General features: G+C 71.1%; 46 protein-coding genes and 1 tRNA gene. 10 read left to right on the top strand and 37 right to left on the bottom strand.

Annotated features, from left to right (window positions below):
• The first annotated feature begins 322 nt into the window (after positions 1-322).
• A complete protein-coding gene (mobF, locus tag EFL26_RS08970) occupies positions 323-2,953 on the top strand; it encodes a MobF family relaxase (protein ID WP_246000101.1) in 2,631 nt (876 codons plus the stop codon).
• Here mobF and EFL26_RS08965 read toward each other — a convergent pair.
• Positions 2,946-3,599, bottom strand: coding sequence for a helix-turn-helix domain-containing protein (locus EFL26_RS08965; RefSeq protein ID WP_123222556.1), 654 nt, complete (start codon positions 3,597-3,599; stop codon positions 2,946-2,948). The two genes, mobF and EFL26_RS08965, sit on opposite strands and share 8 nt — an antisense overlap.
• Before the next feature lie 108 nt (positions 3,600-3,707).
• Between EFL26_RS08965 and EFL26_RS08960 the strand changes: the two genes are divergently transcribed.
• Positions 3,708-3,941 (top strand): helix-turn-helix transcriptional regulator, encoded by a 234-nt coding sequence (locus tag EFL26_RS08960; RefSeq protein WP_123222555.1) that lies wholly within the window; start codon positions 3,708-3,710, stop codon positions 3,939-3,941.
• A gap of 37 nt (positions 3,942-3,978) precedes the next feature.
• On the top strand, positions 3,979-5,109 hold the full coding sequence (locus EFL26_RS08955) for a tyrosine-type recombinase/integrase (RefSeq protein WP_123222554.1): 1,131 nt from the start codon (positions 3,979-3,981) through the stop codon (positions 5,107-5,109).
• On the opposite strand, the gene EFL26_RS08950 is transcribed toward EFL26_RS08955, so the two are convergent.
• Entirely contained in the window at positions 5,100-6,335 is a 1,236-nt protein-coding gene (locus tag EFL26_RS08950; protein WP_123222553.1) for a 3-hydroxyacyl-CoA dehydrogenase family protein, read from the bottom strand. The two genes, EFL26_RS08955 and EFL26_RS08950, sit on opposite strands and share 10 nt — an antisense overlap.
• Positions 6,336-6,404: 69 nt before the next feature.
• Complete coding sequence (locus EFL26_RS08945; RefSeq protein WP_123222552.1) at positions 6,405-7,247, bottom strand: oxygenase MpaB family protein; 843 nt, start codon at positions 7,245-7,247, stop codon at positions 6,405-6,407.
• Positions 7,248-7,282: 35 nt separating this feature from the next.
• Here EFL26_RS08945 and nucS point away from each other — a divergent pair, with 35 nt between their 5' ends.
• Both nucS and EFL26_RS08935 read left to right on the top strand, forming a co-directional pair.
• A complete protein-coding gene (gene nucS / locus EFL26_RS08940) occupies positions 7,283-7,957 on the top strand; it encodes an endonuclease NucS (RefSeq protein ID WP_123222551.1) in 675 nt (224 codons plus the stop codon).
• A gap of 54 nt (positions 7,958-8,011) precedes the next feature.
• On the top strand, positions 8,012-8,743 hold the full coding sequence (locus tag EFL26_RS08935) for a class I SAM-dependent DNA methyltransferase (RefSeq protein WP_123222550.1): 732 nt from the start codon (positions 8,012-8,014) through the stop codon (positions 8,741-8,743).
• 21 nt (positions 8,744-8,764) lie between these two features.
• Here EFL26_RS08935 and EFL26_RS08930 read toward each other — a convergent pair whose 3' ends face one another.
• From EFL26_RS08930 to murA, 5 genes are all read right to left on the bottom strand, one after another.
• On the bottom strand, positions 8,765-10,255 hold the full coding sequence (locus tag EFL26_RS08930) for a sensor histidine kinase (protein WP_123222549.1): 1,491 nt from the start codon (positions 10,253-10,255) through the stop codon (positions 8,765-8,767).
• A 110-nt stretch (positions 10,256-10,365) separates the two neighbouring features.
• On the bottom strand, positions 10,366-11,814 hold the full coding sequence (locus EFL26_RS08925; RefSeq protein ID WP_123222548.1) for a PAS domain-containing sensor histidine kinase: 1,449 nt from the start codon (positions 11,812-11,814) through the stop codon (positions 10,366-10,368).
• 133 nt (positions 11,815-11,947) lie between these two features.
• Complete coding sequence (locus EFL26_RS08920; RefSeq protein ID WP_123222547.1) at positions 11,948-14,008, bottom strand: protein meaA; 2,061 nt, start codon at positions 14,006-14,008, stop codon at positions 11,948-11,950.
• 109 nt (positions 14,009-14,117) lie between these two features.
• On the bottom strand, positions 14,118-14,432 hold the full coding sequence (locus EFL26_RS08915) for an STAS domain-containing protein (RefSeq protein ID WP_183408101.1): 315 nt from the start codon (positions 14,430-14,432) through the stop codon (positions 14,118-14,120).
• A gap of 119 nt (positions 14,433-14,551) precedes the next feature.
• A complete protein-coding gene (murA, locus tag EFL26_RS08910; RefSeq protein ID WP_123222545.1) occupies positions 14,552-15,853 on the bottom strand; it encodes a UDP-N-acetylglucosamine 1-carboxyvinyltransferase in 1,302 nt (433 codons plus the stop codon).
• Between the two features lie 56 nt (positions 15,854-15,909).
• On the opposite strand from murA, the gene EFL26_RS08905 reads away from it, so the two are divergent.
• Both EFL26_RS08905 and EFL26_RS08900 read left to right on the top strand, forming a co-directional pair.
• Entirely contained in the window at positions 15,910-16,491 is a 582-nt protein-coding gene (locus EFL26_RS08905) for a cob(I)yrinic acid a,c-diamide adenosyltransferase (RefSeq protein ID WP_123222544.1), read from the top strand.
• 46 nt (positions 16,492-16,537) lie between these two features.
• On the top strand, positions 16,538-16,861 hold the full coding sequence (locus EFL26_RS08900) for an Imm51 family immunity protein (RefSeq protein ID WP_123222543.1): 324 nt from the start codon (positions 16,538-16,540) through the stop codon (positions 16,859-16,861).
• Positions 16,862-16,880: 19 nt separating this feature from the next.
• On the opposite strand, the gene EFL26_RS08895 is transcribed toward EFL26_RS08900, so the two are convergent.
• The 28 genes from EFL26_RS08895 to argS form a co-directional block, all read right to left on the bottom strand.
• Positions 16,881-17,255 (bottom strand): hypothetical protein, encoded by a 375-nt coding sequence (locus EFL26_RS08895; protein WP_123222542.1) that lies wholly within the window; start codon positions 17,253-17,255, stop codon positions 16,881-16,883.
• A 42-nt stretch (positions 17,256-17,297) separates the two neighbouring features.
• Positions 17,298-18,164 (bottom strand): aldo/keto reductase, encoded by an 867-nt coding sequence (locus tag EFL26_RS08890; RefSeq protein WP_123222541.1) that lies wholly within the window; start codon positions 18,162-18,164, stop codon positions 17,298-17,300.
• A 71-nt stretch (positions 18,165-18,235) separates the two neighbouring features.
• Entirely contained in the window at positions 18,236-19,060 is an 825-nt protein-coding gene (locus tag EFL26_RS08885) for an ABC transporter permease (protein WP_246000100.1), read from the bottom strand.
• A complete protein-coding gene (locus tag EFL26_RS08880) occupies positions 19,057-19,980 on the bottom strand; it encodes an ATP-binding cassette domain-containing protein (RefSeq protein WP_246000099.1) in 924 nt (307 codons plus the stop codon). The genes EFL26_RS08885 and EFL26_RS08880 overlap by 4 nt, the downstream gene beginning before the upstream one ends.
• Complete coding sequence (locus EFL26_RS08875) at positions 19,967-20,434, bottom strand: DUF2550 domain-containing protein (RefSeq protein WP_123222540.1); 468 nt, start codon at positions 20,432-20,434, stop codon at positions 19,967-19,969. The genes EFL26_RS08880 and EFL26_RS08875 overlap by 14 nt, the downstream gene beginning before the upstream one ends.
• A 22-nt stretch (positions 20,435-20,456) precedes the next feature.
• Positions 20,457-20,789, bottom strand: coding sequence for a F0F1 ATP synthase subunit epsilon (locus EFL26_RS08870; protein ID WP_123222539.1), 333 nt, complete (start codon positions 20,787-20,789; stop codon positions 20,457-20,459).
• 25 nt (positions 20,790-20,814) lie between these two features.
• A complete protein-coding gene (gene atpD / locus EFL26_RS08865; protein WP_123222538.1) occupies positions 20,815-22,275 on the bottom strand; it encodes a F0F1 ATP synthase subunit beta in 1,461 nt (486 codons plus the stop codon).
• A gap of 5 nt (positions 22,276-22,280) precedes the next feature.
• Positions 22,281-23,189, bottom strand: a complete 909-nt coding sequence (locus tag EFL26_RS08860) for a F0F1 ATP synthase subunit gamma (RefSeq protein ID WP_123222537.1) — start codon at positions 23,187-23,189, stop codon at positions 22,281-22,283.
• Positions 23,190-23,355: 166 nt separating this feature from the next.
• Entirely contained in the window at positions 23,356-24,999 is a 1,644-nt protein-coding gene (gene atpA / locus EFL26_RS08855; RefSeq protein WP_123222536.1) for a F0F1 ATP synthase subunit alpha, read from the bottom strand.
• A gap of 60 nt (positions 25,000-25,059) precedes the next feature.
• Entirely contained in the window at positions 25,060-25,869 is an 810-nt protein-coding gene (locus EFL26_RS08850) for a F0F1 ATP synthase subunit delta (protein WP_123222561.1), read from the bottom strand.
• Positions 25,870-25,877: 8 nt separating this feature from the next.
• Positions 25,878-26,420, bottom strand: a complete 543-nt coding sequence (locus tag EFL26_RS08845; RefSeq protein WP_123222535.1) for a F0F1 ATP synthase subunit B — start codon at positions 26,418-26,420, stop codon at positions 25,878-25,880.
• Positions 26,421-26,459: 39 nt separating this feature from the next.
• On the bottom strand, positions 26,460-26,723 hold the full coding sequence (locus EFL26_RS08840) for a F0F1 ATP synthase subunit C (RefSeq protein ID WP_123222534.1): 264 nt from the start codon (positions 26,721-26,723) through the stop codon (positions 26,460-26,462).
• A gap of 76 nt (positions 26,724-26,799) precedes the next feature.
• Positions 26,800-27,633: a F0F1 ATP synthase subunit A gene (gene atpB, locus EFL26_RS08835; protein WP_123222533.1), complete on the bottom strand. Its 834-nt coding sequence runs from the start codon at positions 27,631-27,633 to the stop codon at positions 26,800-26,802.
• Positions 27,630-28,064, bottom strand: coding sequence for a hypothetical protein (locus EFL26_RS08830; RefSeq protein WP_123222532.1), 435 nt, complete (start codon positions 28,062-28,064; stop codon positions 27,630-27,632). The genes atpB and EFL26_RS08830 overlap by 4 nt, the downstream gene beginning before the upstream one ends.
• A 36-nt stretch (positions 28,065-28,100) precedes the next feature.
• Positions 28,101-28,319, bottom strand: a complete 219-nt coding sequence (locus EFL26_RS08825) for a hypothetical protein (RefSeq protein ID WP_123222531.1) — start codon at positions 28,317-28,319, stop codon at positions 28,101-28,103.
• 323 nt (positions 28,320-28,642) lie between these two features.
• Positions 28,643-29,776: a glycosyltransferase family 4 protein gene (locus EFL26_RS08820; RefSeq protein WP_123222530.1), complete on the bottom strand. Its 1,134-nt coding sequence runs from the start codon at positions 29,774-29,776 to the stop codon at positions 28,643-28,645.
• Complete coding sequence (locus EFL26_RS08815) at positions 29,769-30,452, bottom strand: L-threonylcarbamoyladenylate synthase (protein WP_246000098.1); 684 nt, start codon at positions 30,450-30,452, stop codon at positions 29,769-29,771. The genes EFL26_RS08820 and EFL26_RS08815 overlap by 8 nt, the downstream gene beginning before the upstream one ends.
• 5 nt (positions 30,453-30,457) lie before the next feature.
• Positions 30,458-31,315: a peptide chain release factor N(5)-glutamine methyltransferase gene (gene prmC, locus EFL26_RS08810; protein ID WP_123222528.1), complete on the bottom strand. Its 858-nt coding sequence runs from the start codon at positions 31,313-31,315 to the stop codon at positions 30,458-30,460.
• A 2-nt stretch (positions 31,316-31,317) separates the two neighbouring features.
• The gene (gene prfA, locus EFL26_RS08805; RefSeq protein WP_123222527.1) at positions 31,318-32,391 is read right to left on the bottom strand and encodes a peptide chain release factor 1; all 1,074 of its coding nucleotides are present in this window, start codon (positions 32,389-32,391) and stop codon (positions 31,318-31,320) included.
• A gap of 100 nt (positions 32,392-32,491) precedes the next feature.
• Positions 32,492-32,710, bottom strand: a complete 219-nt coding sequence (rpmE, locus tag EFL26_RS08800) for a 50S ribosomal protein L31 (protein WP_123222526.1) — start codon at positions 32,708-32,710, stop codon at positions 32,492-32,494.
• Between the two features lie 156 nt (positions 32,711-32,866).
• Positions 32,867-34,438 carry an ATP-binding protein gene (locus tag EFL26_RS08795; RefSeq protein WP_123222525.1) on the bottom strand — a complete coding sequence of 524 codons (1,572 nt, stop codon included), beginning with the start codon at positions 34,436-34,438 and terminating at the stop codon, positions 32,867-32,869.
• A gap of 4 nt (positions 34,439-34,442) precedes the next feature.
• A complete protein-coding gene (locus EFL26_RS08790) occupies positions 34,443-34,814 on the bottom strand; it encodes a response regulator transcription factor (RefSeq protein WP_123222524.1) in 372 nt (123 codons plus the stop codon).
• Positions 34,815-34,928: 114 nt separating this feature from the next.
• Positions 34,929-36,848, bottom strand: coding sequence for a transcription termination factor Rho (rho, locus tag EFL26_RS08785; RefSeq protein ID WP_123222523.1), 1,920 nt, complete (start codon positions 36,846-36,848; stop codon positions 34,929-34,931).
• A 208-nt stretch (positions 36,849-37,056) separates the two neighbouring features.
• Entirely contained in the window at positions 37,057-37,959 is a 903-nt protein-coding gene (gene thrB / locus EFL26_RS08780; protein WP_123222522.1) for a homoserine kinase, read from the bottom strand.
• Entirely contained in the window at positions 37,956-39,035 is a 1,080-nt protein-coding gene (thrC, locus tag EFL26_RS08775) for a threonine synthase (RefSeq protein ID WP_123222521.1), read from the bottom strand. The genes thrB and thrC overlap by 4 nt, the downstream gene beginning before the upstream one ends.
• Positions 39,035-40,345, bottom strand: a complete 1,311-nt coding sequence (locus EFL26_RS08770; protein WP_123222520.1) for a homoserine dehydrogenase — start codon at positions 40,343-40,345, stop codon at positions 39,035-39,037. The genes thrC and EFL26_RS08770 overlap by 1 nt, the downstream gene beginning before the upstream one ends.
• Before the next feature lie 6 nt (positions 40,346-40,351).
• Entirely contained in the window at positions 40,352-41,767 is a 1,416-nt protein-coding gene (lysA, locus tag EFL26_RS08765; RefSeq protein ID WP_123222519.1) for a diaminopimelate decarboxylase, read from the bottom strand.
• A gap of 9 nt (positions 41,768-41,776) precedes the next feature.
• The gene (gene argS / locus EFL26_RS08760) at positions 41,777-43,483 is read right to left on the bottom strand and encodes an arginine--tRNA ligase (protein ID WP_123222518.1); all 1,707 of its coding nucleotides are present in this window, start codon (positions 43,481-43,483) and stop codon (positions 41,777-41,779) included.
• Between the two features lie 106 nt (positions 43,484-43,589).
• Between argS and EFL26_RS08755 the strand changes: the two genes are divergently transcribed.
• Positions 43,590-43,662 (top strand) — tRNA-Arg (locus tag EFL26_RS08755).
• A 29-nt stretch (positions 43,663-43,691) separates the two neighbouring features.
• On the opposite strand, the gene EFL26_RS08750 is transcribed toward EFL26_RS08755, so the two are convergent.
• Positions 43,692-44,927 (bottom strand): acyltransferase family protein, encoded by a 1,236-nt coding sequence (locus tag EFL26_RS08750; RefSeq protein ID WP_183408100.1) that lies wholly within the window; start codon positions 44,925-44,927, stop codon positions 43,692-43,694.
• Between the two features lie 151 nt (positions 44,928-45,078).
• Between EFL26_RS08750 and EFL26_RS08745 the strand changes: the two genes are divergently transcribed.
• Both EFL26_RS08745 and EFL26_RS08740 read left to right on the top strand, forming a co-directional pair.
• Entirely contained in the window at positions 45,079-45,840 is a 762-nt protein-coding gene (locus EFL26_RS08745) for a hypothetical protein (protein ID WP_123222516.1), read from the top strand.
• A gap of 61 nt (positions 45,841-45,901) precedes the next feature.
• Complete coding sequence (locus EFL26_RS08740; RefSeq protein ID WP_123222515.1) at positions 45,902-46,141, top strand: DUF4287 domain-containing protein; 240 nt, start codon at positions 45,902-45,904, stop codon at positions 46,139-46,141.
• Positions 46,142-46,244: the final 103 nt, after the last annotated feature.

The following is a 46,244-nucleotide window of genomic DNA, read 5'->3' as shown; positions in this document are numbered from 1 at the left end:
TTGTACGCCCCGCTTGCCCTCACCTACATGTGGTTCGCCTTGCCGCATGGACGGCTGGCGCGCTTTCCGATGCCGTCGTGAACCCTTGTCCGTGCCATCCTCTACCTCTCAGATCATTGAACGCCGTTGACCAGTCCCGACCACCAACGGTTTCCTCAATCTCCTTACCAACAAGGCGTCTCTCACTGTCGCTAACCCTTTCCAATGCGCGGCACGCATGCTACGAAGGACGTAGATGGGTCGCCCGTGATCGGGCGGCCCAGCGGCATTTTCCCAGGCATCCGTTGGTTGTCGACGGACGTCGTGGAGACCGGATTTCGGGGTGGTCGGCGTGCATGGCGGGGTCAAGTTCTACCGCGGCTCGGCGCGCGCCGCCCGGACGTATGTGGAGCGTGATCGCTCGCGTGCCGATGACTACTACCTCGGGGACGGCACCGGCGTCGCCGAGCGCCTGACCGGTACAGGCGTCGGCGTCGATCCTGCTGGCTCGATGGACGGTGAGACCTATGAGCAGTGGGTCGCCGGGCTCGATGTCGACACCGGTCGCAAGAAGGGCCGGGTCCGTGAGGACGAGCACGCGTTGCGGTTCCTCGAGGTCACGGTCAACGGGCCCAAGACCTGGTCACTCGCGGCGGCGCTCCATCCGGAGATCTCCGCGGCGCTGGACGCAGCGCAAGACAAGGCTGCCGCCGAGATCGTCGGCTGGGTCGCCCAGCACACGACCACCCGGGTCGGGCCGCGCGGACGGCAGGTGCAGATCCCGGTCGAGAAGATCGAGGCCGCGGTGATCCGGCACTACACCTCCCGCGCCGGTGACCCACACCGCCACCTTCACCTGCAGATCAACGCCCGCGTCTACGGAGCCGGCGCTTGGCGCGGGATTCACTCGGTCGCGCTCCGGGACAGCATCGAGGCGATCAACGGGATCGGGCACGCGGCCGTCGCGACCGACCCCGAGTTCCGGGCCGCGCTCGCCGCGCATGGCTTCACCGTCGATCCCGAGACGAGCGAGATCAGTGAGCTCGCCTCGTACGTCGGCGCGTTCAGCGCCAGGACGTCGCAGATCCGGCGCAACGTCGGCCGCTACGAAGCCGAGTGGCGAGGCGAGCATCCCGGCGAGGAGCCCGGGCCGCGGCTTCGAGAAGTGTGGGATCGGCGGGCTTGGGCCGAGGCTCGGCCCAACAAGGTGGTCCCGCGCGACGGGCGGGAGCTCGTCGAGCGATGGAACCAGGAACTGCGGGATCTCGGCTATCGCGATCCGGGCGACGCGGTCGCCGTCAGAGGCACGCAGCCCGCGTGGATCGACCGAGACGCCGCTGCAGACCTGATCGTCTTCCTGCTCGGCGCGAAGGCGTCCGCGTGGAACGAGGCAGACATTCGCGGGAGGACCGAGGTCCTGCTGGCCCAGACCTGCCTGATCGCCGGCTCGGCGGTCCGGATTGAGCTGGCCGAAGACATCACCGCCCGAGCCGTCCAACGGTGCACCCGACTGCTCACTGGACCGGACGTGCCAGAGCACGTCCGGTCGCTGTCGTCGCCGTACGTGCTCGAGGTCGAAGCCGACCTCATCGCCCGACTTTCAGGGCGCGCGACTCGGCCCGCCCGACCGGTGCGCGTCGGCACGCGCGGTGTGGACCGCATCAACCCGGCCCAGGCCGCCGTGGTCGGCGCACTGGCAGGCGACGGCGAGCTCATCGTGGTCGAGGGCGCCGCCGGAGCCGGGAAGACCACGGCACTGCGGTCGACGCAGGCCGTCCTCGCGCAGCACGGACATCGGCTCGTCGTCGTGACGCCCACGCTGAAGGCAGCCGACGTAGCGGCAGCCGAGACGGGCGCAGACGGTCACTCCGCAGCCTGGCTCATCCACCAACATGGCTGGCGCTGGGACCCCGATGGCCACTGGACAAGGCAGCCGGACGCAATGCCAGAACCGTCTGCCCAACTCCGTCCTGGTGACCTGCTGCTCGTCGACGAGGCCGGCATGCTCGACCAGAACACCGCCCGAGCACTCCTCACCATCGCGGACGAGTCCGCAGCGCGCGTCGCATTCGTCGGAGATCGGCACCAGCTCCCTTCGGTCGGTCGTGGCGGCGTGCTCGATCACGCCATCGCCTGGGCTCACCCAACCGGCGTCATTTCCTTGGAGAAGGTGCACCGGTTCGCCGATCGCGACTACGGGGCGCTGAGCCTGCGGATGCGCAATGGCGCCAGCCCGGCCGGCGTGTTCGACGAGCTGCGTCGCCGCGGGCTGATCGTTGTGCACGCCTCCGACGTCGAGCGGACCGCGGTGCTCGCCGAAGTCGGTGCCGCAGGCGACCTCGTCATCGCCGACCGCAGGGAGCAGGTGGCCGACCTGAACGCCGCGATCCGCGACCGTCGACGCAGTGACCGGCCCAGCGACCCGGATGGCGGCCACGTCGTCAGGACCGCAAGCGGCGAGCAGCTCAGTGTTGGCGACCGCGTCGCGACCCGCCGCAACGACCCCGACCTGCAGGTCGCCAACCGCCAGACCTGGACCATCACAGCGATCGGCGAGGACGGCGGGCTCGTACTACGCGGCCACGGACGCGAGCGACAGGTGCCCGCCGCCTACGCCGCCGAGTTCGTCGAGCTCGCCTACGCGACCACCGTCCACGGCGCGCAGGGCGACACCGTCGACCGCGCCCACGTCGCGCTGAGCGAGACCACGGGCGCTGCGGCGGCGTACGTCGCGATGACCCGCGGCCGCGAAACCAACACCGCCCACCTCGTCGCCGAGTCCGTCGACGAAGCACGGCAGCAGTGGGTCGATGCGTTCAGTCGAGACCGCGCCGACCTCGGGCCAGCGCACGCACGTCGTCAGGCAATCGAAGCGACCGACCGGTACGGCGCGGCAGCCCGCCGCCGCTCGACTCCACCACCGCCGCCGCGTCCAACTGCCTCCTCGATCACCGACTCCAGGCTCGCTATGTGACGCTCGACGAACGCGGCACAGCGCCTCGCCACCGCTTGGGTAGTGGCCATCCGAGCTTGACCTCCCCGGCCATCCATTCGCTCACCCCATCCGGGTCGAGAGGCGGCCCATCGTGGGTCCTTGTGGCCTCGTCAATGAGTGGCTGCCAGGCGCGCCGCACCGCAGAGGGCAGCGTCATCTGCGGCCAGGCCTGGATCAGCAGAACCCCGTCAACCGAGTCCTCGACCATCTTGTCCATGCCGTGTTGCACGACGAGCTCGTAGTAGTCGATCCGCTCCTCCTCCTTCGACAGGTCCCAGGTCCGAACGAACTCGGTCCAGTCCTGCGTGGCCTCCGGCGGGAAGACGTACTTGAACGCCTGCACCTTGGCGAAGCAATTCGGGACCGGGACGGACCACAACTTGTCCGGCACCCAGAACGACCCGACATCGGCATCCTCGACCAGGTCCCAGAAGACCATCGGCTTGGCGATCAGCTCGTGGTCCGCGGCATCCAGGAGGCGCTCGACCACGTCCAGCGTCGGGGACTTGCGGCGTCGCTCGTACTCCGAGATCGACGACTGCTGAGTTCGCGCGATCTCGGCCAGACGGCGCTGGGAGAGACCCGCCGCACGGCGAGCCACCTCGATCACGGTCTTCGACGACACCGTTCAATGATCGCCGATCATCGATTGGAATGCCATGCACACCTCACAGATCAGGCGGAGATGCCGCCTCCCGACCCACTCGGGTCGCACCCATCGAGGAGAACCGTCATGACCGCACAGCCCTCCCTCCCCAACCCGCGCAACAACAACCTCGGCGACGAGATGCTCACCCTCCACGAAGCCTGCGCCTACCTCCGGATCCCCGAGGGCACCCTGCGCTACTGGCGCCACCTCGGCGCCGGACCCCGCAGCTTCAAGATCGGCCGGCACGTCCGCTACTGGAGGGCCGACCTCATCCTCTGGCTCACCGAACAGGCCAACCGCCCACAGGGTCGCGCCTGAACGGCGACAACCACACGATGGAAAGGCACGATGAACCATGGCTAGCATCCAGAAGCGCCATGACGGCAACTACCGCGCTCGCTACCGCGACGAGGCGGGCAAAGAACACGCGCGGCACTTCAAGCGAAAGGTTGAGGCCCAACGGTGGCTGGACGAGGTGACGACCGCGGTCGTTACCGGAGCTTACGTCGATCCGAAGGCTGGCAAAGTCACCTTCGCGCGCTTCTACGACGAGTGGTCCGAGCGCCAGATCTGGGTGCCCTCGACCCGGGTGAACGCGGAACGCGTGAGGTCGACAGTCCCGTTCGGCGACCTTCCGATGAAGGCGATTCGTCGTTCGCACATCGAGTCGTGGGTGAAGGCTATGACCGCTGGCGGGCTCGCGGCGAGCACGATCAAGACCCGCTTCATCGTGCTGCGTTCTTTGTTCCGCGCAGCCGTCGCAGACCGGGTGATCGTTGCCGATCCCAGCCTCGGCGTCACCCTCCCTCGGCGTCGTAGCCGGGCAGCCTCGATGGCGATCCCGAGCGAGCAGCAAGTCGGGGCCATCCTGCGAGCGGCGCGACCGGAGTTCAAGGCGTTCATTGCGCTCTGCGCCTTTGCCGGCCTGCGGTCCGGCGAAGCGGCCGGGATCCAGGTCGGAGACATCGGCCTTCGTGAACTTCGGATCGCACGGCAGGTGCAACGCGACTCGCGCGAGGTTGCGGTGCGCGCACCGAAGTACGGCTCCGAGCGCACGATCTTCGCACCGCAGGAACTCGTGACCATCCTCAGCCAGCACATCGAAACGTTCCTGCCCGACGCTGTGCCAAGCTCCTTTCTGTTCCGTGCCTCGGACGGGGAGCCGCTGGATCGCAACGCCGTTCACTTCCGCTGGCGCCGCGCGACCTCAGCGGCGCGGGTCGTCGGCGTCCGACTGCACGATCTACGGCACTTCTTTGCGTCGGGACTGATCGCCCAGGGTTGTGACGTCGTCACCGTGCAACGGGCCCTGGGACACGCCTCGGCGACGACGACGCTGGCGACCTACAGCCACTTGTGGCCAAACGCCGAGGACCGGACCCGGAACGCGTCGGCGTCCCTGATCCGGTCCTCACTGGCCAATCCTGCGGACTCTCTGCGGACTGAGACGGTATCTGTGCAGGTCAGAGGGGGTGTTCAGCTGTAGTCGTGGAAGCCCTTGCGGGTCTTGCGACCCAGCCGCCCCTCGGCGACGACCTGCTCCAGGGTGGCCGCCGGGGCGAAGCCGGGCTCCTTGAACTCGGCGTACAGCTCCTGCTGGATCGCGAGGGAGACGTCGTTGCCGACCACGTCGAGCAGCTGGAACGGACCCATCGGGAAGCCCGCCTCGGCCTTGACTGCCTCGTCGATCTCGGTCAGGTCGACGCCGGTCTCGGCGAGCTTGACCGCATCGTTGAGGTACGGGAACAGCAGGCAGTTCACGATGAAGCCGGCCCGGTCGCCGCAGGACACCGCGACCTTCCCCACGCTCGCGCAGAGGGCCTTCGTGGTCTCGTCCACCTCGGCGGCGGTCAGCTCGGTGGTGACCACCTCGACGAGCTTCATCACCGGCGCCGGGTTGAAGAAGTGCATGCCGATGACGGACTCGGGGCGGGAGGTCGCGTCGGCGAGCTGGGTGATCGGGAGCGAGGAGGTGGTCGTCGCCAGGATGGCGCCGGGCTTGCAGATCCGGTCGAGGTCGCGGAACAGCTCGAGCTTCACCTCGAGGTCCTCGGCGATCGCCTCGACGACGATGTCGACGTCGCCGAGCGCCTCACGCTCGGTCGAGGCGATCAGCCGCTCGATCACGGCGGACTTGCCGTCCTCGTCGAGCTTGCCGCGCTCGATCGCCTTGTCGAGCGCCTTGGTGATCCCGGCCACCACGCCCTCGACCTTCTGGTCGCTGCGACCGACGAAGACGACGTCGTAGCCGGCCCGGGCGAAGACCTGGACGATGCCGGCGGCCATCGTGCCGGTGCCGACCACGCCCACCCGGGCGATCTCGTGGCGCAGCTCGGGGCGGTCGTCGGCCGACGCGCTCTCCTCGTCGGCGACGACCTCGCCGTCGGCGTAGGTGTAGAAGCCGCGGCCGGCGGCGGCGCCGGTGCGACCGTCGGCCACGAGCGTCTCGAGCAGCTCGGCCGGGCGGTGCAGGTCGTCGCCGCTCTCGGCGTAGCGCGCCGCGAGCTGGTCACGGACCGCGTCGAGCCCCAGCTCGTCGAGCACGGTGAGCGGACCCTTCGGGTAGCCGCAGCCGAACCGCATCGCGGCGTCGATGTCGTCCCGGGAGGCGTAGGACGTCTCGTACATCCGGACGGCGTGGTTCAGGTAGGGCAGCAGGAGGGTGCTGGTGATCTGCTGTGCGGTCTGCTGGGCCGGGGTGCGCTCGGTCATGCCAGCGAGGATGACATGTGTTACCCGCCGGTAGAAACCGGTGTTTCACGAAACGGGCTGTGTCGTCCGTCACGCGTCGAAGAGATCGCGCCCCTCGGCGAGCCGGGCCCGTACGTCGGCGATCGAGCGCGTGAACGGCCAGGCCCGCCGCCCGGGCGGCAGCAGGCGCACGACCCGGCCCAGCGCCCGGTTGAAGCGGTCGAAGCGCCGCTGCTGCGCCGGGGACCAGCGCAGTTCCATCGCCGCGCGCAGCTCCGGCGGGAGGTAGCCGGTCGCCAGCCACATCCGGGCGCGCACGACGGCCGCCGGGACGGGGCGTCCGAGGTACTCCAGCCGGACGATCCGCAGGAGGTAGTCGCGCATCGGCTCGTCGATGCGGGTGCGGGCGAGCCCGATGGTCCAGTACTCCTCGAACGCGCCCCGGTCGCGCGGCCACAGGTCGGCGGGCATCTGCAGCATCGCCCCGAAGACCGCGCCCTGCCGGTAGAACTCCTCCCGCTCGCGCCCGAGCAACGGGCCGTGCACCAGGGTGCGGGACTCCTCGAAGCCCCGGTAGATGCAGGCCGCGACCCAGCGCTGCAGCTCCGGGTCGAACGCGCGGTACGCCGGCTCGGCGCCGGGCGCGCTCCGCACGCGCGCGTGTGACCGGTTGGTCGCGTGCCGGAAGGCCGCCCGCTCCTCGGCCGTGCCGAGCACCGCCACGGCGAGGAACCCGACGGTGGTCCGCTGCCGCCGTCGCGGGTTCGTGAACAGGTTGCCCTCGGTGACCACGCTGTCCTTCACGGCGTACCCGATCTCGGGGCGGCTGAGCTGCATGATCACGTTCGCGGTGCCGCTGAGCGCGGTGAACACCGACGCGCCCTGCGCGAGCAAGGAGGTGTCCATCGCGTCGACCGCGGCGCGTTCGCTCATGCGGGGAGCCTAGGTCCGGGGTAGATTCCCTGCCCGTGAGACTCGTCGTGGCCCGCTGCCAGATCGACTACGCCGGCCGCCTCTCCGCGCACCTGCCGATGGCCACGCGGGTGCTCATGCTCAAGGCCGACGGATCGGTGCTGGTGCACTCCGACGGCGGCTCCTACAAGCCGCTGAACTGGATGAGCCCGCCGTGCAGCGTGAAGGAGGTCGTCTCCGAGGACGGCCAGGTCGAGTGGCTCGTGACGGGCAAGGCCGAGGACACCCTGCGCATCCTCATCGAGGAGATCCACCACGACTCCTCCCACGAGCTGGGCGTCGACCCGGGGCTGCAGAAGGACGGCGTGGAGAAGCACCTGCAGGAGCTGCTCGCCGAGCACCCGGCCACGCTGGCCGAGGGCCTGACCCTCGTGCGGCGGGAGTACCCCACGGCGATCGGGCCGGTCGACCTCATGTGCCGCGACGCCGAGGGCCGGTCGGTCGCGGTCGAGATCAAGCGGCGCGGCGAGATCGACGGCGTGGAGCAGCTCACCCGCTACCTCGAGCTGCTCAACCGCGACCCGCTGCTCGCGCCGGTGCGAGGCATCTTCGCCGCCCAGGAGATCAAGCCGCAGGCCCGGGTGCTGGCCACCGACCGGGGCATCGCGTGTGCGGTGGTCGACTACGACGCGCTGCGCGGGCTCGACGACCCGACCGACCGGCTGTTCTGACCCGACCGCGATAACCGTTGGCGGCCGTCCCGTCGCCGCACCACGATGGGTCCGGTGAGTGCCAACTACTTCGACGAGCCCGTCGCGGCGACGTACGACGACGACGTGTCCGCGATGTTCGCTCCGGCGGCGGTCGAGCCGGCGGTGGAGTTCCTCGCCGGACTCGCCGGCGACCGTCCGGCCCTCGAGCTCGCCGTCGGCACCGGGCGGCTCGCCCTGCCGTTGAGCCGCCGCGGCGTGCGGGTCTGCGGCATCGATCTCTCCGCCGCGATGCTCGAGCGACTGCGGGCGAAGCCCGGCGCCGACGCGATCGAGGTCACCGTGGGCGACATGACCTCGAGCCGGGTCGAGGGCCGGTTCGGGCTGGTCTACCTCGTCTTCAACACGATCTCGAACCTGCTCAGCCAGGACTCCCAGGTCGCGTGCTTCCGCAACGCGGCTGCGCACCTCGAGCCCGGGGGGTTCTTCGTCGTCGAGCTGACCGTGCCGGCGCTGCAGCGGCTGCCGCCCGGCGAGACCCACCACGTCTTCCGCCACGACGACCACCACCTCGGCTTCGACGAGTACGACGTCGTCACCCAGCAGATGTGGTCCCACCACCACTCCTTCGACGGGTCGGCGTACCGGAGCGTCTCGGTGCCGTTCCGCTACGCGTGGCCGGCGGAGCTGGACCTGATGGCACGCCTGGCCGGCATGGACCTCGTGGAGCGCTGGGCCGACTGGGACCGCGGGCCGTTCACCGCCGAGTCGCCCTCGCACGTGTCGGTCTGGCAGCTGCCCTCCTGAGTCCGCGAGCGACCAGCCGGGTCAGGGCGTGAGCGGCACCTGCAGGCCGAAGGTGGTCCCCGAGTTGTCGGTGCGCAGCACACGGATGCTGCCGTGGTGCGCCTCGACGATCGCGGCGGCGATGGACAGCCCGAGCCCGGCGCCCGGGATCTCCCGGGCGATCGCGGTGGGCGAGCGGTAGAGGCGCTCGAACACGCGGTGGTGCTCCGGCGTGCCGATCCCGATGCCCGAGTCGGACACCTCGACCCTGGCCATCGTCTCGGTCGCGTAGAGGCGCACGTCCACGCGCCCGCCCGGCGGGGTGAACTTCAGGGCGTTCGACAGCAGGCTGTCCAGGGCCTCGCCGATCCGGTCGGCGTCGCACGCGACGACCAGCGGCGGCGCAGGGAGGTCGACCTCGATCAGCAGACCGCCGGCGTCAGCCTGGGGACGCGCCGAGTCGACGGCGTCACGCACGACCCGGGTGAGGTCGGCCTCCTCGACGTGGATGGAGAGTCCCCGTCGGTCGATGTTCACCAGCATCAGCAGGTCGTCGACCAGCCGCAGCTCGCGGCGCGCGTTGCGCATGATCACGCTGATGAAGTGCTCCAGCTCGGGGTCGAGCTCCTCGTGGTCCACGATCAGCTCGGTGTAGCCGAGGATCGAGGCGAGCGGCGTGCGCAGCTCGTGCGACACCGTCGCGAGGAACTCGTCGTTCATCCGCTGGGTCTCCTCCTGCAGCCGCTGCCGCTCCTCGGCGGCGTGCATCGCCTCGACCACCTCGAGCCGCTCGGTCACGTCGCGGATGTCGGCGAGGACCATGAGCCCGTCGTCCGTCTGCAACGGTGAGAGTGCGATCTCGACGGGGAACTCCCGGCCGTCGCGGCGCTTCCCGTACAACCCGCCGGTCACGCCGATCGGGCGCATCCGAGGGTGCTCGACGAATCCGGAGCGGAAGGTCGCGTGCATCCCGGCGAACCGGTCGGGCATGAGCACCTCGACGGACTGCCCGAGCAGCTCGGCGCGGCCGTAGCCGAACATCTCCTCGGCCTGGGCGTTGAGCAGGATGATCCGCCCGGCGTCGTCCACGACGACGAGCGCGTCGGGGGCGGCTTCGAGGAACCGGCGGAACAGCCGCTCGTCGCGGCGAGATCTCTTCGTCCCGCGTACGGTCGCGAGCACCAGCGGACCGTCATCGGTCGCTAGGGGGGCCAGCGAGATCTCCACCGGAAGCTCCGACCCGTCCTTGCGGACAGCGACGAAGTCCGGGCCGACCCGCAGGTCCCGGACGTGCGGCTGCTCGGCGTACGCGCGACGACGCGACGCGTGGTGATCGCGGAGCCGCACCGGCACCAGCACCTCGATCGGCTGCCCGACCAGCTCGTCGGGCCGATATCCCAGCAGAGGCTCGCAACGCTGGTTCGCGGCGACCACCGCGCCGTGCGCGTCGACGGCGATCATCGCCTCCGGCACCGCAGCGAGCAGCGCGCCGAGCTCGACGCTCCGCTCGCTGCGCTGAAGTTCCGTGTCCACCAGACGACCCCCACCGATCCGCCGTTCGAGCGTGACCCCGGGCTCACTGTCGCGATGCTAGACCCGTTGGTCCGTTTCGGGGGCAACTTCTGACAAACAGCCCAATCGGGTCACGCCAGGGGCAGTTCGAGCCGGAACGTCGCGCCGGAGTCGTCGCTGCTCACCAGGCTGAGGGTGCCGGCGTGCGCCTCTGCGATCGCGAGGGCGATGGTCAGGCCGAGCCCCGCCCCGGGCACCTGCTGCGCGACGGCCGCGCTCGTCCGGTAGAGACGCTCGAAGATCCGTTCGGCGTCGCCGTCCCGTACGCCGGAGCCGGAGTCCACTACGTCGATCTCGGCCACCGGGCCCCGGGTGCGCAGCTGGACCCGGACCCGGCCACCACTCGGGGTGAACTTCAGGGCGTTCGACAGCAGGTTGTCCAGCGCCTGCCCGATCCGGTCACGGTCGACGTTGACCTGCACGGGGAACCCCGGGATCTCCAGTCCGAGGTCGATGTCCACCTCCACCGCACGCACCCGGGCGGCCTCGACGGCGTCCCGGACGATCGGCTCGAGGTCGACGACGAGCGGGCGCATCGACAGCCCGCTGTCCTCGATCGCGACCAGCGTGAGGAGGTCGTCGACCAGCCGCAGCTCGCGCTCGGCGCTGCGCGTGATCACCTGCAGGAACCGGCGCCCCTGCGGGGTCAGCTCCTCCAGGTCGGTCATCAGCTCGCAGTAGCCCAGCATCGAGGTCAGGGGCGTGCGGAGCTCGTGGGAGACCGTGGCGAAGAACTCGTCCTTCACCCGATCGGCGTCCTGCTGCGTCCGGCGGCGCTCGGTGATGTCTCGCACGGCAGCCGAGATCAGCAGACCGTCCTCCGTCTCGAGCGGGGCCAGCGAGATCTCGACGGGGAACTCGCTGCCGTCCTTGCGCACGGCGAACAGGTTGCCGGCGAGGCCCATCGGCCGGGTGCGGGGCCCGGCGACGTACCCGGACCGGAAGGCGACGTGCATCGCGGCGAACCGCTGCGGGACCAGGGTCTCCACCTGCCGGCCGATCAGCTCGGCGCGCGCGTAGCCGAACAGCTCCTCGACCTGGGCGTTGACCAGCACGATCTGGCCGCTCTCGTCGACGATCACCATCGCGTCCGGCGCGGCCTCGAGCAGGCCGCGGAAGAGTCGCTCCTCGCGCCGCTTGCTGGTCACGTCCCTGACCGCTGCCGAGATCAGCAGCCCGTCCTCCGTCTCGAGCGGAGCCAGCGAGATCTCGACCGGGAACTCCGAGCCGTCCGCGCGCCGGGCGAGCAGGTCCAGCCCCGAGCCCATCGCGCGCACGTGCGGCTCGCGCACGTAGGCGTCCCGGTGCTTGTGGTGCAGCTCGCGCAGGCCGTCGGGGACGAACGTCTCCACCGGCCGCCCCAGGAGCTCGGCACGCGTGTACCCGAACAGCCTCTCGGTCTGGGCGTTGACCAGCACGATCCTCCCGTGCCGGTCGATCACGACCATGGCATCCGGGGCAGCCTCGAGCAGACCGCCCAGATCAGGCGGCCGCGCGTCTCCCCCCGAGTCCGTTCCCATCAGACTCCTTCTCCAGCGTCCGGCCCCTCCTGCCCGACCCGGGAATCCTAGCGACGGGCGGATCCAGATGCGGGCGAATCGGACACCGACACGACGGGCGGTTCGTCGGACCGGTGCCCGTCAGGCCCGGTCGTCAGGCAGGGAGTCCGTGTGCCGCACGGATCGCCGCGACGATCCCGGCCATCGCCTCGGTGAGGCTGAAGTCCTTGGGCGTGAACACCGCCGCGACCCCGAGCTCGCGCAGGCGCTTGCCGTCGGAGTCCGGGATGATGCCGCCGACGATCACCGGTACGTCGTCCAGGCCCGCCTTCTTCATGAGGTCGAGCACGTCGGGCACGAGCTCCATGTGCGAGCCGGACAGGATCGACAGGCCGACGCAGTGCACGTCCTCGGCCACCGCGGCCGCCACGATCTGCTCCGGCGTGAGCCGGATGCCCTGGTAGACGACCTCGAACCCCGCGTCGCGGGCCCGGACGGCGACCTGCTCGGCTCCGTTCGAGTGGCCGTCGAGCCCCGGCTTGCCGACGAGGAGCCGCAGCCGACCGCCGAGCTCCTCACCGGTCCGGCGCACGCTCTCGCGCACCCGGGTCAGCTCGGCTCCCGCCTCGGCGACCCCGACGGCTCCGGCGACCCCCGTCGGCGCACGGAACTCGCCGAAGACCTCCCGGAGGGTCCCGGCCCACTCACCCGTGGTGGCACCGGCCCGCGCCGCCGCCAGCGTCGCGGTCATGAGGTTCGCCCCGGTCTTCGCGTCCTCGGCCAGCGCGGCGAGCGCGGCCTGGACTGCCTGCTCGTCACGCTCCGCCTTCCACGCCTCGACCGACGCCAGCGCCTGGGCCTCGGCCTCGGGGTCGGCGGTCTGGATCGCGGCGTCGAGGTCGGCGGTGAGCGGTGAGACCTCGGTGGTCTCGAACCTGTTCACCCCGACGACGACGTCCTCGCCGTTCTCGATCCGCGCCCGCCGGGCGGCGTGCGCCGTGACCAGCTCCTGCTTCATGTAGCCGGACTCGACCGCGGCAACGGCTCCGCCGAGCGCCTGGATCCGGTCGATCTCCGCGCGGGCGTCGGCCACCATCTGCTCGACCTTCGCCTCGATCACGGTGGAGCCGTCGAAGATGTCGTCGTACTCGAGGAGGTCGGACTCGAAGGCCAGCACCTGCTGGAGGCGCAGCGACCACTGCTGGTCCCAGGGACGCGGGAGGCCGAGCGCCTCGTTCCACGCCGGCAGCTGCACGGCGCGTGCCCGGGCCTTCTTCGAGAGGGTCACCCCGAGCATCTCCAGCACGATCCGCTGGACGTTGTTCTCGGGCTGGGCCTCGGTGAGGCCGAGCGAGTTGACCTGGACGCCGTACCGGAACCGGCGCATCTTCTCGTCCTGCACGCCGTAGCGCTCGCGGGTGATCTCCTCCCACAGCTCCACGAACGCGCGCATCTTGCACATCTCCTCGACGAACCGCACGCCCGCGTTGACGAAGAACGAGATCCGGCCGACCACCTTCTCGAAGTCGTCCGGGGAGACCTGGCCCGAGTCCTTCACCGCGTCGAGCACGGCGATCGCCGTGCACAGCGCGAACGCCAGCTCCTGGGTGGGCGTCGCCCCGGCCTCCTGCAGGTGGTAGCTGCAGATGTTGATCGGGTTCCACTTCGGGATGTTGTTGACGGTGTAGGCGATGGTGTCCGCGGTCAGCCGCATGGAGTGCTCGGGCGGGAACACGTAGGTCCCGCGCGAGAGGTACTCCTTGATGATGTCGTTCTGGGTGGTCCCGGCGAGCTTCGCGTGCACCGCGGCGAAGTCGGCGTCGGGGTCCTGCGCGAGCGCCTGCTCCTCGGCGACCACCTGGTAGAGCGCGAGCAGCCACATCGCGGTCGCGTTGATGGTCATCGAGGTGTTCATCTCGGTCAGCGGGATGTCCTCGAAGAGCCGGCGCATCTCGCCCAGGTGCGGCACCGGCACGCCGACCTTGCCGACCTCGCCGCGGCTCAGCGGGGAGTCGGGGTCGTAGCCGGTCTGCGTGGGCAGGTCGAAGGCCACCGACAGACCGGTCTGGCCCTTGGCCAGGTTGGTGCGGTAGAGCCGGTTCGACTCGGCCGCCGAGCTGTGTCCGGCGTAGGTCCGCATCACCCACGGACGGTCCTTGGCGGGCCTGGCCGGCTGGTTCGCCGCAGTCTGCTCGGGGCTCTGCTCTGCGCTCATGTAGGGAGGGTAGGACGTCCCACTACCGACCGGTACGGGATGTGCACTGTCTCACTCGTGTCCGGTACGTCACAGTCGGCGCTCGACCGGGTGGCGCGAGGACCGCCGGTCAGGCCGTCTCGGACTCGGTCGAGGACTCCACGGTGAGCAGGCCGCGCAGGTGGGCCAGGTGCATGAGCCGGCGTACGGCGCCGGGCGGGTCGAGGAACGTGACCCGGTGGGCCGACTGGTTCGCCATCCGGCTGGCGACGGCGAGCATCTTCAGCACGGTCAGGTCGGCCGACTCCACGCCGGAGAGGTCGAGGACCACGTGGTCGGGATGGGTCTCGAGGTGGTCGTAGACCGCCGTCCGGAGCTCGCTGATGCAGCGCACGTCGAGCTGGCCGCTGATGTGCAGTGTCGAGCCGTCCGTCGCCAGTTCCACGATGCTGCCTCCCTCGGGCGGGTGCCACGCCCTTATGAGCACATTGCCCCGTTTGACGGCGGTCCATCCACCCCCGTCCACCGATCGAGACCCGATCGAGACCCTGGCGGCGGGACGGGTCAGGAGACCTCGCGCACGACGTCCGCCCCGAGCCCGGCGAGAACCTCGGCGAACGCCGGGTAGCCCCGGTCGATGTGGTGCGACTCCGCGACCGTGGTGACCCCCTGCCCCGCCAGACCGGCCAGCACGAGCGCCGCGCCCGCGCGGATGTCGTGGGCGACCACCGGGGCGCCGGAGAGCATCGGCACCCCGCGCACCACCGCGTGGTGACCGTCGGTGTGCAGGTCGGCACCGAGCCGGGCCAGCTCCTGGGCGAACATGAAACGGGACTCGAAGACGTTCTCGGTGATCATCGCCGTGCCCTCGCTGACCGACGCGAGCGCCATCGCGAACGGCTGCAGGTCGGTCGGGAAGCCGGGGAACGGGAGCGTGACCACGTCGAACGAGCGCAGGCGGCTCTCCGCGGTCACCGAGAAGCCGCCGTCGGCGATCGCGATCTCCGCACCGGCGTCACCGAGCTTGTCGAGCACGAGGTCCAGGTGGTGGGCCATCCCGCCCTCCACGTGGACCGTGCCACCGGCGATGGCGGCGGCGAAGGCCCAGGTGCCCGCGACGATCCGGTCGGGCACGGTGGCGTGCTCCACCGGCGTGAGCCGGTCGACGCCCTCGATGGTCAGCGTCGAGGAGCCGATGCCGTCGATGCGGGCACCCATCTCGGTGAGCAGGTGGCACAGGTCGACGATCTCCGGCTCCCGCGCGGCGTTGTCCAGCACGCTGGTGCCGTCGGCGAGGACGGCCGCCATCAGCAGGTTCTCGGTGGCGCCGACCGAGGGGAAGTCCAGCCACAGCTGCGACCCGGTGAGACCTCCGGGGACCTCCGCCACCACCTGCCCGTGCTCGACGCGTACGACGGCGCCGAGCTCGCGGAGCCCCCTCATGTGCATGTCGAGGCCGCGCGAGCCGATCGCGTCGCCTCCCGGGAGCGCGACGCTGGCGCGGCGGCACCGGGCCACCAGCGGGCCGAGCACCGCGATCGAGGCCCGCAGCCGGCGGACCAGCTCGTACGGCGCCTCCCAGGCCAGCTCCTCGGGCACCTCGATCCGGGCGACCCCGCTCGTGGAGGCCTGGGTCGGGTCGACGTCCGGGTGGGAGATCTCGACCCGGCAGCCGAGCTGCTCGAGCAGCCGGCCCATGACCTCGACGTCGAGGATGTCCGGCACGTTGTGGATCACGCTCGTGCCCGGCGCGAGCAGGGCCGCCGCCATCAGCTTGAGGGCGGAGTTCTTGGCGCCGCCGACGTGCACCGTCCCCGAGAGGGGCCGGACCCGGGGTCCGGCCGAGGTGATCCGGAAGCTCTCCACGACAGGCCACCCTATGCCGGGCCGAGCCGACCCTCCGACCCCACTAGGGTGGGCGCATGGTCAACCTCACGCGCATCTACACCCGCACCGGCGACGCGGGAGAGACCCGTCTCGGCGACATGAGCAAGACCACCAAGACCGACCTGCGGCTCCGCGCGTACGCCACCGTCGACGAGGCCAACGCGCACCTCGGCGTTGCGCTGGCCACCGGCGGCCTCGACGAGGACGTCGTCGCGGTGCTCACCCACGTGCAGAACGACCTCTTCGACGTCGGTGCCGACTTCTGCACCCCGGTCGTGCCCGACCCGGAGCACCCGCCGCTGCGGATCGAGCAGGACTACGTCGACCGGCTCGAGGGCTGGTGCGACACCTACAACGAGCACCTGCCGGCGCTGCGGTCGTTCATCCTCAACGGCGGCACGCCGGCGGCCGCCCAGCTGCACGTCGCCCGCACCGTCGTACGCCGGGCCGAGCGGGAGGCGTGGGCCGCCTGGGAGCAGCACGCCGACTCGATGAACCGGCTGGCCCTCACCTACCTCAACCGGCTCTCGGACCTGCTGTTCATCCTGGCCCGCCACGCGAACCGGGAGGCCGGCGACGTGCTGTGGGTGCCCGGCGGCGAGCGGACCAGGCCCTGAGCGGCGAAATCCGACGCCGACGCCCCGCGTGCGAGACGATCACGTCATGGCCGAACGAATGACCTTGGGCGAGGTCGAGGGCTCGCACAGCCTCAGCTTCGACTGCGGAGACCTGCCCGTCGACGACGTCATCGTCGCCGCGGGGCACGAGCCCAACGGGTACTTCTGGGAGGGCGTCGCCCACCTGGTCGCGCCGGACCTCGTGCCGCAGCTGGAGCTGGACTCCGAGGGCGGCATGTTCTGCGCCTACGGCCCCCGCGGTGTGCTCGAGGGCCTCCGACGGCTGCTCAAGCCCTACCTCGAGGACGGTCCGCGGATCGCTCGCCTGATCGCCACCGCCGAGTCGTCGGGGTTCGAGTTCCCCGACTAAGCCGCTGGCGCGTCTCTGGTCAGCGGTAGCGGAACCCGTCGAGGAACCGGCGGAACACCCCGCCCTTGCGCGGCAGTGCGGGCGTCGGCGGAGGTGCGGTCGCCCGCTGGCTGGCGACCGGCTGGTCGTAGTCGGTGCGCACGATCGCGTCGACGATCTGCTCCTCGGTGTAGTCCTCGGAGCCCTCGATGGTCGGGACGTAGCCGACCAGCACGCCGTTGCGCATCACCTGGGCCTCGAGCGAGGCGGTGCCGTCGGAGTCCCACGTGGCCTCGCGACCGTCGGGCAGCCGCACCAGCACGCCGAACTGGTAGACACCCTCGCGGGCCAGCTCGGCATCGGTGCCGCGGTCGCGCAGGGCGTCGACGACGCGGCGGGCCTTGGTCTCGTCCATGGTGCTCCCGAGCCTACCCGCGGCGTCCGAGGCGACCGGCGGTCAGAACGGCATCGACAGGAAGGGCGAGGAGTACTCGGGGTCGCCGGCCAGGACGCGCTCTGCGTCCTCGACCGGCATCCGGTTCCGCTCGGCCTCGAGCAGCATGCCGAGCAGCCGGACGTCGCCCGCCGTCGGGATGCCGGTCACCTCGTCGTGCGACAGCACCCACGAGACCGCGGCGGTGATCCGGTCCTGGACGTCGTACGGCTCGTACCAGGTCGTGTACGGGTGGTCGGCTCCCTCCGGCCAGTTGCGCCGGGAGACCGTCTTGATCGTCATCAGCGCGGCGTCCTGCCGCCGCACCTCGTCGACGAGCGCCTGGTAGTCGCTGCGGTACGACGCATCGCGCCAGAGCACCGGGTTGAGCGGGGTCAGCACCGTGGCGAACGGATGCCGCCGCAGCGCCTCGAGGTGGGTCGCCGGAGCCTGGTGGCCGTGGCCGGTGATCCCGATCGCTCCGACCAGGCCCTCCTCCGTCGCGCGGACCACGGCCTCGAGTGCGCCGCCCGGGCCCGTGGCCAGGTCGAGGTCGTCCAGGTCACCCACCGCGTGCAGCTGCAGGAGGTCGACCCGGTCCGTCCGGAGCCGCTCGAGCGAGCGGTTGATCTCCCGCCACGCCCCCTCGCGGTCGCGCTCCCCGGTCTTGGTCGCGAGGAAGACCCGGTCCCGGATCTGCGGCATCCACGGGCCGAGCCGCAGCTCCGCGTCGCCGTAGCCCGCGGCCACGTCGAGGTGGTTGATGCCGCCGTCGAGAGCCTCCTGGATCGACCGGTCGGCCACGTCCTGCGAGACCTCCCCGAGGGCCGCGGCGCCGTAGATGAGGACCGAGCTCTGGTGCCCGAGCCGTCCGAGCCTGCGTGTCTCCATGACGCCACTCTCGACGTCGGCGGTGGCCGGAGCAAGGGCCCCGGGTCCAGGAGACCTGGTCGAACCGAGAATCAGCTCACGTCGCGCCGGAGCGTGGTGAGCGCGCCCACAAGGGCGAAGAGCGCGGCGTACGCGAGCAGCACGACGGCGCCCCAGCCGCGGTCGAGCAGGCTCAGCATGCCGCTGGTGCTGTAGAGGCTGGAGCCGGCGAGCGCCTCGGCTGCCGCCCCGGGCAGGAACTTCTGCACGCCCTGGAGCGGGTCGATCGCGGTGAGCCCGATCCGGAGCACCGGCTCGACGAACTGCGTGAACGCCAGGATCACGACGACGGCCGCCACCTGGTTGGTCAGCAGCGATCCCAGGCCCACCCCGATCACGCACCAGAGCGCGATCGCCACCACCGAGAAGACCACGTCGCCGAGCACGCCGGTGTCGCCGAGGTAGGTGCCGTCGCCCTTCGTGGCGAGGAAGGGCAGCCCGCCGAGCACGGCCCCGGCGGTGCCGATGACGCCGTACGCCGTGCCGAGCAGCCCCGCGACGGCCAGCTTCGCGCCGAGCACCCGGCCGCGACGGGGCTCGGCCAGCAGCGTCGGCGTGATCGTCTGGTGGCGGAACTCCCCGGTCATCGACAGGGCGCCGATCACCAGCGGGAACACGTAGCCGACGCTGACGGCGAGGGTGTAGACGGTCTGCGCGATCTGCCGGCCGTCGAGGGTCGCGCCCGAGCCGAGGCTGCCCGACATCGAGCTCGGGTCGGTGGTGAGGCTGAACCCCATCACCACGCCCATGAAGACCATGTAGGCGCCGAGGACGATCCCCAGCAGCCACCACATCCGGGTGCTGACCAGCTTGCGCCACTCGGCGAGCAGCGCGGCACGCCACGCCCCGGCGTTCACGCGGCACCGCCCGGGGCCGCTCCGGTGAGCCGCAGGAAGACGTCCTCGAGCGACCCGCCCTCCTCGGCGAGCCCGTGGATCTCCAGCCCGGCGCGGTACGCCGCGGCGCCCACCTCCGCGCACGACCCCCCGGTGAGCACGAGGTCGTCGCCGTCCTGCTCGACCGGCCAGCCACGGTCCGCCGCCAGCGCCGTGAAGCCGGCCGGGTCCGGCGAGGCGACCCGCACCCTGGGGCTGGCCAGCGCGACCAGGTCGTCGAGCGACGACTCGTGCACCAGCCGGCCGTGCGCGATGACCACGACGTCGTCGACGCTGGCCTGGACCTCGCCGAGCACGTGGCTCGAGACCAGGATCATCCGCCCCCGCTCGTGGGCGAGGTGGCGCAAGAAGGTCCGCAGCCACACGATGCCCTCCGGGTCGAGGCCGTTCGCCGGCTCGTCGAGCACCAGCACCTGGGGGTCGCCCAGCAACGCCGCGGCGAGGGCGAGTCGCTGCCGCATGCCCGCGGAGAAGCCGCCGACCCGGCGGCGCGCGGCCTCGGTCAGGCCCACCTGGGCGAGCACCTCGTCGCAGCGACGGTCGTCGACCCCGGCGTAGGGCGCGTAGGTGCGCAGGTGGTCGCGTGCCGTGCGGCCGGGGTGGAAGCTCGCCGACTCCAGCGCCGCGCCGACCACCGTCGTCGGGTGCGCGAGATCGGCGTACCGGCGCCCGCCGATGAGGGCGGAGCCACCGTCGGGCCCGACCAGCCCCAGCAGCATCCGGAAGGTCGTGGTCTTGCCTGCCCCGTTGGGCCCCAGGAAGCCCGTGACGGCGCCCGGACGCACCACCATGTCGAGCCCGTCGACGGCTCGGACGGTGCCGAAGGTCTTGGTCAGGCCGCGGATCTCGACCGGGAGGCCGGCACGCTCAGTGGTGGGCACGCCGCCGGTCCCAGTCCGAGCCGGGCGGCCCCGACTCCAGCCACGACGAGAACCCGGTCAGCGCGGACGGGCTCATCGCCAGCTCGACCGCGCCCTTCGGCGTGCTGCACACGACGACCAGGTGCCCGCCGTACAGGGCGAAGGCCTCCTGGCCGGTCGGCTCCCGCTGGCCGGTGATCCGCAGGTTCGCGCGCTCCCAGGAGCGCCGCGGCCACGGCGACGGCGAGAAGATCCGGAACCACTCGAGCCGCTCGTCGCGGTAACGCCCCAACCCGAGGACCCAGCCACGACCGGCCTCGGGCTGCTGGCCGCGCGCCCCGATCCTGGCACTGAGCTCGAACGTGCCCCCGTGCCGGGAGAGAAGGCGGCGGCGTACGACCAGCAGCAGCCCGTAGCCGATCACGACGAGCAACACGACACCGGCTGAGTCCAGCAGCCACTGCCATGCGCTCATCGAACTCCTCTTCGGGCGAGCCTCAGCTCGCGGCCTCGGACCTCGCCTTGGCTTCCTCGAGCAGCCGCTTGGCCTCGTCGTAGTTGGACTCGTGCGAGATCTCTGCATGTTCGCACAGGAGGCTGACCTCGTTGTGCGCGACCGAGATGAAACCACCGTCGATGGCCGCCACCCAGTGGCCGTCGTCGACCGTGCGCACGTCGACCTGCCCCTCGGCGAGGACCGACATGATCGGCGTGTGGTTCGCCATGATGCCGATCTCGCCGGCGAGCGTGCGGGCGTTGACGACGGTCGCCTCGCCGGACCAGACCTCACGGTCGGCCGCGACGAGGGCAACCCTCATGGTGTTCGCCATCAGCGCACCTCGTTCCGCTCACGCATCAGAGGCTCTTCTGGATCTCGGACCACTTGCGCTCGACGTCGTCCAGACCGCCGCACATGAAGAAGGCCTGCTCGGCCACGTGGTCGTACTCGCCGTCGGCGATCTTGTTGAACGCCTCGATGGTCTCCGACACGGGGACCGTCGAGCCCTCGATGCCGGTGAACTGCTTGGCCACGTAGGTGTTCTGCGACAGGAACCGCTGGATCCGGCGAGCGCGGGACACGATGATCTTGTCCTCTTCCGAGAGCTCGTCGACACCGAGGATCGCGATGATGTCCTGGAGCTCCTTGTTGCGCTGGAGGATCTGCTTGATCCGGATCGCGCAGTCGTAGTGCGCCTGCCCGATGTACTGCGCGTCGAGGATCCGCGAGGTCGAGGTCAGCGGGTCCACGGCCGGGTAGATACCCAGCGACGCGATCTCGCGCGACAGCTCGGTGGTCGCGTCGAGGTGCGCGAACGTGGTCGCCGGCGCCGGGTCGGTGTAGTCGTCCGCCGGCACGTAGATCGCCTGCATCGAGGTGATCGAGTGACCACGCGTCGAGGTGATCCGCTCCTGGAGCGTGCCCATCTCGTCGGCGAGGTTCGGCTGGTAGCCCACCGCGGACGGCATCCGGCCGAGCAGCGTCGAGACCTCCGAGCCGGCCTGGGTGAACCGGAAGATGTTGTCGATGAAGAGCAGCACGTCCTGGCCCTGGACGTCGCGGAAGTACTCCGCCATCGTCAGCGCGGACAGCGCCACCCGCAGACGCGTGCCCGGCGGCTCGTCCATCTGGCCGAAGACGAGGGCGGTCTGGCCGATGACGCCGGCCTCCTCCATCTCGACGATCAGGTCGTTGCCCTCACGGGTGCGCTCACCGACGCCGGCGAACACGGACACACCACCGTGGTCCTTCGCGACGCGGGCGATCATCTCCTGGATCAGCACGGTCTTGCCGACGCCGGCACCACCGAACAGGCCGATCTTGCCGCCCTGCACGTACGGCGTCAGCAGGTCGATGACCTTGATGCCGGTCTCGAACATCTGCGTCTTCGACTCGAGCTGGTCGAAGGCGGGCGCCTTGCGGTGGATGCCCCAGCGCTCGTTGACCTCGAGCTTCTCGCCCTCGGCGAGGTTCAGGCACTCACCGAGCGTGTTGAACACCCGGCCGAGGGTCGCGTCACCGACGGGCACCGTGATCGGCGAGCCGGTGTCGGTGACGGTCGCACCGCGGACCAGGCCGTCAGTCGGCTGCAGCGAGATCGCGCGGACCATGCCGTCACCGATGTGCTGGGCGACCTCGAGCGAGAGGGTCTTCGTCTCGCCGGCGAGCGTCAGCTGGGTCTCGAGCAGGTTGTACATCTCCGGCATCGAGTCGGTGGGGAACTCGATGTCGACCACCGGGCCGATGACGCGGGCGATGCGCCCGTTGTTGGCGCCGGCGGATCCGGCCGCGGCGTTCTCTTGGATGGTGGCAGTCATGTCTCTCACTCACTCCCGGCTTGGGCGTCGGCGAGCGCGTTGACGCCTCCGACGATCTCGCTGATTTCCTGGGTAATACCGGCCTGGCGGGCCTGGTTGGCGATGCGGGTGAACTTCTTGATCAGCTCTTCGGCGTTGTCGGTCGCCGACTTCATCGCCTTCTGGCGTGCCGCGAGCTCAGAGGCCGAGGCCTGCAGCAGCGCATAGAAGATCCGGCTCTGCACGTACTTCGGCAGCAGCGCGTCGAGGACCTCGTCGGCCGACGGCTCGAACTCGTAGAGCGGCAGCACCTCGTCCTCCGGGGGCTTCTCCTCGCCCTCGACGACCTCCAGCGGCAGCATCCGCACGCTGTGCGGCTCCTGCACGAGCATGGAGCGGAACCGCGTGTACACGATGTGCACCTCGTCGACGCCCTCGTCACCCTCGTCGACGAACGCGTCGATGAGCGCCTTGCCGATCTCGCGGGCGTTGTCGTACTGCGGCTGGTCGGAGAAGCCCGTCCACGACTCCCGCACCGGCCGGTTGCGGAAGCGGAAGTACGCCTCACCCTTGCGCCCGGCGATGAAGGTGGTGATCTGCTTGCCCTCCTCGCGCAGGCGCTCGGCGAGCCGCTCCCCCTCCTTCAGCACGCTGGAGGAGTAGGCCCCCGCCAGACCGCGGTCGCTGGTGATCACCAGGATCGCGGCCTTGGTGGGGTTCTCCGGCTCGGTGGTCAGCGGGTGGTCGGCGTCGGAGTACGTCGCCAGGGCCGAGACCGCCCGGGTCAGCTCGCGCGCGTACGGCGCGGCCTGCTGGGCCCGCTGCTGCGCCTTGATGATGCGAGACGCAGCAATGAGCTCCATGGCGCGCGTGATCTTCTTCATCGACTCCGTCGACTTGATCCGCGCGCGGTACTCACGCAGCGATACGGCCATTAGTGGTCACCCCCGAGTAGTGCGCGAAGGTAGCCGTGGTCCAGGTGCGTGCCTCGCAAGGCGGACGAGGGAGTCGGGCCGGCGGCCCGGCGACCGAGGACAACGCAGCGAGGTGCGTGCCTGGGCCGCGGGGACCGAGCGGAATACGAGGGAGTGGCCACCAGAGTCAGCCCCGCTTCTGCTTGACGATCTGCTCCTGCTCGAGCTCCTCGTCGGTCACCGCGTCGACCTGCGGGTCGGTGCCCGGCTTGATCGACTTGCCCTCGGAGGTCTCGAACTGGTCGAGGAACGAGGTGTAGGCGTCGGCCAGCGCCGACTCGGTGTCGTCGGAGAACTGGTTCGTCTCGCGGATGGTGCCGAGGATGCCCTCGTGCGAGCGACGCAGGTAGTCCAGGAGCTCGTTCTCGAACCGCAGCACGTCCTCCACCGGGACCGCGTCGAGACGGCCGGTCGTGCCGATCCACAGCGAGACCACCATCTCGGGCAGCGGGTAGGGCGAGTACGCCGGCTGCTTGAGCAGCGCCATCAGGCGCGAGCCACGGTCGAGCTGCTGGCGCGACGCCGCGTCGAGGTCGGAGGCGAACATCGCGAACGCCTCCATCGCGCGGAACTGCGCCAGGTCGACCTTCAGCGAGCCGGTCACGGCCTTCATCGCCTTGGTCATCGCCGCGCCACCCACACGGGACACCGAGACACCGACGTCGATCGCCGGGCGCTGGTTGGCCGCGAACAGGTCCGACTGCAGGAAGATCTGGCCGTCGGTGATCGAGATGACGTTGGTCGGGATGTACGCCGAGACGTCGTTCGCCTTGGTCTCGATGATCGGGAGACCGGTCATCGAGCCCGCACCGAGGTCGTCGGAGAGCTTCGCGCACCGCTCGAGCAGCCGGCTGTGCAGGTAGAAGACGTCACCCGGGTAGGCCTCGCGGCCCGGCGGGCGACGCAGCAGCAGCGACACGGCGCGGTAGGCCTCGGCCTGCTTGGTGAGGTCGTCGAAGATGATCAGCACGTGCTTGCCGTCGTACATCCACTGCTGGCCGATGGCCGAGCCGGTGTACGGCGCGAGGTACTTGAAGCCCGCGCTGTCCGACGCCGGCGAGGCGACGATGGTGGTGTACTCCAGGGCGCCGGCCTCCTCGAGGGCGCCGCGCACCGAGGCGATCGTGGAGCCCTTCTGGCCGATCGCGACGTAGATGCAGCGGACCTGCTTGGCCGGGTCGCCGGAGTCCCAGTTCTGCTTCTGGTTGATGATCGTGTCGATCGCGATCGTGGTCTTGCCGGTCGAGCGGTCACCGATGATCAGCTGGCGCTGGCCACGGCCGATCGGGGTGAGGGCGTCGATCGCCTTGATGCCGGTCGCCAACGGCTCGTGCACCGACTTGCGCTGCATCACCGTGGGCGCCTGCAGCTCGAGGGCGCGGCGGGTGTCGGACTGGATCTCGCCGAGGCCGTCGATGGGCGTGCCCAGCGGGTCCACGACGCGGCCCATGAAGGCGTCACCGACGGGGACGGAGAGGATCTCGCCGGTACGGCGTACGGTCTGGCCCTCCTCGATCTTGTCGAAGTCACCGAGGATGACGACACCGATCTCGCGGGTGTCGAGGTTCAGCGCGAGGCCACGGGTGCCGTCCTCGAACTCGAGCAGCTCGTTGGCCATGGCCGACGGGAGACCGGTGACCCGGGCGATGCCGTCACCGGCCGAGGAGACGGTGCCGACCTCTTCCTTGCTGGCTGCGGCCGGCTGGTAGTCGGCGACGTACTTCGCAAGCGCGTCCCGGATCTCCTCCGGACGGATCGAAAGCTCCGTCATTTCTTCCCTACTCTCTTCGTTGCTTACGTATCGGTGTCTGGGTGAGCCGACGTGTCGGCGTCAGCCCGCGAGCCGGCGGCCGGCCTCGTCGAGGCGGCTGGAGACGGTGCCGTCGATGACCTCGTCGCCGACGGAGACGTGGACGCCGCCGAGGACCGAGGGGTCCACCACGGTGTTCAGGTGCACGGTGCGGTCGTACTGGGCGGACAGGGCCGCGGCCAGCCGCTTCTCCTCGTCCGCGTCGAGCGGCTGCGCCACCCGGACCAGCGCGACCAGCCGGTTGCGCGCCTTCGCGGCCAGCGCGACGAACGTGTCGATCGCGCTGGTCACGGTCAGGTGGCCGCCCGTGGCGGCCTGCTCGACGAGCGCGACCGTGCTGGGGTGGGCCTTGCCCTCGAGCAGGCCCCGCACCAGCGCCTGCTTATCAGCGACCGAGCGGGCCGGGTCGGACATCGCGCTGCGCAGCTCGTGGTTCTCGGTCACGGTGCGACCGAAGGCGAAGAGCTCCTCCTCGACCCGGTCACCCGCGCCCTCGCGGTCCGCGGCCCGCACGATCGCCAGCACGCCCAGCTGCTCGAGCGCGTCGGCCAGGTCGGCGCTCGCGACCCACCGCAGCCCCGCGGCCTCGGCGACCACGGTCACCGCGGCACCCGAGAGGTGCTTGCCGAAGACCGTCTCGGCCAGGCCCGTGCGCGCCGCGGCCTCGGTCGACGGGTCGGTGAGCGCCCGCCGCAGCCCGGGCTGCGTGGTGAGGACGGCCGAGGCGCCGAAGAGCCCGGTGCCGAGCTCGGCACCGTCGGCGCCGCCCTCGACCGCCGCGACCACCCGGTCGGTCAACCGGGCCAGCGACTCCGCGGAGGATCCGTGCATCACTGCCGTCACCCCTGGGCCGATCCGTTGGCGGACCCGGTGACGGGCTGCGCCTCGAGGTCGGCGAGGAAGCGGTCCACGACGCGGCTCTGCCGCGCCTGGTCCTCGAGGGCCTCGCCCACGATCCGCCCGGCCAGGTTGGTGGCGAGTGTGCCGACCTCTGCCCGGAGGGAGGTCACCGCCTGCTGGCGGTCGGCCTCGATCTGGGTGTGGGCGTGCTCGACGATCCGCGCCGCCTCGGCCTGGGCCTGCTCGCGCATCTCGGCGATGATCGCCGCACCCTGCTCGCGCGCCTCCTCGCGGATGCGCGCCGCCTCGTGACGAGCGTCCGCGATCTGCGCGCGGAACTCCTCCTCGGCAGCCTTCGCGTCAGCCCGTGCCTCGTCGAGGTCCGAGAACTCCTTGCGGATCGCGTCCTGACGTGCGGTCATGGCCCGGTTGATCGGCGGAACGATGTACCGGGCGATGATGAAGAACATGATCGCGAACGCGATCAACTCCACGAAGAAGGTGCCGTTCGGCACCAGGAAGTTGCTCTCCAGCGGTGTCATCTACTCACATCCTGTCGCTCTGTGCGGACGAACCTGAGGTCACTTGCCGCCGAGGACGAAGACGAACAGGGCCATGAACGCGAGGTTGATGAAGAACATCGCCTCCACCAGACCGACGGTCAGGAAGAAGATCGTCTGCAGGCGACCCTGGGCCTCCGGCTGACGGGCCACGCCCTGGATGTACGACGAACCGGCAAGGCCGTCACCGATACCGGCGCCGATGGCACCGCCGGCGAGGGCGAGACCGCCGCCGACGAAGGCGCCGGCAAGCGTGATGGCCTGCTCAGTGTTCTTGACTGCCATGACTCTCCTTGATATTCACGCCGATTCCTCGACGCCCTGGTTTCCAGCTTGGGTGGTGCTGCGCTCGAGCGGGTGCTCAGGCGGCGGGTTGCGGTTCTGCGGGAGCGGCCTCGCGGGCCTCGCGCTCCTGGTCGGTCGGGTCGTTGAGCACCCGCTCCTCGTGGTCCTCGTGCTCGTCGTGCCCGGCACTGGCCATCGCGAAGTAGAGGACCGTCAGCAGCGCGAAGATGAACGCCTGCAGGCCGCCGATGACCATGTCGAACATCTTCCAGAGCACGTTCGCGATCGGCATGCCGGCCCACCACGGGATCGCGGCGATCAGCGCGAGCATGATGCCGCCGGCGAAGATGTTGCCGAAGAGTCGCAGTGCCAGCGTGATCGGCTTGACCAGCTCCTCGAGGATGTTCAGCGGCAGCAGGACCGGGTAGGGCTGCACGAAGTGCTTGAAGTAGCCCACGCCGTTCTTGCGGATGCCGTAGATCCACACGCTCACCACGGCGAAGATCGCCATCGCGTAGGTCAGGTTGGTGTCCGCGGTGGGCGCGGGCAGCAGGTGCGCGTGCTGGTTGAGCTCGGTCGGCACCAGCTCGAGCCAGTTGGCGATCAGGATGAAGAAGAACAGCGAGATCGCCAGCGGCGCGACGTACGGGTGCACCTTGCCGAGGTTGTCCTCGACCTGGGTGTTGACCTCCTTGACGACGCCCTCCCAGATCATCTGCATCTTGGTGGGGACGTGGTCCTCCGTGCTGCGGGTCAGCGCCCGGCGGACGAGCAGGCCGAGCAGGATCACGATCGCACCCGCGACCACGGTGCTGATGACCGTGTCGATGTTCACGGTCATGCCGAACCACTCACGCGTCGGGTGCTCACCCGGGGTGATGTGGATCTCGAGCGGGGCGAATCCGGTCACGTGTTCTTCAGCTCCTTCAGCAGCGGGAGGGCGGTCATCACCAGGGAGATCAGGCGGAAGATCGCCAGGCCGAGCAGCAACCCGATGCCGGCGGGCCAGAAGGCTACTGCGATGCCGATCGCGACCACCGACAGGACCGCCAGCCGGACGATCGTGGTCCGGGTCAGCTGGCCCCGGGTCGGCTGCGCGCCGCCGGTGATGATCCGCAGCAGCCAGTACTCCGTGACGAGGTGGTTGAGCAGTCCGAGCAGCACGCCGCCGGCGATGCAGAGGGCGAGCGTCCACTCGTCGTACTGACCGACGAACAGGCCGAGCACCATCATCACCGCGGCGACCCACACGGTCTTGCGCTGGTCACGCACGACCCGGCCGACGGTCGCCCTCTCGGGCAGCGACGGGCTGGTCACGGGCGCGGTCGTCTCGTCGGTCATCACGACGCACCTCCTCCGGCCGGGGCCATCGGAGCCTCAGCCCCGAAGAGCGCGTCGTACCCGAACCGCGAAGCCGACACACCCGACGACGACGCCGACGGCGACGCCGACGAGGACGCCGACCGGTGACGAGTCGAGTGCGGAGTCCGCGAGGAGGCCGAGGACCATGCCACCGACGACCGCGCCGACCAGGAGCCCGCCCAGGCCGATGAGGTCACGGCCACGCAGGCCGCTCTCGATCGGGTCATCGGCCATCCAGTCTGGTCCGTTCGTGCTGTGGGGGCGTGATCGTCCGGCCGCGAACCCTGCACCAGCGCGGAGGGCGGGTCCGAGAGGGCCTCAGCGGGCGACGACGCTCGGACGCTACCACAGGCATTCAGGAGGCTCTCAGGGTGCCTCCGGGCCCGCGTCGACCCCGTGACTCGACGCCCGGATCGGGCTGAGCTGGGTGCGGTCGTCATGGCGGCCTTCTCGGGTCGTCAACGGCGTTCGGGGGGTGCTTGTGAAAACTAGCACAAACTCTGGGAGCGCGAAAATCGGTGTCCGGGAGCGGGATCGACAGCGGTGGGGGGCCGCCCTCAGGAGACCGCCGCGGGCCGCCTGAGCCGCGGCAGCGCGAAGGTGACCACCAGGGTCAGCGCGGCCCACACCAGCGTGATCACCACGCTGAGCACGCTGGCGTAGAGAGTGACCAGCACTCCCCCGAACGCGACCAGCCCGGCCCAGAGCCACATGATCACGACCGCGACCCGCTGGCTGTGGCCGAACTCCAGCAGCCGGTGGTGCAGGTGCTCCTTGTCGGGGTGGTAGAACATCTGGCCCCGCCGGGTGCGGCGTACGACGGCCAGCACGAGGTCGAGGAACGGCACGACGAGGATCGAGACCGGCAGCAGGATCGGCAGCATGATCACCAGCCAGTTGCCGGCGTTGAAGTCGCCGGTCTGGTTCACCTGGACCGCCGCGAACTGCCCGGTCAGCGAGAGCGCGGAGCCCGAGAGCACCAGGCCGAGCAGCATCGACCCGGAGTCACCCATGAAGATGCGCGCCGGGAAGAAGTTGTGCGGCAGGAAGCCGACGCAGGCGCCGCCCAGGCACGCGCACAGCAGCGCGGCGGTGATCGCCAGGGCGTAGCCGTTGACGTCGGCGAGCCGGTAGGAGAAGGCGAAGAAGGCGACCGCGCCGATCGCGACCATCCCTCCGGCCAGGCCGTCGAGACCGTCGACGAAGTTGATCGCGTTGACGGTGCCGACGATCAGCACGATCGAGAACAGGATCGCCTGCCCGTAGTCGAGCGTGAACTGGCCGACCCCGACGCCGGGGATCCGCAGGGAGTACAGCTGCACCCCGTTGAGGACCAGGTAGCCGGCCGCGACGATCTGGCCGCCCAGCTTCGTCAGCGCGTCCAGCTCGATCAGGTCGTCGAGGACGCCGACCGCGCAGATGATCGCGCCCCCGATCAGCACCACGCCCGCATCGTGGAAGACCTGCGGGCCGGACCGGCTCAGGAACGGCAGGTGGTGGGCAACCAGGAACCCGGCGCCGAGGCCACCGAGCATCGCGACGCCCCCGAAGTACGGGATCGGCACGGCGTGCACGTCGCGGTCGCGCACCTCCGCCACCGCGCCGGTGCGCATCGCCAGCTCCCGCGCGACCACGCACAGCAGGTAGCTGACGACCGCGGCCGCCAGGAAGACCAGCAGGTACTCACGCACCCTGGTCGGCGCCTTCGCTCGGGTCCAGGTCGTCCAGGTCGGCCTTGCCGGCGAGCAGGGAGCGCAGCTCGTCGACCGGGACCGCCCCGACCCGCAGCACGCGCGGACGAGCGGACGTGCAGTCCACGATCGTCGACGGCCGGTCGTCGCTGGTGGGACCGCCGTCGAGGATCACCGCGACCTTCTCGGCGAGCATGTCCGCAGCCTGGTCGGCGTCCGTGGCGGCGGGCCGGCCGGTGAGGTTCGCCGAGCTCACCGCCAGCGGCCCGGTGCGGCCGAGCAGCTCGAGCGCGACCGGGTCGTGGGGCATCCGGACCGCGACGGTGCCGCGGGTCTCGCCGAGGTCCCACTGCAGCGAGGTCTGCTCGCGCACGACGATCGTCAGCGGGCCCGGCCAGTAGTGCTCGACCAGGTCGCGCGCCCACGAGGGCACGGTCGAGGCGAGGGCGTCCAGCGTCGCGACGGAGCCGACCAGCACCGGCGGCGGCATCTCCCGCCCGCGCCCCTTGGCGTCGAGCAACCTGCGCACGGCGGCCGGGTCGAAGGCATCGGCGCCCAGGCCGTAGACGGTGTCCGTGGGCAGCACGACCAGCTCACCCGCACGGATCGCGGTGGTCGCGGCGGTCACTCCCGCCTCGAGCTGGGCCGGGTCGGTGGCGTCGTAGCGAGTGGACACGGGACTCATCTTGGCAGCCGCGCCGTCAGGTAGCGCGGACGCCCGGCCAGGTCGCGGTGGTCGCGCACGTCGGTCCAGCGGCCACTGGCGACGAAGACCTGCGGAGCGGTCTCCCCCTGCAGATCCGCGTGCTCGCAACCGAGGTGCCCTCCGGACCGGAGCAGGCGCGCGCCGACCCGCTCGAGCACGCGGATCGCGTCGAGCCCGTCGTCGCCGGACCAGAGGGCGAGCTCGGGGTCGTGGTCGCGCGCCTCGGGCGCCACGCCGTCGTACGCGGTCAGGGGGATGTACGGCGGGTTGCAGACCACCACGTCCACCGCGCCGTCGAGGTCCGGGAACGCCTCGGCCATGTCACCCTCGCGCAGGTCGACACCGGAGCCGGCCAGATTGCGCACGGCCCACTGCACGGCCTGCGGGTCGAGCTCCACGGCGTGCACCTCGGCGCCGGGCAGCTCGGTCGCGACACTCAGCGCGATCGCACCGGACCCGGTGCACAGGTCGACCACGACCGGCGCCCGGCCGGCGACCCGGGCCACCTCGGCGGCCCGCTCGACCGCCCAGCCGGCGAGGAGCTCGGTCTCGGGACGCGGCACGAAGACGCCGGGACCCACCGCGAGCTCCGCGTGCCGGAACGCCGCGGCCCCGGTCAGGTGCTGGAGCGGCACCCGCGCGGCCCGTCGCTCCACCAGCTCCGCGAAGCGCGCCTCGTCCTCCGGGCCCACCTCCTCGACCAGGGCGAGCCGCGACCGGCTCGTGCCGAGCACGAAGGCGAGCAGCTCGGCCGCGTCGTGGTCCGGGCTGTCGATCGCCGCGTCGTCCAGGCGCACCGCGGCGGCGCGGACGAGTGCCCGGGGCGTCGGCACGCTCACCCGCCGACGGCCTCGAGGCGGGCGTTCATCTCGGCGGACACGCACGACTCGATCACCGGGTCGAGCGCACCGTCGAGCACCTGGTCGAGGTTGTAGGACTTGTAGCCGGTGCGGTGGTCGGAGATCCGGTTCTCCGGGTAGTTGTAGGTGCGGATCCGCTCCGAGCGGTCGACCGTGCGGACCTGGGAGCGGCGCGCGTCGCTGGCCTCGGCGGCGGCCTCCTCCTGTGCGGCGGCGAGCAGGCGCGCCCTCAGGATCCGCATCGCCTGCTCCTTGTTCTGCAGCTGGGACTTCTCGTTCTGGCAGCTCACCACGATCCCGGTCGGCACGTGGGTGATCCGCACGGCGGAGTCGGTGGTGTTCACGCTCTGGCCGCCGGGGCCGCTGGAGCGGAACACGTCGATGCGGAGATCCTTCTCGTCGACGCTGACGTCGACCTGCTCGGCCTCCGGCATGACCAGCACGCCCGCGGCCGAGGTGTGCACGCGGCCCTGGCTCTCGGTGACCGGCACCCGCTGGACCCGGTGCACGCCGCCCTCGAACTTCAGCAGCGCGTACGGCGCCTCGCCCGGCGCCGGCGTGCCCTTGGCCTTCACCGCGACCGTGACCGACTTGTAGCCCCCGAGGTCGGACTCCGTGGCGTCGAGGATCTCGGTGGACCACCCGCGCTGCTCGGCGTACCGGGTGTACATGCGGAGCAGGTCGCCGGCGAACAGGGCCGACTCCTCACCGCCCTCGCCCGACTTGACCTCGAGGATCGCGTCCTTGCTGTCCGCCGGGTCGCGCGGGATCAGCAGGCGACGCAGGTGCTCCTCGACCTCGGAGCGCCGCGTGGCGAGCTGGTCGGCCTCGGCGGCGAAGTCGGCGTCGTCCGCCGAGAGCTCGCGGGCGGCGTCGACGTCGTCACCGAGCCGCTGCCAGTCGCGGTAGGTGCGCACGATCGCGGACAGCTCGGCGTAGCGCTGGTTGACCCGGCGCGCACGAACCTGGTCGGAGTGCAGCGACGGGTCCGCGAGCTCGTCCTCGAGCGCGGCGTGCTCCGCGATCAGTGACTCGACTGCCTCGAACATCCGACTCCTCCGACGAGCTCAACCCGGGTCGATCCGTGCGCCGGCCCCTGGACATGCGGAACGCCGGTCACCGCAACGGGGTGACCGGCGTTCGGCGAAGCTACTTCTTGTCCTTGGCCTTGGCGTACCGGGCCTCGAAGCGGGCCACGCGGCCACCGGTGTCCAGGATCTTCTGCTTGCCCGTGTAGAACGGGTGGCAGTTCGAGCACACGTCGGCGTGCAGGTTGCCGCTCGCCGAGGTGCTGCGCGTCGTGAACGTGTTGCCACAGGTGCAGGTCACCTGCGTCACCACGTAGTCGGGGTGGATGTCGTTCTTCATGGTTTCCTCTCGGGTCCTCAGCCGCCGGGTCGCCCGCGGGTGCGGACGTGAACCGGAGCCAACCAACGATTCTGCCATCCGGGGCTCCGCCTGAGAAATCGGCGGGGGTCCGGGGCAGCACCTGCACAACAGCGACCAGTTGCCGCTTGTTCCCGCTCAGCCGACCTCGGCGGGGTCCGTCGAGTCGGCGGCGTCGGCACGGTGCGACTCGTCCGGCTGCAGCACCGGGAGCCGCACCCACACCGTCGTGCCCACCCCCTGCACGGAGCGCAGGTCGACGCTGCCGTGGTGGTTCTCCACGATCGCCTGCACGATGCGCAGGCCGAGCCCGGTGCCGGTGATGCCGAGGTGGACGGCGTTCGAGGCCCGGTAGAAGCGCGAGCCCAGCTGGTCGAGCTCCTCGGACGGGATGCCGATGCCGTGGTCCTCCACGGTCAGCACCGCGTCGTCGCCGTCGCGCACCACCGAGACGGCCACCTCCGACGCGCCCTGGCTGAACTTCACCGCGTTGCTGACCAGGTTGGTCACCACCCGGGCGATCTGGCCGGCGTCCGCCATCACCGGCACCGGCGCCGCGGGGACGCCGAGGCGGATCTCGACACCCTGCTGGCTCGAGGCCACGCGGAGATCGGTGACCAGGTCGCGCGTGAGCGAGGCCAGGTCGAGCTCCTTCAGCTCGGTGCCCTGGGACTCCGAGCGGGTGAGGGCGAGCAGGTCCTCGATCAGCTCACCGAGGCGCAGCACGTTGCGCTTGGCGGCCCGGAGCATGTCCTGCTCGGTGTCGGCCGTCCGTCCGACCAGCTCCTCCTCGAGCAGCTCCAGGTAGCCGAGGATGCTGGTCAGCGGCGTGCGGAGCTCGTGGGAGACGTTCGAGACGAAGTCGGACTTGACCGCGTCCAGCGCGCGCAGCTGGTCGACCACACGGGACTCGACGGCGCGGGCCCGGTCGTTCTCGTCCGCCATCCGGTTGATCGCGCTCGCGACCTGGACCACCTCCCGCGGCCCCGTGACCGGGGCCCGCGCGGCGTGGTCGCCGCGAGCGAGGCGCTGCGCCGTCTCCTCGAGCGCGCCGAGCGGCTCGGTGACCTGCTGGCCGGAGCGGCGGGCCACGAACAGGCTTCCCGCGGCGCCGGCGACGAGCACGCCGACCAGCATGATCACCAGCGACCGCTCGAGGTCGTTCGAGGACCGCTCGGCAGCCGTCGACAGCTCCCGGACCCGCTCGGAGACGGCGGCGTTGGTGGTCCTGACGTCGGCGAACAGGACCTGCGCCCGGTCGAACCGCAGGGCGTCGAAGGTGCCGAGCCCGACCGGTCCGGCCGTGCGCGGGTCGGCGTACGCCGCGAACCAGTTCTGGGCGGAGAGCAGGAAGTCGTCGACGAGCAGCCCGAGCTGCGGGTCGAGCGACCGGAGCCGCTCCAGCCGGGCGCGGTTCTCCCGGAACCGGGTGCGAGCCGCGACGTACTTGTCGAGCAGCGACTGCTCGCCGGAGATCCCGTAGCCCCAGACGTAGGTCTCCGCGTCGGTCAGCTCCTGGAGCGCGTCGGCGTTCACGGTCGCGGCGGGCTCGACCTGCTTGGCCAGGTAGTCGACCGAGTCGTGCGCCCGCGTCGTGCCGATGATGCCGGCCACGCCGACCACGACCAGCACGAAGAAGTTCACCGCAACCGACGCGCCGAGCCGGCGTCCCACCGAGCCGCGTCCGCCGCCCCCAGCTGCGGACGCCATCGACCTACGTGCTCCGCGCGAGCACCGCCGCCACCCGTGAGGCGAGTTCGCGTGGGCTGAACGGCTTGACCACGTAGTCGTCGGCGCCGGCGTCGAAGCCCTGCTCGATGTCGGGCTCCTGGGCCCGGGCGGTCAGCATGATGATCGGTACGCCGGCCATGGTGTCGTCCGCGCGCAGGGCACGGGCCGCGTCGAGCCCGCTCATGCCGGGCATCATCACGTCGAGGATCACCAGGTCGGGCTTGTTCGAGAGGCAGGCCTCGACCGCCGCGGCACCGTCGGCCACCGGGAGCACCTCGTGCCCGGCATGCCGCAGCTTGAAGACGACCAGCTCACGAATGTCAGCGTCGTCGTCCGCGATCACAATCCGTGCCATCCGGCCCCCCTCGTAGAACAACCCCTAGATCGGCGATCAGCATATCGACTACGTCGACCCCGCTCGGGCATAATGCGTCGATTGCCCCGATGACCTCTCTCGACGGTCGTCGGTTCAACCCTCCTGGCCGCCCGCCGTCGGGGTCGTCTTCTGCACCTGCATGAGGAACTCCAGGTTCGTCTGCGACTTCTTGAGCCGCTCGAGGAGCAGCTCGAGAGCCTGCTGACCGTCGAGCCCGGAGAGCACGCGCCGCAGCTTCCAGACGATCGCAAGCTCCTCCTTGCTCATCAGGAGCTCCTCACGCCGCGTGCCCGACTGGACGGCGTCGATCGCCGGGAAGATCCGCTTGTCGGCGAAGTCCCGGCGCAGCCGGATCTCCATGTTGCCGGTGCCCTTGAACTCCTCGAAGATCACCTCGTCCATCTTCGAGCCGCTCTCGATGAGCGCGGTCGCGAGGATGGTCAGCGAGCCGCCGTCCTCGATGTTGCGGGCGGCGCCGAAGAACTTCTTCGGCGGGTACAGCGCGGCCGAGTCCACGCCGCCGGAGAGGATCCGGCCGCTCGGCGGCGCCGCCAGGTTGTAGGCGCGCCCGAGGCGGGTGATGCCGTCGAGCAGCACCACGACGTCGTGCCCGAGCTCGACGAGGCGCTTGGCCCGCTCGATCGCGAGCTCGGCGACCATCGTGTGGTCGGAGGCCGGGCGGTCGAAGGTCGAGCTGATCACCTCGCCCTTGACGGAGCGCTCGAAGTCGGTGACCTCCTCGGGACGCTCGTCGACGAGCACGACCATGAGGTGGCACTCGGGGTTGTTCGTGGTGATGGAGTTCGCGATCGACTGCATGATCATGGTCTTGCCGGCCTTGGCCGGGGAGACGATCAGTCCGCGCTGGCCCTTGCCGATCGGCGCGGCGATGTCGATGACCCGGCCGATGAAGTTCGTCGGCGTGGTCTCCAGGCGCAGGCGCTCCGAGGGGTAGAGCGGCGTGAGCTTGCTGAACTCCACCCGGGTGCGCGCGGCGTCGGGGTCGGCACCGTTGACGGTGTCGATGACGACGAGCGGGTTGAACTTCTCCTTGCGCTCGCCCTCGCGAGGCTGGCGCACCTGGCCGGTGATCGCGTCGCCGCGGCGGAGCCCGTACTTGCGGACCATCGAGAGCGAGACGTAGACGTCCTCGGTGCCGGGGAGGTAGCCGCTGGTGCGCACGAAGGCGTAGTTGTCCAGGACGTCGAGGATGCCCGCGCACGGGGTGAGCACGTCGTCCTCGAGGATCTGCAGGTCAGGCTCGGCGCGGCCGCCACGACCGCCCTGGCTCGGGACGGCCCCGGGCTGCGCCGGCCCGCGGTCGCGCCCGCGACGCCGGCGGTTGCGACGGCTGCCGCTCTCGTCGTCGCGGTTGGCGCCCTGGTTCTGCTGACCCTGCTGGTTCTGCCGGTCCTGGTTCTGCTGGTTCTGCCGGTCCTGGTTCTGCCGGTCCTGGTTCTGGCGATCCTGGGCCTGGCGGTCCTGGTTCTGGCGATCCTGGTTCTGGCCCTGCCGGTCCTGGCTCTGGCGATCCTGGGCCTGCCGGCCCTGGTTCTCAGCCTGGCCCTGCCTGCCCTGGCCGCGCTCCTGGCCACGACCTCCGCCGCGCTGCTGCCCGGTGCCCTCGGCCCCGGCCCGGCCCTCGCGGTCATGACTCTCGCGGTCCTGACTCTCGCGGTCCTGACTCTCCCGCTCCTGGTCGGGCCGCGCCTGCTCCTCGCGCTCGCGTCGCTCCGGCTGCTCGGGACGCTCCTCGCGGGCCCGGTCGGCGACGGCGGGCTCGCGCCCACCCTCCGAGCGGCGCGCGCCGCCGCCCTGAGCGGCCCGGATCGCCGCGACCAGCTCGGCCTTCTTCATACCGGTGGCCTTGATGCCGAGGCCGCCGGCCACCTTCTTCAGCTCGGGCAGCAGCATGCTGCTGAGCCCGCCGGCCTTGCGTGCCGGAGCGGCGGACCCGTTGTCCTCGGGCGCTGCGTTCGCGGCCGAGGCGGCGGTGTCGGTGGTTTCCGTCATGTGGGGTCCTTCCCCAGTGCTGGGCCGGACGGCTGAGCGTCGGGCGGGGTGCGGATGTCCCGATGCGGCTTCGGTCACCGGCACGCGCGGACGGGTCGCCGGAGCGGGAAATCCGATCAGGAGGAGTGCGTCAGGGTGTGTCGCCGTGATCGTGGACCATGGGTGCGATCTCACCGGACGCTGCGCTCACAGTAGCACCCGGGCGCGGTCAGGAGACGACGGTCCGGACACCGGCGTGGTCGACCGCCAGGCGGTGCGCCACCCACCCGTCCGGGCACCGTCCGAGGAGCGCCTCGGGGTCGCCGTCGGTGAGCACGAGCACGGTCGGACCCGCCCCCGACACCAGGGCGGCGAGGCCGTCGGACCGCAGGGAGTGCACCAGGGCGAGCGACTCCGGCATCGCCGGGGCGCGGAACTCCTGGTGGAGGAAGTCCTCGGTGGCGCGGAAGAGCTGGTCGGTCGCCCCGCCGAGGGCCGCGACGAGGAGGGCGGCCCGGCCGGTGTTGGCGGCGGCGACCGCGTGCGGAACCTCGGCGGGCAGCAGTCCCCGAGCCATCTCGGTGCTGACGCCGTCGGGCGGCACGAAGGCGACGGCGGACACGTCGGGCGCCACGGGCGCGTTGACCGCCCAGGTGTCCGCCCCGTCGTGGCCGCAGACCACGAAGCCGCCGTGCAGCGCGGGCGCGACGTTGTCGGGGTGGCCCTCGAGGGCCGTGGCCAGGCGCAGCACGGCAGCGTCGTCGAGTGCCTCGGCTCCGTCGACGACGAGCGCCCGGGCCAGCGCGAGACCCCCGACGATCGCTGCCGAGGACGACCCGAGCCCGCGGCTCTGCGGGATCCGGTTGACGGCGCGGAGCACCAACCCTGGGGGCTCGACGGACAGCGCCTCGAACGCCCGGCGCATCGCCCGAACGACGAGGTGGCGCTCGTCGCGGGGCAGCCGGTCGGCGCCCTCACCCTCGAGTTCGACGACCAGCCCGGAGTCGACCACCTCGCCGACGAGGGTGTCGTGGAGGTCCAGGGCGAGCCCGAGGCAGTCGAAGCCGGGCCCGAGGTTCGCGCTGGTGGCGGGCACCTCGACGGTGACCGGCCCCGGGGCGAACGGGCTCATGCCAGCCCGGCGGCCCGGGCAGCCGACTCGACGTCGGGGTCGACCACGACGTCGACCAGCTCGGTGAAGGTGGAGAGGGCGGTGTCGATGTCCTTCAGGCCGTGGCCGGTGACCGTCACCACCACGGTCTGGCCGCGCAGGTCCGCGCCCTCGGCGTGCTCGATGAGGAGCCCTGCCACGCCGGCCGCGGACGCCGGCTCGACGAAGACGCCGTCCCGGGAGGCCAGGTCGCGCTGGGCCGCGAGGATCTGGTCGTCGCTGGCCTTGCGGAACCGGCCGCCTGACTCCTGGGCCGCCGCGACGGCGAGGTCCCAGGAGGCGGGGTTGCCGATCCGGATCGCCGACGCGACCGTCTCCGGGTCGGACACCGGGTGGCCGAGCACGAGGGGCGCGGCGCCCTCGGCCTGCCAGCCGCGCATCACGGGGGTGTGGGAGGCGTCGCCGGACTCGACGTACTCCTTGTAGCCCTTCCAGTACGCCGAGATGTTGCCGGCGTTGCCCGTGGGGAGCACGTGGACGTCGGGAGCGCGACCGAGGAAGTCGACGATCTCGAACGACGCGGTCTTCTGCCCCTCGAGCCGCATCGGGTTCACCGAGTTGACCAGGGCGACCGGGTAGTCCTCGGCGAGAGCGCGCGAGATGCGCAGGCAGTCGTCGAAGTTCCCGCGCACCATGATCACCTGCGCGCCGTGCACGATCGCCTGGGCGAGCTTGCCGGCGGCGATCTTGCCCTGCGGCACGAGCACCAGCGGCTTGATCCCGGCGCGCGCGGCGTACGCGGCCATCGACGCCGACGTGTTGCCGGTCGAGGCGCACACGACCGCCTTGGCGCCCTCGCCGACCGCGACCGAGAGCGCGACCGTCATGCCGCGGTCCTTGAACGAGCCGGTGGGGTTGTTGCCCTCCACCTTGAGCCAGACCTCGGCACCGAGCAGCCCGGAGAGCCAGCCCGAGCGCACCATCGGCGTGCCGCCCTCGCGCAGGGTGATGGTCGGGGTGCCGTCGGGCAGGTCGAGGCGGTCGCGGTACTCCTCGATCACGCCGAGCCACTGGTGGGGGTGTCGGTGTTCCGTCATCAGTCGTGCGCCCCCTCGACGCGCATCACCGAGGACACCTCGCGGACGAACGCCATCCGCCGGACTGCCTCGACCGTCGCGGCCAGGTCGGCGTCGCTCGCGCTGTGCGAGACCACGACGAGCTGGGCGTCGTCGCCGCGGCCCTCCTGGCGCACGGTCTGGATCGAGACGTCGTGCTCGGCGAACGCCTGCGCGACCGCCGCCAGCACACCGGCCTTGTCGTCGACGTCGATCTGCACGTGGTAGCGCGTCTCGGTGCTGCCCATCGGGAGCACGGGCAGGTCGGCGTACGCCGACTCGCGCGGCCCGCGCACCCCGGCGATGCGGTGCCGGGCGACCGTGACCAGGTCGCCGAGGACCGCGCTCGCGGTCGGCGCGCCGCCGGCACCGGGGCCGTAGAACATCAGCTGACCGGCGGCCTCGCTCTCGACGAACACCGCGTTGTAGGCCTCGCGGACGCTCGCCAGCGGGTGGCTCCGGGGGATCATCGCCGGGTGCACCCGCGCGGAGACCGCGGGACCGTCGGGCCCGTCCTCGAGCGCGCAGATGGCGAGGAGCTTGACCACGCAGCCCATCTCGCGGGCGGACGCGACGTCGCTCGCGGTCACCTCCGCGATGCCCTCGCGGTGCACGTCGCCGGCCGTCACACGGGTGTGGAAGGCCAGGCTGGCCAGGATCGCTGCCTTGGCGGCGGCGTCGAAGCCCTCGACGTCGGCGGTGGGGTCGGCCTCGGCGTAGCCCAGGGCCTGGGCCTCCTCGAGGGCCTCGGTGAAGCCGGTGCCGGCCGAGTCCATCCGGTCGAGGATGAAGTTCGTGGTGCCGTTGACGATGCCGATGACCCGGGTGACCCGGTCACCCGCGAGCGACTCGCGCAGCGGCCGCACGATCGGGATCGCGCCGGCGACGGCCGCCTCGTAGTAGAGGTCACGGCCTGCCTCGTCGGCTGCGGCGAAGAGGCTGGCGCCGTGCTCGGCGAGCAGCGCCTTGTTCGCCGTGACCACCGACGCCCCGTGGGCGAGGGCGGAGAGGATCAGCGTGCGCGCCGGCTCGATGCCGCCGATCACCTCGACGACCACGTCGACGTCGTCGCGACCCACGAGGGCCTCCGCGTCGGTCGTGAAGAGGTCGGCGGGCAGGTCGACGTCACGCGCCAGCCCGAGCCGGCGTACGGCGATGCCGACCAGCTCCACGGGCGCGCCGACGCGGGCGGCGAGGTCGTCGGCCTGCTCCTGGATCAGGCGCGCGACCTGGCTGCCGACGACGCCGCAGCCGAGCATGGCCACGCGGACGGGACGTTTCTCGCTGCTCATCGCTGCTCAGTCTTCCATCCGGGCGCCGGCGCCGGTGTCGAGTCTCAGGAGGTCGTCCTCGGTCTCGCGCCGCACGAGCACGGTGCTCACGCCGTCACGGACGGCCACGACCGGCGGACGCAGGGCGTGGTTGTAGTTGCTCGACATCGAGCGGCAGTAGGCACCGGTGCCGGGCACCGCGAGCAGATCGCCGGGGACGAGGTCACCAGGCAGGAACTCGTCCTTGACCACGATGTCGCCGGCCTCGCAGTGCTTGCCGACGACCCGGGACAGGAGCATCGGAGCGTCGGAGGACCGGCTGGCCAGCGTGCAGGAGTAGTCCGCGTCGTACAGCGCGGTGCGGATGTTGTCGCTCATCCCGCCGTCGACGCTCACGTAGGTGCGCACCGCTCCCCCGTCGAGCTCGACGGCCTTCACCGTGCCGACCTCGTAGACCGTGCAGACCGCGGGGCCCACGATCGCGCGGCCCGGCTCGATCGAGAGGCGCGGCACGTCCAGGTCGCGGGCCTTGCACTCCTCGGTGACGATCTTGGTCAGCTCGATCGCGAGCTGGGCGGGGTCGGACGGGTCGTCCTGCGTGGTGTAGGCGATGCCGAAGCCGCCGCCCAGGTCCAGCTCGGGCAGCACCACGCCGACCTCCTCCGAGATCTGCGCGTGCAGCGCGAGCACCCGCCGGGCGGCCACCTCGAAGCCGGAGGAGTCGAAGATCTGCGAGCCGATGTGGGAGTGCAGGCCGAGCAGCTCCAGCCCGGGCGTGTCCCGGATCTGCTGCGCGGCCGCCAGCGCGTCGCCGCTGCTGATCGAGAAGCCGAACTTCTGGTCCTCGTGGGCGGTCGCGATGTACTCGTGGGTGTGCGCCTCGACGCCCGCGGTCACGCGGATCAGGACGCGCGCGGTGCGACCGAGCTCGCGCGTGAGGTCCGCGAGCCGGTGGATCTCGTGGAAGGAGTCCACGATGATCCGGCCCACCCCCAGCTCCACCGCCCGCGCCAGCTCGGCGACCGACTTGTTGTTGCCGTGGAACCCGAGGCGCTCGGCCGGGAAGCCCGCGCGCTCCGCGACCGCGAGCTCGCCACCCGAGCAGACGTCGAGGCACAGGCCTTCCTCGGCGACCCAGCGGGCGACCGTCGTGCACAGGAACGCCTTGCCGGCGTAGAACACGTCGTACTCGCGGAACGCGTCGCGGAAGGCGCGCGCCCGGGAGCGGAAGTCCGCCTCGTCCAGCACGTACGCCGGCGAGCCGTGCTCGGCGACCAGGTCGGTGACGCGGATGCCCCCCACCTCGAGGACGCCGTCGACCTTGCGTGCGGTCGACGACCACAGCTGTGGCGTCAGCGCGTTGACGTCGGCGGGCTCGCGCAGCCAGGCCGGCGCGTTGACCGACACGGCGGCGTGGGCCCAGCCCGCCTCATGAGCTCGCACGGCGTGTCCTCACATCCGCTCGGGGGCGCTGACACCGAGCAGGTCGAGCCCGTTGGCCAGCACCGTGCGAGCCGCGACGACGAGCACCAGCCGGGCCTCGTTGACCGGCGCGACCGGGTCGTCGCCGGACGGCAGCATGCGGCACTCCTTGGTGTCGTACCACTTGTTGAAGACCGACGTGGTGTCCTCCAGGTAGCGCGCGACGCGATGCGGCTCGCGCAGCTCCGCCGCGCCGGCCACGACCCTCGGGAACTCCGCCAGCGCCCGCAGCAGCTCGCGGTCGCGCTCGTGCGTCAGCAGCGTCGGGTCGTAGCGCTGTCCTGAGCCTGCCGAAGGGTCGGTGCGCACCTGCATGCCGAGGTCGGCGGCGTTCTCCATCATCCGGCAGGTGCGGGCGTGGCCGTACTGCACGTAGTAGACGGGGTTGTCCGCCGACGCCTTCGTGATCTCGGCGACGTCGAGGACCAGCGGCGAGTCGGCCGGGTAGCGGGCCAGGGAGTAGCGCAGCGCGTCGACGCCGATCTCCTCCGCGAGCTCGTCGAGCGTGACGATCGTGCCGGCCCGCTTCGACAGCTTGAGCTCCTCCCCGCCGCTGAGGATCTTGACGAGCTGCCCGATCATCACGTCGAGCGTCTGGTCGGGGTCGTCGCCGACGCAAGCGGCCATGGCCCGCAGCCGGTTGACGTAGCCGTGGTGGTCGGCACCGAGCAGGTAGATGCAGTGGTCGAAGCCGCGCGCCCGCTTGTTCAGGTAGTAGGCCGTGTCCGAGGCGAAGTAGGTCAGCTCCCCGTCGGACTTGATCAGCACGCGGTCCTTGTCGTCGCCGAAATCGGTGGTGCGCATCCACAGCGCTCCGTCGCTCTCGTAGACGTGCCCGAGGTCCTTGAGGTGCTGGAGCGTGTCCGGCACCGAGCCCGAGGCGTGCAGCGACTGCTCGGAGAACCACACGTCGAAGTGCGTGTTGAAGGTCTCCAGCTGCTTCTGCTGCTCGCGCAGCTGGATGTCGTAGCCCACGGCCCGCACGGCCGCGCGCCGCTCGTCCGGGGGGAGCTCGAAGATGCCCGGCTGGGCGGCCTCGACCTGCTTCGCCAGGTCGTCGATGTAGGCGCCGGCGTACCCGTCGGGCGGCGTCGGCTCGCCGAGCGCGGCGGCGATGATCGAGTTCGCGAAGTGGTCCATCTGCACGCCGCGGTCGTTGATGTAGAACTCGCGGGTGACCTCGGCGCCGGCCGCGCTCAGCACCCGCCCGATGGCGTCACCGAGGACCGCCCACCGGGTGTGGCCGAGGTGCAGCGGCCCGGTCGGGTTGGCCGAGATGAACTCGACGTTGATCTTCTGACCGGCCAGCACCTCGGAGTGCCCGTACGCCGCCCCGGCCGCGACGATCTCCGCGGCCACCCGGCCCTGTGCACCCGCCTCGACGGTGATGTTGAGGAACCCCGGGCCGGCGACCTCGACGTCGGCCACACCCTCGGTCTGGCGGAGCCGGGACGCCAGCAGCTCCCCGAGCGCCCGAGGGTTGGTGGGCGCGCCGTCGACCGAGGCGCCCTTGGCCAGCTTCATCGCGACGTTGGTGGCGTAGTCGCCGTGTCCCTTCTGGCGCGGGCGCTCGACGGTCACCTCGGCGGGGACACCGTCGGGAAGGTCGAGCGCACCCTCGCCCACGAGGGCGGAAAGGGCGTCGACGACGGCCGCGGAGAGCTGCTCGGGATTCACCGGGCAAGCCTATCGGCGGGCACCGGTTTCCAACGCGGCAGTATCGACCGGTAGTGTTCACCATCGCGCCTCAGGGTCCGCCTCACGGCGGTCGTCCGGGCGCATTGCCTCCGTAGCTCAGGGGATAGAGCACTGGTTTCCGGTACCAGGTGTCGCAGGTTCGAATCCTGCCGGAGGCGCCCCTCTCCTCACCCACCGGCCGCACGGATCAGCAGATCGAGCGGACCGCCTGCTGCTGGACCACGTGCTCGGTCGCGGGCGCCACGCGCACGATCCGGCTGGACTCGGGCAGCCTGATCCGCCGCACGGCGGCAGGCAGCTCGGCGACCCGGGGCCCGACCGCGCGCAGCCGGTGGCGGGCCGGCTCCTCCACGTGGCGGAACAGTGCCCAGGCGATCAGCAGGCTCAGCGCCGCGATCGCCAGCTCGCCGTACAGCTGGTTGCGCGGGCTGATCGGGAGCGCGTCGTGGTCGAGCGCGTCGCGGAAGAGCTTGAGCAGCGGGACGTGGACCAGGTACAGCGCGAAGGAGACGCCGCCGCCCAGCACCATCGGACGGCTGCCGAGCCAGCGGTGCACCGGGCTGTCGCCGTGGGCGAGCCCGAGCAAGAGGATCGGGAAGACCGCGAGCACCAGCGGGCCGAGCCACGAGCGGCCGGTGAGCCCGGCCACGTAGAGCCACGCCGCGCCGAGCGCGATCGCGGCCGGGGCCAGCCAGCCCGATGCCCGGGTGAGGCGCGGCAGCTCGTGCCGCGTCGCCGCGGAGAGCAGCGCACCGCAGGTGAACTCGCTGGCGAGGCGTACGAGCCACATGTACGGCGCGGCCTGGGTCTGGGCCACGGCGGTCCACACCAGCGTCGGGAGGAGCACCATCCCCCCGAGCGCGACGAGCGTCCTCGGGCCGGCGTACCGGCGCAGACGCCAGACCGCGATCGCGAGCACCGGGAAGCAGAGGTAGGCGAGCCACTCGGCGGAGATCGACCACGCCGGGCCCGTCCAGCTCGTGTTCGGCACGTTCGCGGCGCCCCACTGCTGGACCATGAACACCTGGGCCACGAAGTGCGGCACCGTGAGCGGGACGTTCGGCTGGCTGCCCCACAGCCAGAAGCGCAGGGAGAGCAGCAGCCCGCCGCCGACGATCGCGACCATGTAGAGCGGCCACACACGCGCGACGCGCAGCCAGAGGAAGCTGACCGCGCCGGAGAGGGACGGGCCTTCCCCGAGCCGCTCGAGGTAGTTGTGCGCCAGCACGAACCCCGAGAGCAGGAAGAAGAGGTCGACGCCGAGGTCGCCCTGGCTCACGATCGGGCCCACCACGGCGTCCACGGCCGGGTGCCTGGCCGAGAGGTCGTCGCCGTTGTAGAGGTAGATGTGGAACAGCACCACCCACACCGCAGCCACGAGACGGACCCCGGTCAGTGGTGCGATGACGGCGGACTTCGCCACGAACCCTCCTGTTCCTCGGCGCCCGCTCCGCGGGCCCGCGGAGCTCCCCTCGAACCCTTGGGGTTCCCCGTCTGGCGGGAGGTATGCCGAAACGTGGGACATGCCACACCCGCCCACGCTCACGGAGGCAGCCGAACGGCACACTCCTGCCATGAGTACGACCGTCGTCGCGAGCGCGAACATCCTCTACAAGCTGCCCGCGCGAGAGGCTCGGACGGCGCTCACGCAGGTGCTCGCGCACGATCCCGATCTGGTCGGGGTGCAGGAGTGGTACGTCTCCCGGCTGCGGCTGCTGCGCGAGTTCGGCGACGTCAAGGTCGTGCCCTCGCTCGGAACCGGGCTGCTGCCGCGACCGGCCGCCCCGGCGTACCACTGGGTGTCGGCGGTGGCCGGCGGCAACGTCGTCGGCGCGCGGGCGGATCGCTTCGACCCGGTCTCGGCCCGCGTGGTGTTCCTGAGCCGGATCGGTCGCTCCGACCGGCCCGACCGGTTCCTGCGCACCGAGCCGCCCCGCGTGGTGACGATCGGGGTCTACCGCGACCGACACGCCGACCGGACCGTGGCGATGATGAGCTACCACCTCGCTCCGGGCGTCGAGCACGGCGCTCGCTACATCCCGGAGCGGCCCCTGCTTCGCGCACGCCACGAGGCCGAGATCGCCCGCCTCGAGCGCCTGGTCGCCGAGCACCAGCAGGCCGGGCACGTCGTGTACGCCGTCGGCGACTCGAACTTCGACAGCCTCCGCCTCGCCGGCCTCACCTCCGCCTGGGAGGGCCGCGAGCACCGGCCCGGCACGATCGGCGCCGGCACCCGCAAGCTCGACGACGTCCACGGCCCGGGCCCTGCCTCCCGCGTCACGCTGCTCACCACTCCCTCGGACCACAAGGCCGTCGTCGCCACCCGCACCGACTGATGTCGAGAACGGCCGCCGCCGTTCGTCGTAGGGGTGAAGGTCCCCGACGAGAGGCAGCGCCATGGCAACGATCACCCCGACCCGAACCACGACTCACCCGCGCATCTCCGGCCCGGCGTCGTACTTCCCCTCGATCGAGCGCACCTACGGCGAGTCGATCGAGCACTGGATCGAGCTGATCCACGCCCACGCCCCGGCGGCGCACATGGAGCTCGTGGCCTGGCTCAAGGTCGACTACGGGATCGGCCACGGCCACGCGAACGCCCTCGTCGCGCACGCGCTCGGCGCTCGCGCGCGGTAGCGGCCGGCGCGACATACGACCCGGCGACCCACGACCGGGCATGCCGCTGGCCCCGGCGCGTGCGCCGGGTGCGGGGCGGGGTCGCTACTGGTCGGGTGGATCG

Source organism: Nocardioides pocheonensis (assembly GCF_003725535.1).
Taxonomy (GTDB): Bacteria; Actinomycetota; Actinomycetes; order Propionibacteriales; family Nocardioidaceae; genus Marmoricola; species Marmoricola pocheonensis.
Note: the sequence above shows the minus strand (reverse complement) of the source record. Positions and strands in the feature narration are given on the sequence as shown.

Coding starts and splice junctions, on each gene's coding strand:
- EFL26_RS08960 (WP_123222555.1), top strand. CDS start 3,708: ATGACCGCACAGCCCTCCCTCCCCAACCCGCGCAACAACAACCTCGGC.
- EFL26_RS08955 (WP_123222554.1), top strand. CDS start 3,979: ATGGCTAGCATCCAGAAGCGCCATGACGGCAACTACCGCGCTCGCTAC.
- EFL26_RS08950 (WP_123222553.1), bottom strand. CDS start 6,335: ATGACCGAGCGCACCCCGGCCCAGCAGACCGCACAGCAGATCACCAGC.
- EFL26_RS08945 (WP_123222552.1), bottom strand. CDS start 7,247: ATGAGCGAACGCGCCGCGGTCGACGCGATGGACACCTCCTTGCTCGCG.
- EFL26_RS08925 (WP_123222548.1), bottom strand. CDS start 11,814: ATGGGAACGGACTCGGGGGGAGACGCGCGGCCGCCTGATCTGGGCGGT.
- EFL26_RS08920 (WP_123222547.1), bottom strand. CDS start 14,008: ATGAGCGCAGAGCAGAGCCCCGAGCAGACTGCGGCGAACCAGCCGGCC.
- EFL26_RS08905 (WP_123222544.1), top strand. CDS start 15,910: ATGGTCAACCTCACGCGCATCTACACCCGCACCGGCGACGCGGGAGAG.
- EFL26_RS08900 (WP_123222543.1), top strand. CDS start 16,538: ATGGCCGAACGAATGACCTTGGGCGAGGTCGAGGGCTCGCACAGCCTC.
- EFL26_RS08895 (WP_123222542.1), bottom strand. CDS start 17,255: ATGGACGAGACCAAGGCCCGCCGCGTCGTCGACGCCCTGCGCGACCGC.
- EFL26_RS08890 (WP_123222541.1), bottom strand. CDS start 18,164: ATGGAGACACGCAGGCTCGGACGGCTCGGGCACCAGAGCTCGGTCCTC.
- EFL26_RS08875 (WP_123222540.1), bottom strand. CDS start 20,434: ATGAGCGCATGGCAGTGGCTGCTGGACTCAGCCGGTGTCGTGTTGCTC.
- EFL26_RS08870 (WP_123222539.1), bottom strand. CDS start 20,789: ATGGCGAACACCATGAGGGTTGCCCTCGTCGCGGCCGACCGTGAGGTC.
- atpD (WP_123222538.1), bottom strand. CDS start 22,275: ATGACTGCCACCATCCAAGAGAACGCCGCGGCCGGATCCGCCGGCGCC.
- EFL26_RS08860 (WP_123222537.1), bottom strand. CDS start 23,189: ATGGCCGTATCGCTGCGTGAGTACCGCGCGCGGATCAAGTCGACGGAG.
- atpA (WP_123222536.1), bottom strand. CDS start 24,999: ATGACGGAGCTTTCGATCCGTCCGGAGGAGATCCGGGACGCGCTTGCG.
- EFL26_RS08850 (WP_123222561.1), bottom strand. CDS start 25,869: ATGCACGGATCCTCCGCGGAGTCGCTGGCCCGGTTGACCGACCGGGTG.
- EFL26_RS08845 (WP_123222535.1), bottom strand. CDS start 26,420: ATGACACCGCTGGAGAGCAACTTCCTGGTGCCGAACGGCACCTTCTTC.
- EFL26_RS08840 (WP_123222534.1), bottom strand. CDS start 26,723: ATGGCAGTCAAGAACACTGAGCAGGCCATCACGCTTGCCGGCGCCTTC.
- EFL26_RS08830 (WP_123222532.1), bottom strand. CDS start 28,064: ATGACCGACGAGACGACCGCGCCCGTGACCAGCCCGTCGCTGCCCGAG.
- EFL26_RS08825 (WP_123222531.1), bottom strand. CDS start 28,319: ATGGCCGATGACCCGATCGAGAGCGGCCTGCGTGGCCGTGACCTCATC.
- prfA (WP_123222527.1), bottom strand. CDS start 32,391: ATGTTCGAGGCAGTCGAGTCACTGATCGCGGAGCACGCCGCGCTCGAG.
- rpmE (WP_123222526.1), bottom strand. CDS start 32,710: ATGAAGAACGACATCCACCCCGACTACGTGGTGACGCAGGTGACCTGC.
- EFL26_RS08795 (WP_123222525.1), bottom strand. CDS start 34,438: ATGGCGTCCGCAGCTGGGGGCGGCGGACGCGGCTCGGTGGGACGCCGG.
- EFL26_RS08790 (WP_123222524.1), bottom strand. CDS start 34,814: ATGGCACGGATTGTGATCGCGGACGACGACGCTGACATTCGTGAGCTG.
- rho (WP_123222523.1), bottom strand. CDS start 36,848: ATGACGGAAACCACCGACACCGCCGCCTCGGCCGCGAACGCAGCGCCC.
- thrB (WP_123222522.1), bottom strand. CDS start 37,959: ATGAGCCCGTTCGCCCCGGGGCCGGTCACCGTCGAGGTGCCCGCCACC.
- thrC (WP_123222521.1), bottom strand. CDS start 39,035: ATGACGGAACACCGACACCCCCACCAGTGGCTCGGCGTGATCGAGGAG.
- EFL26_RS08770 (WP_123222520.1), bottom strand. CDS start 40,345: ATGAGCAGCGAGAAACGTCCCGTCCGCGTGGCCATGCTCGGCTGCGGC.
- EFL26_RS08745 (WP_123222516.1), top strand. CDS start 45,079: ATGAGTACGACCGTCGTCGCGAGCGCGAACATCCTCTACAAGCTGCCC.
- EFL26_RS08740 (WP_123222515.1), top strand. CDS start 45,902: ATGGCAACGATCACCCCGACCCGAACCACGACTCACCCGCGCATCTCC.